Below are 57,306 nucleotides of genomic sequence, written 5' to 3'. Positions count from 1 at the left end.
CATTGCGGGCCGCCCGCGGCAAGGACCAGCCGGCCACCCCCGAGCCCCAGCAACCCGCCGCTGCCCAGGCCGCTCCCCAGGCCGTGGAGCCGACCCCCACCGTCGCCTCCACGCCGGCGGCCACCGAACCGCACGGCGCGGCACCGCGCCCCACCGAACCGGCAGCCACCCCGCCGCCGGCCGAGCCCCAAACCGCTGCCCCGGCACCGGACGCCCCGGCGGCAGCCACCGAATCCACCACCACGCCGCAGGAGTCTGCGGCCGACTGGGGTGCCTGGGGTCCCGTCGACGAGCAACCATCACCGCCTGCCGAGGCGCCACCCGCCGGGCCCACAACTGCTGCCCCGCCCTCCGCGGCCCCGGAACAGCACGTACCCGCCTCCTCCGGGGCTCCGGAAGAACCCCCGGCGCCGGTCAACGAACCGGCAGCCGCGCAGGAACCTGCCACTGAAGAACCAGCCGCCGAGGAACCCGCCGCCGGAGGCGCGGCCGGCACGGTGGAGATGTTCCGCCGGGCCTGGCCGGAAATCATGGACGCCTTGCGCCAGGAGAAGAAGTTCGTGTGGATGACGATCCAACCGCACGCCTCGCTGGCCGGATTCGACGGACGGACCTTGACGGTCGCCTTCGCCAACCCGGGACCGATGAAGGCCTTTGCCGCCAAGCAGGAGAACACCGACCTGCTCCGGGGCGCCATCAATCACATCCTGGGTGTCGCACCCGAGATCGTCATCACCGGCGGGGGTTCCGTTCCGGCGGGTGGTTCGGGCCCAAAAGCTGAGCGCCGGCCCGCGCCGGCGTCCCGCGGCCCGGTAGCGACGAACAGCGCTCCGGCAGCACCCACGCCCGCCCGCTCCACGCCCAGCCGGCCCGCGCCCGCGCAGCAGGCACCCCAGGGCCGGGACACCCCCGGCCCGGCATCCGCGGAGCCGGCCCCCGCGGCCCGACCTCCGGCAGCACCTTCTCCCGGGGACAGCAGTCCCCAGGCCCAGGCCCCGGCCGCCTCGGGCCCGGCCGCGGCCTTGCGCCAGCATCGAGCCGCAGCGCCGAGCCCCCGACCTTCACCCGGCGCCCCCTCGCAGACCCCCGATGAGGGGCCCGCGGACTTCGGCCCGGAGCCCGAGGACGACGGCGGCTACGACTGGGGCAGCGACACCGTACCGGTGGCCCCCTGGGACGAGCCCGCCGGACCCGCCGCGCCACCGGCCGACCCCCCGACTCCTCGGGCCACCGCCCCGGAGGGCGAGACCTGGCAGCGTCCGGAGCCGGCCGCACCTGCACCTGCGCCCGTCGACGCCGCCCCCTCGGCGACGGCACCGGCACCCCGGGAAGCCGGCGCTCCGGCCGCCCCCGCACCGGCAGCCCCGACACCGGCAGAGTCCCCTGCTCCGGCGGCCCCGGCACCTGCAGGTGCTGCCACGCCCGCGGCCCCCGCCCCCACCGATCCGGTGACACCAGCAGCCCCGGCACCGGCTGGCTTCGGGGCACCAGTGGCCCCGGCTCCCGGGGCCGTCCCCCCGCCTTCGGCCCCTGCCGTGCCCGAACGGGAGGCTCCGCAGCCCGTTTCCGATAAGCCGATGAGCCGGTACCAGCAGCTGTTGAACCAGGCCCGGATGAAGGACCAGTCCGCCCCGTCCGCCCCAGGAATGGCCTCCGGCGGCGGGGCAACACCCCCGGAGCCCCGGACGGACGTAGAATCGACGTACGTTGAGGACATTCCCAGCGACGATGACATCTCCATCGAGGAATCCGGGATGGTCGGCCGTCCGGCGATCGAACGCCTGCTCAACGGCCGCCTGATCGAGGAGCGCAACCACGACGGCACCCCGATCATCTAGGTTCCCCCGGAGCCGTCATCCGACTTTGCAGTGTGAGGTTTCGTGTACGAAGGTGCAGTCCAAGAGCTGATCGACGAGTTCGGTCGGCTGCCCGGCATCGGGCCCAAATCCGCCCAACGCATCGCCTTCCACGTCCTGGAAGCCGATCGGGAGGACATGAACCGGCTCGCTGATGCCATCCGTGCGGTCAAGGACAAGGTGAAGTTCTGCACGGTCTGCTTCAACGTCACCGAATCCGAGACCTGCAGCATCTGTCGTGATCCGCGCCGTGAGGACACCGTGTTGTGCGTGGTCGAGGAGTCCAAGGACGTCATGGCGGTCGAACGCACGCGCTCCTTCCGCGGTCGCTACCACGTGCTCGGCGGCTCCATCAACCCGATCGCGGGGATCGGGCCGGACCAGCTGCACATCCGCGAACTGCTCGGACGGTTGCACGACGACAAGATCACCGAGGTCATCATCGCCACCGACCCGAACCTCGAAGGCGAAGCAACGGCCACCTACCTGGCCCGCATGCTCTCCACCATCGGCATCAAGATTTCCCGTCTGGCCTCCGGGCTTCCCGTGGGCGGGGATCTGGAATACGCCGACGAGGTCACCCTGGGTCGGGCCTTCGAAGGCCGCCGCGTCATGTCCTGACCTGCCCGGTCCCGGCTACCCCCTGGACCGATTGGTCGGTTCCTGCCACGGGGGCCGGATCCCCGGCAGCGGTTCCGGCGCGGCTCGGCATGGGTTTCCTGCATAGGTGCCCGGTGGTACCGGCTCCACCCGTGGAAGCGCTCAGGTCGCGATGGGTCCCAACTGCTGGCCCTTTCCGGGCTGTTCGACGGCGGCCGTGGCCACCGTCGCAGCTGCCCGCCCGGTCAGCCGGTCCAGGGTGTCCCGGAAGTGTTCGCTGAGCTGCTCCACCGCGGCGTCCCCCCGCCCCGAAAGCACCAGCTCCAGACGCTGTCGATGCACCTCCCCCACGTCGGTGCGCACGATATAGCCCCTCGGGTGTCCCAGGCTGGCGATCCGGGTCTCCATGACCAATGACGTCATGTAGTGGGCCATCCGTAGATTCCCGGCGGCCCGTACTGTTTCAAAATGCAAATCCAGGTCCGTGTCCCCGATGGCGCGCGGGGACCCGGGAACCTCCTTCCCGGCTTCCCAATGTTCCAGCCGTTCCAGCAGCGCCATGACGGTAGCCAGGCGCCCCCTTCTGGCATCGCGGCCCGCAAGCCCGGCCAGGGTGCGTAGAGCGGCCCCTTCGATGACCAGACGGGCCGCGTAGAGGGACTCCAGATCGTCGACGCCGACCGTGGCCACCTTCAGCCCCTGTCCCGGGCGGGCGATCAGCAGCCCGTCCTGGACCAGTCGTTGGGCGGATTCACGCAGGGATCCCCTGCTCACGCCCAGTTGTTGGGCAACGATCGACTCATGGAGTTGGCTTCCCGGCAGAAGTAGTCCTTCATAGATCGCATTGCGCAGCTCGGTGGTGATCAGGTCGACCGTGGAAGACCGTTGCACCCGTGCCATGTTCGGTGCCGTTGAGTGGTGCCCCATGGGCATTGGAAGTTCCCTCTCTGCCGCCCTCGGAGTGCGACGACTGGTCCCTGTGAGGGGCATGCCACCGCATTCGCGGGTGTTCGATCGTAACTTAATCGTGATTGTGGAGTACTTCACGGACTTTTTCTTGAGCTGAAGGACCCAAATTCCGCGGGATTCCGCGGTTTAGGCATCATCGAACCTTGATTGTTGACAATCCAACGTCTGGAAAATCGGATTGTCAATTGACTATTTCATGACTAGCGTGATTCACACCACTCAGTACCAACCGGTCGGGTCCGCCCGACGTCGGTCCGTTCTCCTAGGGGGAGGCTGGACCGTCGCCTTCCGGTCAATGCATCCCTGAAAGAGGTACACCATGATCCGCAGTATCCGTCGCAGGTCCCTGCTGGCCACCGGCGCCGTCCTTGCTTCCGCTTCCCTCGCCCTGAGCGGTTGTGGCGGTTCCACGACCACCGACAGCGAAGCAGGCGGCGAAAGCGGCGCCGTGGAGGCCGGGTCCGGCCACCTGCAGGAGCTGAAGGACCAGGGCTCCATCACCGTTGCCATCGCCGGCGAGGTCCCCTATTCCTATGAAGAGAACGGCAAGCCCACCGGCGCAACCATCGCGCTGGCCGAGAAGATCTTCGGCGACATGGGCATCGACAAGGTCGATTCCAAGCTCGTGGACTGGAATTCACTGATTCCCGGTCTGAAGGCCGGACGCTTCGACGCCGTCAGTGCCGGCATGTCGATCCTGCCCGAGCGTTGCGCCGAGGCCGACTTCGCCGATCCGGAAATCATGTACACCACGGCCGTGATGACCCAGAAGGACAACCCGAAGGGTCTCGACGACCTCGACACGATCAAGTCCAAGATGGACAACGGTGAGAAGGTCAAGCTCGCCGTGCTCGCTGGCGGCATCGAAGCCGGCTACGCGAAGTCGCTGGGTCTGAAGGTCCAGTCCGTTCCCGACGCACAGACGGGCATGGACACCGTGGACAACGGTCGCGCCGATGCCTTCGCCATGACCGCGATCTCGCTGACCACCATGGCCAAGGACAACCCGGATGCCAACATCTCCGTCGGCGACCCGTTCGTCCAGGAGATCGACGGCGTCAAGCAGCTCGGTGCCGGCTCGACCGTCTTCGCCAAGGGCGACGACGAACTGCGCGAGGCCTACAACGAGGGCCTGGCCAAGGTCACCGAATCCGAGGACTCCTACCTGGATGTCGTCGGTGAATTCGGCTTCACGGCAGAGAACCTGCCGCCGAAGGACATGACCACCGAACAGCTCTGTGAGGGTGCTCCCGACGACGAGTAATAGCAACATCTCGCTGCGGCCGGCCTTTCGGTCGGCCGCAGCGCTGCTAGCCCGTCCCCCGCACCAGAAGGAGCCCATCCCTCGTGGACGAGAAATTTGCCGCGATCGGCGAGGCCATGCCCCGCCTGCTCGACGGTCTCGTAGTCACCATTGAGCTGACGATCTTCGGCGCCATCGCCGCCTTCATCCTCGCCGTGATCCTGGGTCTGGCAGCAGCCAGCCCCGCCAAGGGATTCCGCATCCCCGCCCGCGTCGTCATCGAGTTCTTCCGCGGGACCTCCCTCGTGGTCCAGGTCTTCTGGCTCTTCTTCGTCCTGCCTCTGCTGGGCATTGACCTCCACCCGATGCTGGTCGGGGTGATGGCCCTAGGCCTGAACTACGGCGCGTACTCCGCCGAAGTCGTCCGCGGCTCGATCCAGGCAGTACCCACGGGGCAGTGGGAGGCCACCACCGCGCTGAGCCTCGGTCCCATCCAACGCATGCGCCGGATCATCTTCCCCCAGGCCTGGGCCCTGATGATCCCCTCGTTATCCAGCCTGCTGGTCCACCTGATGAAAGGCACCGCCATCGTGGGATTCATCACGTTGGCCGATCTGACCTACCAGCTCGAACAGGTCAAACGCACGGCAGGAACCCTCTTCACCTACGGAGTGGTCGGCATCCTGAGTTACTTCGTCTTCGCCCTGGTCCTCATGTACTTCATGAACGCGCTGGAGCATCAGGCCAAGCACAAGCTCGGCCAGGGCAAGTCGCTCTGGCGGATACTCTCCCCGGCGCCCCCGGCAAGCACCCCGGCAGGAGGTGCCTCATGATTGGCATTTCCGCCGCCTTCGAATGGCACTGGAGCGCTGCCGCGGAAGTCCTGCCCACGCTGCTGACGCAGTTCGTGAAGGTGACCCTGTTGGTCACCGTCCTGGGCACCGTGATCGCCTCGATCCTGGGGCTGGTGATCGCCATGGCGATCCGGGTTCTGCCCCGTCCGCTGTCCGAGGCGGTGAAGTGGATCGCGAACGTCATCCGGATGACCCCGATCATCATCCAGTTGCTCTTCGCCTCCTACGCCTTCCTGTCCTTGGATCTGATCACGATCGGTGTGATCGTCTACGGGATCCACTACGCGACCTACATGTCCGAGGTCTACCGGGCCGGCATTGATTCGGTACCCAAGGGGCAGTGGGAAGCCACCACCGCCCTGTCGATGTCGACGCTACGGACCTGGACCGCGATCATCATCCCGCAGGCCCTGCGCGCGACCATCCCCGCCTTGGGCAACTACGCGATCTCGATGTTCAAGGACACCCCGTATCTGCTGGTCATCGGCGTCGTCGACATGGTCAACGCCGCCAGGATCTACGGTGGTGACACCTACCGGTACACCGAAGCGTTCACCCTGGTGGGCATCATCTTCCTGCTGGCCAGCTACCCGACCTCACTTCTCATTGGCCGATTGGAAAAGCGCCTTGCCTACAAAACCTGAGTCAACAGCCACCCAGACGGCAGGTGCCGGCGGCGCTGGCTCCCCCGTGATCGACTTCCGCGATGTCGAGAAGGCCTTCGGCGACAACGTGGTGCTGCACGACCTGAACTTCAGTGTCCAGAAAGGCGACAGGGTCACCCTCATCGGTCCCTCGGGTTCCGGCAAGACCACGATCCTGCGTCTGGTCATGACGTTGGAGGAGCTCACCGGCGGATACATCTTCGTCGGTGGTGAGCCGCTGACGCACGAGGAACGCGGTGGCAAGCGGGTCCCCGTCAGCAAGAGGAACCAGAAGCGCATCCGCCAACGGATCGGCATGGTCTTCCAGCAGTTCAACCTCTTCCCCAACATGACCGTGGTGGAGAACATCATCGAAGCCCCGGTGCATGTGCTCGGACAGTCCAAGCGCGAGGCCACGCTGAAGGCCAAGGAGTTGTTGGAACGGGTCGGTCTCTCCGATAAGGCCGGCGCCCACCCGACGTCGCTCTCCGGTGGACAGCAGCAGCGCGTGGCCATTGCCCGGGCCCTGGCCATGGACCCGGAGATCCTGCTGTTGGACGAAGTCACCAGTGCCCTGGACCCGGAGATCGTCGGCGATGTGCTGGGCATCCTGCGCAATATCGCCGAAACCACCGATATCACCATGCTCATCGTCACCCACGAGATGCAGTTCGCCCGTGATGTCTCCAACCGGGTGCTGATGTTCGATGGTGGAAAGATCGTTGAAGAGGCCTCGCCTTCGGTCATGTTCAGCGATCCGAAGCACCAGCGCACGAAGGACTTCCTGCACGCCGTGCTCGGCGACGGCGAAGACACCATCGGCACCCGCTAGTCGCGCGGGTGTTCCCGGGGGGATGGGAACACCCGCGTCCATACCACCGCCCACGCGGCAGCATTGCGGCCGGGCCCCTCACGGGGCCCGGCCGTTCTCATGCCAGCCGGCTCCCCCGCGCGAGCTTCTTCACCGGAGTACGCAGCCGGCGACGGCCCGACTCCAGCAACCCCGCGGCCAGCACGACCTGGACTCCCAGACCCAGCGGCCAAAGCGGGGCGGTACCGGCCAGGTCGGTCTCATCAACCACCGGCTGTTTCACCCCGTCGAGGCAAGGGTCCATCGCCGCGGCGCCGCGCTGTGATTGACGGACGATGGAACTGACGGCCTCCATCGGCCCTTCCCCGTAATAATCGTCGGCTGCTGCCCGGGGCTTCACCGGGGCCGCGTCGGCGACCACCACGAAGGGGTTGGCCGCCAGCAGCCACGTGTTCCGTTCGGTGTGGTAGACGGTGATCCGGGACAGTGACTTGCCACAGGTGAAGTCCTGTCCGTCGTAGTTCATCACCGCCTTCTCCTCGATCTCGGCGAAGTAGGCTTCCTGGTCCTCGATGACCTCCCCGTGGGCGTCCACCGCTTCGCCTTGGTCGTTGTACTGGACGTCATCCCAGGGGTCGTCGGGCCAGATCTGTTCGGAGGCCATGGCCGTTCCCTTGACCAGTTGGAAGCTCAACCCGTAGATGATCACCGTTCCCAGCCCCAGCAGGGCCACCACCAGATAGCTGGCGACGATCGCGAACAGCGGCCGTGCCGAGCGGGCGGAAATACCCACCCCGATCGCGCAGGCGATGCCCAGTTCCACCGCGGTCAGCAGCACCAGCACCGGAACGGCGGGAAGGTAGACGTCCCCATAGGTCATCGCCCAGATGATCATCGGGACCGAGACCAGCAGGAAGGCCAGCGAGGAAACCCAGGCCGCCAGCCATTTTCCACAGAGGATCTGCCCCGGGGTGAGCAGGGTGTTCTGCAGGATGGCCAGGGTCCCGCCGGCGCGGTCGCCGGTGATCGTATTGGCCGACAGTGCCGGGGCCACCAGCAGACCGAAGAACAGCACGAACCCGATGACCAGCTCGAACATGACCTGCCCGAAACCCTCTTCGGATCCGGCGGTCCACGCGGCCAGCCCGGCGACCAGTGCCGTGACGACGAACCAGACGGCCAGCATCACGTACCAGCCGCGTGAGCGCATCCGCTGCCGGCTTTCCAGTTGGAAGACGGTGCCGGCTCCCGCCCAGAAGCCCAGTGCGGATCCACTGCGCCGTTCTCCGCCCCGGCCCTCGTCGTCGGGGCGGCGCGTGGTCGTCGAGGTACTCATGGCCGGGGCTCCTCTGCTGGTGTTGGACGGGTGGAAGGATCCGAGGAGGTGGTCACGGCGCGCAGATAGGACTCCTCCAGGATCCCCGCGGCGGGCGCGAAGGCCACTACGGCCACCCCGGCGGCGACGAGTTGGCGCAACAGGGCCGCGGCTTCCGCCTCCGACCCGAGGAGGACCACGGCCGCTGCCCGCCGGGTTCCTGCCGGAAGGGTGAATTCGATCCCGGCGTGCTCCAGGGCGTCGGTCAGCGCTTCGCGGTCCAGGGCTTCGATGGCATAGCGGCGCCCTCTGGTCCCCGCATCGTCGACGCGTTGTTCGCTGACGGTCCGGCCGGCCGCAACGAAGACCGCCCGGTCGGCCATCTCGTCGAGTTCGGCCAGCACATGGGAGCTCACCACCACGGTGCGTCCCCGCCCGGCCAGCTCACGCAGCAGGGTGCGCAGTTCGATCCTGGCTCCCGGGTCCAGCCCGGAGGCGGGTTCGTCCAGCAGCAGGACCTGTGGATCATTGACCAACGCCCTGGCCAGGGAAAGTTTCTGCTGTTGTCCCCGGGAGAGGACGCGGGCCGGTCGGGAGGCGAATTCGTCAAGCTTCACCAGCTTCAACAACTCATGGGCCCGGGCGGCGGCATCGGCCTTGGACGCTCCGTAGAGCCGGCCCATCATCGCCAGGATCTCGTGGACGGTCAGCTCCTCCCAGACACCCAGGGTGTCCGGCATCCAGCCGAGCCGGGCCCTGGCCGCCCGCGGATCATCGACCGGATTGATGCCGCAGATGCTGATGCTCCCGGAATCGGGGGCCAGCAGCGAGGAAAGCATGAGCAGCAAAGTGGTCTTGCCCGAACCGTTGGGGCCGATCAATGCGGTGACTTCCCCGGGCCGCGCCGTGAAATCCATGGCCTCGACCGCGCGGATGGTTCCGAAGGAGCGGGCCAAGCCGATGGCAACCACCCCCGTTCCGGCCTCCGGTGTCCGTGCCGGAGCACCGCCGTCGTACTGGGTTTCCTGGATGCCCATCACCCCTCCTGACAGACTGCGCCACGGTGGCTTCTGCCCCGTGATCGTGCCGATCATCCTACGTTGGTTCGTGGCAGGGGCAGTCACCCCACGGGATGATCCCGGGGCGAATCATGACGGTTCACAGTCACTCGAACACGGCACCACGCCGCAGCCTCGTTACACTGGTTAAGAATGTGCCCGGCCGGCTCGGCGGCCGGCCGTCTTGTCCCCAACACCGTGGAGTGTGCAAACGCATGAGCCTGATTGTCCAAAAGTTCGGCGGTTCGTCGGTCGCTGATGCCGAAGGCATCAAACGCGTCGCGGCCCGGATCCTCGCCACCAAGGAGGCCGGGAACGACGTCGTCGCCGTGGTTTCGGCCATGGGTGACACCACCGATGAGCTGCTTGATCTGTCCAATCAGCTCACCGATTCACCCCCCGCCCGCGAAATGGACATGCTCTTGTCCGCCGGTGAGCGCATCTCCATGGCCCTGCTGGCCATGGCGATCAACTCCTCCGGCAGCCAGGCGGTGTCCTTCACCGGCAGCCAGGCCGGCATGATCACCGATGCGGTGCACGGCAAGGCCCGCATCATCGATGTCTCCCCGCATCGCGTGCGCCAGGCCATCGACCGCGGCTACATCTCCATCGTGGCCGGGTTCCAGGGCATGAGCCGCGAATCCAACAACATCACCACGATGGGCCGCGGCGGCTCCGACACCACCGCGGTGGCCCTGGCCGCCGCCCTCGGTGCCGATTCCTGTGAGATCTACACGGATGTCGACGGGATCTACACCTCGGATCCGCGGATCGTGCATGCCGCCCAGAAGATCGATGTGATCTCCAGCGAGGAGATGTTGGAGATGGCGGCCAACGGAGCCAAGATCCTGCATCTGCGCTGCGTCGAGTACGCCCGCCGTTTCGGGGTGCCACTGCACGTGCGCTCATCCTTCAATGACCATGAGGGAACCTGGGTGCTGCCCAGCCCCGAAGACAACATCAAGCTCCAAGAGGGAGACACCATGGAACAGCCCATCATCTCCGGCGTGGCCCACGACCGTTCAGAAGCCAAGATCACTGTGGTCGGCGTCCCCGACGTCCCCGGCTCCGCTGCTGAGATCTTCGGCGTGATCGCCGGCGCCAACGTCAACATCGACATGATCGTGCAGAACATCTCCAAGGCCGAAACCGGCAAGACGGATATCTCCTTCACCCTGCCCAGCGCCGAGGGCGCCGAAGCCATGGCCGCTCTGGAAGCGGCCCGAGCCGATATCGGCTTCGAGGAGATCTCCTATAACGACCAGGTCGGCAAGCTCTCGCTGATCGGTGCCGGCATGCGGTCGAACCCCGGCGTCTCCTACCGCTTCTTCGAGGCCCTGCACCAGGCCGGAGTGAACGTGGACATGATCTCCACCTCGGAGATCCGTATTTCCGTGGTCACCGACGCCGAGCTGCTCGATACCGCGGTGCGCGCCGTCCACGGAGCCTTCGAACTCGATGGTGAGACCGAGGCAACGGTCCACGGCGGTTCCGGCCGCTAAAGCCTCCCGCAGGTCACGGGCCCGGCCTCCCCCCCCCTCACGAGGGAGGCCGGGCCTTTCCTGTTAGGTTGGCGGCATGGACGCGAATACTTCTGCTGGCAACCACCGCGGCACCGGAACCAATGACCCCGGGCTGGATGAGACCGCCCGTGGCCATCTGCGCCGCTGCGTGGAGCTGGCCCGTGAGGCGCTGGACGACGGCGACCACCCCTTCGGCTCGGTCCTGGTCGACGCGGCAGGCACCGTCCGTTTCGAGGACCGCAACCGGGTGAAGGACGGCGACGACACCCGCCACCCCGAGATCGCCATCGCCCGGTGGGCAGCAAATCACCTCAGCCCGGCCGAACGCCGTGAGGCGGTGGTCTACACCTCGGGCGAACACTGCGCGATGTGCAGCGCAGCCCACGCCTGGGTGGGGTTGGGGACCATCGTGATGGCCTCCAGCTCCGAACAACTCACCGCCTGGCACCGCGAATGGGGCATTCCCGCCGGCCCGGTGGCACCGTTGCCGATCAACACCGTCGCCCCGGGCGTTGAAGTGATCGGCCCGGTCCCTGAATTCACCGCGGAGATCCGCTCCCTGCAGGCGCGGCTGGTTGGTATCGCCGAGTAACGATTCCCCCGGTCCTCCGCTACGGCCGCCCACACACCAAGAGATCGGCACCATCACCGGAAGACTCGAGTTCGAGCCAGGAACATCGCCCTGGGAACCGCACTGGCCCTGACCATGACCGGGTGCGTCGGCGGCTCGGCGAAACAGGATTTGGCATCCACTGAGGTCGACAACCTCGGGTAATCCACGTTCGTGGTCTCTCTCAGCCGATAGAGCACGGATCTTGGAGGAACCCACGGCGTGGACCTGGGGCACCTCTTCTGGAACGGCCCAGTGCGACGAAATCGTCTATGGGGCCAGCCGCGCCACCGCCCCCTGTTCACCCACCGGGGACCCTGAAACCGAGCCCATGATCCTCGCGCAGTTACCGGGAACGAAGGACCACACCGAGCACGGAGCAGGTACCAGCAACATCGCCAACGAGAACGCAGTGGCCGCTGATGCACCCTGCGTGGACGGCGACGTCTACTTCATCTCCAACGTCGGTTCAGCTGCCCTGGGGGGAACCGAAACCGGTGCTATCCAGTGGGGATGCGAAGACCGGAGAGTATCAGCAGACACTCCTGGAGAACGCCCTACTCTCCACCGACCTGGAAACCGGAGAAACGACGCGCCGTTTCGACGTAGAGGGGAAAAGCACTGACTCGGCCTCGTCCACGGTGGTGTTCACCCCCACGGAAGTCGTCCAACTGGTGGATAACAACGATGGCTCCGAATTCCGCATCATCGGCTACGACCGGGACACTGGACAAGAGAAGTCCAGGACCGTCCTGACAGGCCTGGCCGACGAGCTGCCCCGCGACCTCATCCCCCACGGCTTCGCAGTGCGCCGCGAGCCGAGCTCCTTCCCCGGCCCCGCTCGCGGACTAGCCGGAACTCTTCTTGGCCCAGTGGGCGCTGCTATGGGTCACAGGATCGCTCCTGGCTGCCGTTAGGACGACGCCGGCGCGGTGGATACGTAGCCCCGGTCCTTATCTACCACGTTCGCCAAGTCCCTGCCGGCGATAAAGGCATCGAGGTTGGCCAGGAACTGGTCCGCCAGTTCATCGCGCCATCCGTGCACGTCCCCACTCATATGAGCCGAGATGTGCACGTGGTCCATGTCCCAGAACGGGTGGTCCACCGGCATCGGCTCCACGGCGACGACGTCCAGGGACGCGGCGGCGATTTCCCCGGCCCGGAGTGCCTCGATCAGTGCCGGTTCGTCCACCAAAGCCCCGCGTCCGATGTTCACCAGATGGGCGCCGGGTTTCATCGCGGCCAACACCTCGGCGTTGACGATACCCCGGGTGGCCTCGGTCAGCGGTGCGGCCATGACCAGATGATCGGCCTCCCCCACCCGGTCCGCCAGCTGGTCGCTGGTGTACACGGTGCCGAAGTCGGGGTCGTTGTCCCGTGGTCTGCGTCCGGCCCCTTCGACCTGTAGTCCCACGGCCCGCAGCAACCGCGCGGTGGCCCGCCCGATGCCCCCGGTGCCCACCACAATGGCCCGGGACCCTGCGGTGCGGGTGAGTTCACGGTGTTTCCAGGTCCGTTCGCGCTGCAGGGCCTTGCTGCGGTGCAACTGCTTATCGTGGGCGAGCACTGACGCCAGCACGAACTCGGCGATTGGCTGGGAGAACGTCCCGTGGGCGTTGGTCAGCGTCACCGGGGCCTTCCGCAGCCCGTCGAAGAGCATGGCGTCCACGCCCGCTGCGGCGACATGCACCCAGTCCACCGTGCCGGCGGCATGCCAGGCGTCGCTGAGGGCGGAGGAGAAGAAGTCCCAGAGCAGGACGGCATCGGCGCCTTCGAGCGCCGCTGCCAGGCCATCGGCGTCGGTGACGACGACGTCGGCGCGCTCCCGGATCTCTGCCAGATTATGGGGTTCGGGAACGCCGGCGGCAGTGAGCAGTGCCAGGCGGGGACGGGGGGAATCATCGTGTTTCACGTCACCTACGCTACCGGCCCGAAAGATTGTTGACAATCTACCGAGGGGGCCTCCACGATGAGCATATGACCTCACTGAGCCCCCTGTTGAAGCAAGCGACCCCCGTAGTGGTCGACCACGCCCTCGGTTCCTGGATCTACGGCACGGACGGGAACGAGTACCTGGATTTCACCACCGGCATCGGGGTGGCCAGCACCGGCCACTGCCACCCGCGCGTGGTGGCCGCCGCCCAGGAACAGTGCGGCAAGATCATCCACGCCCAGAACACCACGGTCATGCATCAGCCATTATTGGAACTGACCGAAAAACTCGGCGAAAAGCTGCCGACCGGACTGGACTCGGTGTTCTACGCGAACTCCGGCGCCGAAGCGGTCGAGGCCTCGCTCCGCCTGGCCCGCATGGCCACCGCTCGGCCGAACATCGTCTCCTTCCAGGGCGGCTTCCACGGACGCACCGTGGCCGCGGCCTCGCTGACGAGCGCCGGCACCCGGTTCTCCGCGGGCTTCGCCCCGCTGATGGCGGGGGTCCACATGGCCCCCTTCCCGTATGCCTACCGCTACGGTTGGGATGTGGACACCGCCGTCGACTTCGCCCTGCAGGAACTGGATTACCTGCTGGCCACCCGTACCGCGCCCAACGACACCGCGGCCTTCATCATCGAACCGGCGCTGGGCGACGGCGGCTATCTGCCCACCCCGCCGCGCTTCCTTGAGGGTCTGCGCGCCCGGGCCGACCAGCACGGCATCCTGCTGATCATCGACGAGGTGCAGGCCGGCGTCGGACGCACCGGAAAGTTCTGGGGCCACCAGCACTCCACCGCGACCCCTGACATCCTGATCACCGCCAAGGGCATCGCCTCGGGCTTCCCGATCTCCGCCATCGCCGCCTCCACCGAGCTGATGTCCAAGGGCTGGCCCGGTTCCCAGGGCGGAACCTACGGCGGCAACGCGGTCTCCGCCGCTGCCGGGGTCGCGACCCTGGCCGTGGTCGAGGACGAGTCGCTCGTGGAGAACTCCCGGATCCGCGGGGACCAGCTGCAGGCCGGATTGAAGGATCTGCAGGCCCGGTTCCCGGCGATCGGCGACGTGCGCGGACTGGGTCTGATGCAGGGCATCGAATTCAGCACCGCCGACCGTGCCCCCGACGCGGCGACGGCGGCGGCCCTGCAGCAGGAGACCACCGCACACGGTCTGCTCACGCTGACTTGTGGCCCGCACGGAAACGTCGTGCGGCTGATCCCGGCCCTCGTCGCCACCGCCGAGGAGATCACCCTCGGACTGGAACGCTTCGAGGCAGCACTTTCCGCCGTAACCGAACGCTCCCTAAGCCGGACGTAGACAGGAATCCACCCCCCGTGACCCAGATCGCACCACCGAGCCCCCCGGCCGTGACGGCCATCCTGCACGAGGCGGGAATCGAGGTCGACACCTCGCCGAGGCGTTTGTCCGAATACTCCTATGACGCCTCCAACTACCGGGTGGAGCCGATCGGCGTCGTGTTCCCGCACGACGCCGATCAGGTGGCCGCGATCGTCCAGGCCTGCCACGGGACCGGCACTCCGCTCACAGGGCGGGGCGGCGGCACCTCGATGGCCGGCAACGCGGTGGGCCCGGGTCTGGTGCTGGACACCACGCCCTACTTCAACGACCTACTGGCCATCGACGAGGAGAACCTGTGGGTCGACGTGGAACCGGGGATGGTGCTGGCCACGCTCTCGACCCGCATTGAGGCCCACACCTCCGGCCGGCTGACCTTCGCCCCCGACCCGTCCTCGAAGAATCGGGCCACCGTCGGCGGTGCCATCGGCAACGACGCCTGCGGGAACCACTCGGTGCGTTACGGGCGCACCAGCGACCACGTCGTGGAGATCGATCTGGTCACCGTCGAGGGAATCCGGCTCACGGCCACCGCCACCGGGATCCGCGCCACGAACGCGGACGACGTCGCCGCGGTGCGTCGCGCTGCGGGGATGACCGAAGCACTGGAGGGTCTGGCGCAGGAGAACCTTGCCGGGTTCCGCACCGATCTGGGACGGATCCAGCGCCAGGTCTCCGGCTACCACCTGGAGCACCTGTTGCCGGAGAAGGGCTTCAACATCGCCCGGGCCTTCGTCGGGTCGGAAGGCACCTGCGCCCTGGTCGTCCGCGCCCGGATGGCCCTGGTGCCGAAACCGGCGAGCGCGCTGCTGCTCTGTGTCGGCTATCCGGACGTCGTCGAGGCGGCCCGGGACATCGAAACGATCCTGGAGTTCTCCCCGGCGGCCGTCGAGGGCATCGACGACGCCATCGTGGCCACCATGAAGTCACGGCGCGGGGAGGACTCCGTCACGGGGCTGCCCGAGGGCAAAGCCTGGCTCTACATCGATCTGGACGGCACCGACCCCGCCTCGGTCCAGGCCCAGGCCGACGAACTGCTCGAAAGGCTGCGCGGCATCGGGCGGATGGTCGACGGCCGGGTCGTCCCCGACACCACCGAACGCGCCTCGCTCTGGCGGGTCCGTGAGGACGGGGCCGGGCTCTCGGCCCGGCTGTCCACCGGCGGGGAATCCTGGCCCGGCTGGGAGGACTCCGCCGTCGCCCCCGAACGCCTGGCAGACTACCTCTCCGACTTCCGTGATCTGTTGGCCGAGCACGGGCTCCAGGGGGTCATGTATGGGCACTTCGGCGCCGGATGCATGCACGTGCGCATCACCTACGATCTGCGCAGCGACGCCGGCCGGAAGGTCTTCCGCGAATTCACCGCGGCCGCCGCGGCGCTGGTGGTCTCCCATGGTGGTTCGCTCTCCGGCGAGCACGGTGACGGGCGGGCCCGCTCGGAGTTCCTGCCGTTGATGTACTCCCCGGCAATGCTCACCGCCTTCGAGGACTTCCGGGCCATCTGGGATCCGACGGGGCTGCTGAACCCCGGGGTGATGACCAGTCCCGACGCCTTCGACGAGAATCTGCTGCTGGCCGGGGTGCCCGCACGCCAGTGGCGGACCAGCTTCGATCTGACCCCCGCCTCGGGCGCCACCGGGGACGGACTCGATCCGTTCGTCCACGCGGTCCAGGGGTGCATCGGGATCGGGCGCTGCCGTTCGGCCACCGGCGGGGTGATGTGCCCCAGCTACCGGGCCACCGGGGATGAAAAGGACTCCACCCGCGGCCGTTCCCGCGTGCTGCAGGACATGGTCCGCGGCGCGAAGACCGTCGAGGAGGGCTGGAAGTCCAAGGAGGTCCGCGAGGTCCTGGACCTGTGTCTGTCCTGCAAGGCCTGCTCCACCGACTGCCCGACCGGGGTGGACATGGCCACCTATAAATCCGAGTTCTTCTCCCACTACTACGCCGGGCGGATGCGCCCGCTCTCGCACTTCTCGCTGGGCTGGCTGCCGCGGTGGCTCAAGATCACCGGACGGGTCGCCCCGCTGGTCAACGCCGTCATGGGCTCCCCGCTGGGCAAGCTCGTCTCCGCCGCCGGCGGGCTGACGACCAAGCGGGCGCTGCCGCGTTTCGCCTCCGGGGCGGCCTGGCGCCGCGAGGTCGACGCCGCCCTGGCCGCCGGACCGCGCCGGCGCATCGGCCCGCCCCGCACGCTCTCCGGTTCCGGATCCCCGGGATCCCGGGTCGCGGCGGGGAACGACGCCGGGGCCGGGCAGGGCACCGCGGGTGCCGTCTTGTTCGTGGACACCTTCAGCCGTGGCTTCCGCCCCGAGGTCGCCGGGGCCGCGGCCCGCGTGATGGTCGGCACCGGGGAGCCGGTGACCTGCTCGGCGGAGGCCTGCTGTGGGTTGACCTATATCTCCACCGGCCAGCTGGGCACCGCCCGCCGCCTGTTGAGCAAAGCGGCCCGCGTCCTGGATGACGGCACCGAACGCCCGATCGTCGTCATCGAGCCCAGCTGCGCCGCCGCCTTGTCCAAGGACCTGCCCGAACTCGTCCACACCGAGGCGGCCCGCCGGGTCGCGGCCCGGATCCGGAGCTTCGCCGGACATGTCGCCGCCCTGGCCGCCGACGGGTGGACCCCCGAGCCGGCGGCCCCCGTCCCGGCCTCGGTGGTCCTGCAAACCCACTGCCACGAATACTCGGTCTTCGGCGCCGCCGTCCAACGCCGGGCCCTGGCCGCCCTGGGCGTCGCCGAGGTCACCGATGCCACCGGCTGTTGCGGGGTCGCCGGGAACTTCGGCTTCGAGGCCGACCACTACGAGGTCAGCATGAAGGTCGCCGATCTGGCCTTGGCCCCTGCCATGGCCGACAGCACGGCGGAGGTCCCGGTCCTGGCCGACGGCTTCTCCTGCACCATGCAGGTCGCCCAGCTCGACGCCGGCCGCCGCGGCCTGCATCTGGCCGAACTGCTCGACCCCGCCCCACCCACCGACCATGCACGTACCACCACCCACCCGAAGGAGCACCCATGACCACCGAGACCTCCAGCTCATCCGTCGCCGAGTCAGCCCGTCGTGCCGTCTCGGGCATCAGCACCGACCTGTTCATCAACGGTGAATGGGTCGAATCCTCCTCCGGGCGGCGCTTCGACGTGGTGAACCCGGCCACCGAGGAAGTCATCACCACCGTGGCCAACGGCAACGCCGATGACGCCCGGCGGGCCATCGAGGCCGCCGGCGCCGCCCAGAAGGACTGGGCCGCCACACCCCCGCGGGTGCGCAGCGAGATCCTGCGCCGGGCCTACGACCTGATCATGGCCCGGCAGGACGAGCTGGCCCTGGTGATGACCACCGAGATGGGCAAGCCGTTGGCCGAAGCCCGCGGCGAGGTCGCCTACGCCGCCGAGTTCTTCCGCTGGTTCTCCGAGGAGGCCGTGCGCATCGGCGGGGACCAGATGGTCACCGGGGACGGGGCCAACCGGATCATGGTCTCCAAGGAACCGGTCGGGCCCTGCGTGCTGGTCACCCCCTGGAACTTCCCGTTGGCGATGGGCACCCGCAAGATCGGTCCAGCCATCGCCGCCGGCTGCACCATGGTCTTCAAACCAGCCAATCTGACCCCGTTGTCCTCGCTGGCCCTGGTGGACATCCTGATCGAAGCGGGTCTGCCCGCCGGGGTGCTGAACGTGGTGTGCACCAAATCCGCCTCCGAGGTCGTGACCCCGTGGATGGAATCGGGGATCGCCCGCAAGGTCAGTTTCACCGGTTCCACCGGGGTCGGCATCCGGTTGCTGGAACAGGCAGCCCGGAACGTCATGCGCTCGTCGATGGAACTGGGCGGAAACGCACCACTCATCGTCTTCGAGGACGCCGATCTGGACCGTGCGGTGGAAGGGGCGTTCGCCGCGAAGATGCGCAACATGGGCGAAGCCTGCACCGCAGCGAACCGGATCTTCGTGCAGTCCTCCGTCGCCGAGGAATTCGCCGACAAGCTCGCACGGCGTTTGGGGGCCCTCACCGTCGGCAACGGTGCCCTTGACGGCACCGACGTCGGCCCGCTGGTCGAGCCCAAGGCACTGACCAAGGTCCAGGAACTGGTGGACGACGCGGTGGCCAAGGGCGCCCGCGTGGTCTGCGGCGGTTCCCGCCCCGAGGGGGCCGGCTACTTCTACTCCCCCACCGTGCTCACCGGCGTGGACCCCTCGGCCCACCTGATGACCGAGGAGATCTTCGGACCCGTGGCCCCGCTGATCCCCTTCCAGACCGAGGAGGAGGTCGTGGCGATGGCCAACGACACCCCCTGGGGGCTGGCCGGATACCTCTTCACCCAGGACCTGGATCGGGCCTTCCGCGTCGGGGATGCCCTCGAAGTGGGAATGGTCGGACTGAACACGGGCATCGTCTCCAATCCGGCGGCACCCTTCGGCGGCATCAAGGCCTCGGGACTCGGACGCGAGGGCGGCCGGGTCGGGATCGAGGAGTTCCTTGAAACCAAGTACATGGCCATGCCACGCCGCTAGGCGTCATGCTTGCCAGTGACCTGAACCACACCCTAGAATTGTAGACAATCTACGATGGGTTTTTAAGGAGCTTGAATGGTACAGACGGGCTTCGCACCAATGCTCTTCACCACCGAGGAGTATGCCGCACGATTGGCCGCGGCACGGGTGCGCATGCAGGACCAGGGACTCAGTGCGCTGATCGTCACCGACCCGGCGAACATCTACTATCTGACGGGGTACAACGCCTGGTCGTTCTACACCCCGCAGATGGTCTTCGTCCCCATGGAAGGGGACATGATCCTGTTTACCCGTGAGATGGACGCCAACGGCGCGTTCCGCACCACCTGGCTGGATTCGGACAACATCGTCGGATACCCCGAACGCTACGTCCACCGCCCACACCTGCACCCCTTCGACTGGGTCGCCTACGCCCTGCGCGCCAGGTACCTCATCGCCCCGGCCACGAGGGGCTGCGTGGGGTTGGAGATGGACGCCCACTTCTTCTCCCCCAAGGGATACCGGTCGCTGGTCAACGCTCTGCCGGAGTGGACGCTGGTGGACTGCTTCGAACTGGTCAACTGGGTCCGGGCGATCAAATCGCCGGCGGAGATCCAGCTGATGCGCCATGCGGCGGTGGTCACCAACATGGCCATGCACGCGGCCCAGGACGCCATCGAAGTCGGCGCCCGGCAGTGCGATGTCGCCGCGGCCATCACCAACGCCCAGATCCGTGGCACGGAGGAGTTCGGTGGTGACTACACCGCCATCGTGCCCATGCTCCCCACCGGCGAGTCGGCCGATACCCCGCATCTGACCTGGAACAACGAGCCGCTCGAGAAGGACCAGGCGATGATCGTGGAGCTGGCGGGGGCCTACCAGCGCTACCACGTACCCATGGCCAGGACGTTCATGACCGGCACGCCCACCGCCCAGCTGGCGCATCTGGCCCAGGCCACCGACCATGCGTTGGCCGCGGTGTTGGAAACGGTACATCCCGGGGCTCCGGTGCAGGAGCTTTCGCAGGTCTTCAACCGCACGCTCTTCGAATACGGCTACGAGAAGGCCTCGCGCATCGGTTACTCCATCGGGGTCGGCTACCCCCCGGACTGGGGCGAGCGGACGATCTCGTTGCGCAGCGAGGACCAGACCCTGCTGGCCGAGAACATGACGTTCCACCTGATGTGTGGCATGTGGATGGACGGCTACGGCTACGAGGTCTCCGAGGCCATCCGGGTCACCGATACCGGGGTCGAGACTTTCACGTCCTTCCCCCGCGGGCTCGTTCCCGCCGGCAAGGCCGGCCACGAGGCGGCGGAGTCGATCAACGTGCTCGGCAACCCCGGCGAGCGCGCGATCTCCAATGCCCCCGGCCTGCCCGGGATGACCCCTCCGACGAACGAACCACGCCGTCCGGCCACCCCCCGCTTCGGGTTCACCACTCCCGACGAATCGACCCTGACCGGTTCGATGAACATCGTGGCACGAAACGCCGAGGCCGCCGATAGCGACCCGGCCCGTCCCACCAGCCCTCCGCTGGACGCCCTCGAAGACGACAGCGACACCGAAAACCCCCCGAAGGAGACACCATGACCACCGTGAACCTGCCACTCGCCGGCCGCGCCGAGAACCTCGTGGGCTCCGTCATCGACTCAAGCACCTCGCTGCTCGCCGCCCAGAAGCACGACATCATCCGTTTCGCCATGGGCGCCCCGGCGGACGAGTTCGTTCCGGTGGACACGTTCACCGAGATCGCCGCCAGCGTCCACGACGCCTCCTCCTTCACCTACGGCGCCTCCGAGGGGGAACCCCGCCTGGTCAAGGCACTGGTCGACTACCTGGGCACCACGGCGGAGCCCACCAGCCCCGAACGGATCAGCATCACTTCCGGCGGCATGCAGGGCCTGGACATCGCCTGCAAGCTCTTCGTCGATCCGGGCGATCTGGTCATCGTCGAATCCCCGACCTACACCAACGGGTCGGCCACCGCACTGAGCTACGGGGCCGAACTGCTCGAGGTGCCGATGGATGCGGACGGGATGGACATCGACGAGCTCGAACGCCTCGTCGACGCCGCCGGCCGCACCCCCAAGGCGATCTACACGATCCCGAACTTCCAGAACCCCTCGGGCACCACGCTCTCGGTGGAACGGCGGGAACGCCTCATCGGGCTGGCCCGCCGCTGGGCGGCGGTCATCATCGACGACGACCCCTACGGACTGCTGCGCTTCGCCGGCGAGGACCTGCCCGGGTTCCGCCAACTCAGCGACAACGACCCGCTGGTGTTCTCGGTCAGGACGTTCTCCAAGATCTTGGCTCCGGGGCTGCGGGTGGGCTGGATCGACGCCGATCCTTCGCTGCAGCAGCTCATCATCAACGCCAAGCAGGCGATGGACACCTGTACCAACGTCCCGGCCCAGCATGTGGTGGCCGAATACCTGCGCCGCGGGATCCTCGACGAGCACCTGGCCTTCCTGCGCGGGGAGTACCACGCCCGGCGCGACGCGATGCAGGCGAGCCTGGAAAAGAACCTGGGCGGACGGATCCGCACGACGCATCCGGACGGGGGCTTCTTCCTCTGGGTCACCCTCACCGGGGAGGACGCGGCAGTGGACACCCGCCGGCTGTTCGAGATCGCCCTGGCCGAAGGCGTGGCCTTCATCCCGGGCCCGGCCCTGTCGGCAGGGGGCCGCTTCGCCTCGGCCTTCCGGGTGTGCTTCGCCTCCACCGGGCCCGAGCGCACCGACGTCGGCGTCCAACGCCTGGCCGCCGCACTGGATCTCGCCCTGGAGGAAACCCGGCAGCCCGATGCCGCCGCCACCGGCTCCGCGCCGGCGTCGGGGCGTGGCTGAATGACGGACACGGCCACCGGGAGCACTGCGTGGCAGGTCGATGCCCCGGCCCTGACTGCCCTGACGATCGAGCTGATCAACGCCGGCGGGGTGAACCCCGGAGGCACCGAACAGGCCACCGTGGAGGCCCTGGTCGCCGAAGCGAAGCGGCGGGGCCTGCAGGTCAGGACCCGGGAGGTCGAGCCGGGCCGGCCGAATGTGTTCATCACCCTGCCCGGCGGGGACGGGGACGGACTGCTCTTCCTGGGCCACTCCGACGTCGTCCCCGTCGGGGACGGCTGGGACCGCGAGCCCTTCGACGCCTATGAGGCCGACGGCCGGCTCTTCGGCCGCGGCGCCACCGACATGAAGGGCGGCCTGGCGGCCGTGCTGACCTCCATGACCATGCTGCACGAGGCCGGAACCCGGCTCGCCGGTCCGGTGACTCTGGCCTGCCTGGTCGACGAGGAGGAGACCGGGGCCGGGATCCGGGCCTTGGTCGCCGACGGACTGGAACACCGTTACCTCGGCTGCATCGTCGCCGAACCGACCGATCTGGAAACGGTCATCGCCTGCCGGGGGGATTCCTATCTGGAGGTCGAGGTGACCGGACAGGCCGCCCACTCCGGACGGCCCAGCGATGGGCGCAATGCGATCGACGCGGCCGTGCGGATCTGCAACCTCGTCACCGCCGACCAGGAGCGCCTGCGGGCCGAAAACGACCCGCTGCTGGGGTACGCCACCTGGAACACCGGCATGATCTCCGGGGGGCGGGGCACCTCGATGGTCGCCCCCGAAGCCCATCTATGGTTCGACCGCCGGCTCATGCCCGGTGAAGACACCACGGCCATCCGTGAGGAGCTGGTCGCGGGCATCGAGGCGGCGGGCATCACCGGGGACGGGATTTCCGTCCAGGTCAACACCACCATGGAGATGCCGGGATTCCGCACCGATCCGGACCATCCGCTGGTCACCGCGGCCGTCGGCGCTTTGGCCGACGCCGGGGTGGAGACCAGCATCTCGGGATGGAGCGCCTCCTGTGATGGCGGGTTCATTTCCCGCGATTTCGGGATTCCGAGCATCGTGCTGGGTCCGGGCGAGCTCAACGACGAGGCACACCAACCGAACGAATCAGTTCGTGTCTCCGAAGTTGTGGCGGCAACGCGCGCATATGGCATGCTGATATCCACCTTGCTGAACCCCGATAACGGCGCATCAGGCGCCTAGCCCACCGACGGCCGAAAGGCAAACGATCATGAGCGAACAACCCCAGGGATCATCCGGCGCAATGACGATGGAGGACCCCAATGCCCCGGGCGCCGAGCCCCAGACGCAGGAAGCCAAGGATAGCCTGCACCGCTCCATCCTGGGTTCGGCACTGGGCAACGCGGTCGAGTGGTTCGACTACGGCGTCTACGGCTACCTGACCATCTACATGGCAGTGAACTTCTTCGGCTCCGAAGAGGGTGACGGCGGGCTGGGAGTCACCCTCGCCCTGGCCACCTTGGCGATGTCCTTCCTCGTCCGCCCCTTGGGCGGTCTGATCTTGGGCCCGCTGGGCGATAAATTCGGCCGGCAGAAGGTCATGGTCCTGACCGTGTTGATGATGACCACCGCCACCGGCGTCATCGGCCTGCTGCCCACCATCCAGACGATCGGTTTGGCGGCTCCGCTGCTGCTGTTGCTCTGCCGCATGGTCCAGGGCTTCTCGGCTGGCGGCGAATATGGTGGCGCTGCGGTCTACATGGCCGAATGCGCCCCCGATCAGCGTCGCGGTTTCCTGGGCTCGTTCCTGGAATTCGGCACGATGGTGGGCTTCATCCTCTCGGCCACGGTCTGCACCGCACTGATCACGATCGTCGGTGACGACGGAATGCTCGCCGGCTGGTGGCGTCTGCCCTTCCTGATGACCATCCCCCTGGGGCTGACCGCCCTGTACATCCGGACGAAGCTGGGCGAAGCAGCAGTCTTCTCCGAAGCCTCCGATAGCCAGGAAACCTCCAAAACCCCAATCCGCCACACCCTGCGCACCCAGTGGCGCGAAGTGCTCATCCTGGGCGGGTTCGTCGTCCTGCTCAACGTCGCCTTCTACCTGATCCTCGGCTACATGCCCACCTACATGTCCGAACAGTTAGGTCACAGTACCGCCCAGGGCAACTGGATGCTGGTGGCGATCATGGTCGTCATGCTGGTGGTGATCCCGTTCATGGGCGCCCTCTCGGACCGGATCGGACGCAAACCCCTGCTCCTGACCGCTGCTGGCGGGTATATTCTCTTGGCCGTTCCGGCGATGGTGTTGCTGGGGATCGACAACCTGTTCCTGCAGTTCATCGGTCTGGCCGTGCTGGGCGCCCTGCTGGTCATCCTGGTCGCCTCGGTGTCCTCCACCTTGCCGGCACTATTCCCCACGAATGTGCGCTATACGGGCTTCGCGATCGGCTACAACTTCTCCGTGGCGTTCATTGCGGGCCCCTCGCAGACACTGACCAACGAGTTGATCGATATCACCGGAAACGTGTTGGTGCCGGGGATCTACATGTCGCTGGCCGGCATAGTCGGCTTCATCGCTATCCTGTGCATGCGGGAGACGTCCCAGGCGTCACTGCGTGGCGAGGATCTGCCCGGCGATCCCGGATCGGTCGGCTGGCCGTCCAGGAAGTGGGTCCAGGTCAACCGGACCAAGGCCGACGCGGGCAAGGCCATGGCGCAGTAGGAAGACAGCTCGGAAATGGAGGGTGTGCGCCGCGGCGCACACCCTCCCTTTTTTCGGTTCGTGGTGTCTTCGGGGCAGGGGGCTCAGTCGGTGCCGGCCCCATCGGCCAGGGGCTCGAGCAGCTGGGCGATGGCGCTGTCCATGTGTTCGGCCAGCGCCCGGTGCAACGCCGGGACATCCCCGGCGAGGATGGCCTCGGCGATATGCCGGTGTTCATCCACCCGGTGCTGGAGTGAGTATTCGGCCTGTTCGAGCGCGACCAGGCACATCCGGGTTTCGGTGACCAGGGTCCGGTGGATCCGCGTCAGCCGTTTGCTGGACGCCCAGCGGACCATCGCCTCGTGGAAGGAGAGGTCGATCAGGCTCAGTTCGGCAGGATCGCTTCCCGGCCCCAGGGCCGCCATCTTCTCCACGATGGCCAACAGCTCCGCCCCCGCCTCGCTTCCGGTCCGGTCCAGTTCGATGATCTTCAGCGCGGCCCCGCGTTCGACGGCGGTACGGGTGAGATAGATATCGGAGATATCCGCCGGGGTCGGTTCCACGACGAAGAGCCCCCGGTTGCGGATGCTGATCAGCAGGCCCTCCTGGGTCAACCGTTGCATCGCCTCGCGGAGCGGGCCCCGGCTGACCCCCAGCCGCCCGGCCAGGTCGGCTTCCCCCAGTTGTGTTCCGGGCTCGAACTCCCCGTTGCCGATGGCGGTGCGGATCTTGCGCGCGATGATCGAGGGAGTGGACTCCTGGTGCAACGGCTCGAGGCTCGAGGCGGGCATGGGGGTTCCTCACTGGGGTCGGTTTTGTCGGATGCAAACAATCCTACAACCTTGCCCGGCGGTCCTTTCCAGCCCTCCGCCTCCTCGATGGTTCAGTCGGAGCCGGCGACCAGCAGTACCTCATCCGGAGCGTCGGTCCCGCGCTTGCGGTGGGCCCGCAGGACCCGCCGTGCCCTTTCACGCTTCAGGCGTTCGCGTGGATCGAGGTGGGGCAGCTGATCCGCGGGCCCGAAGAAGAAATACCCCATGAACTGCAACCACCACCCGATCTTGTATCCGATCCCCAAACCGGTGGTGTCCTTCACTATGGGCAACCGCTTATGGTCCATGTGTCCCTTTCAGGCTCGGGATTCCGGCCTCGAGCCGGGTACGGAAGCACCCGGGGCACGGGAACCCCCCGACCCACCATCCTACTCCACGGTTGTTTTTCCCCTCTCCCGCCGCCGATGCGGTCCCGGGGGCGGGAGAACGCGATAATGGGACCATGCCAGCCGATCTGCCCCATCTGACCGAGGACCTCTGGCTCCCCCGCGCCCGGGCCCACCGTGACCGGGTCCAACACTTCGCCGCACCATTCCTCCAGCGTCGCTCCACCCAGCGCAAACATCCGGTGGAGGACTTCCTGTTCACCTACTACACCGAGAAGCCCGGCCGGCTGCAGCGCTGGAACCCGGGCACCGGCGTCGTCCTGCTGGGCGACCAGGCCGCCGAGCGGCTGACGTGGAGGCACCACCGGCCCCACGGCGAGGGGGTCACCTTCGACGCGGCGGCCTTCATGGCCGAACGGCACCGCACCGTCACCCACGCCCGGTCGATCCTGGCCGGGGCGGCTTCGAACCCCGCCCGCTTCTCCTGCTTCGGTCTGCATGAATGGGCGATGGCGTATAAATCGGAGGAGAACGGGGTACGCCATGACTACCTACCGCTGCGGCTGGGCGCCGCCGGCACCGACGAGGTCGTCGAAGGCCACCGGATCCGCTGCACCCATATTGACGCCTTCCGCTTCTACACCCCGCAGGCCGTGGGCCTGAACGAGGAACGGCCCACCCGGGAGAACCAGGCGTCGCTGGACCAGCCCGGTTGTCTGCACGCGAACATGGACCTCTATAAATGGGCCTATAAGCTCTCGGCCGCGGTTCCGGGGGAACTGCTGCTGGCGACCTTCGAACTGGCCTGGGACATCAGGACCATGGACATGCGGGCCTCCCCCTACGAACTGGGCGACTGGGGCTATACGCCGATCCGTATCGAAACCGCCGCCGGGAAGGCCGAATACGTGAGGCTGCAACAGGGTTTTGCCGAGCAGGCCACCGGGCTGCGCCTTCGCCTGCTGGCCGTCGCCGACGACCTGATCGCGGCCGCGGAAACGGAGCCGGTCCCGACCCCCGGCCGATGAATCCCCGACGCCGAACAGTGGACACCGGACGCCGGGAGTGGCAGATTCACCCCTAAGGGTCTTTGTCCGACCAACCGCTACCGGGGGTGCACGATGGAAACGAACCAAGCCAACCGCTGGACCGCACGAACCTTATCGACGATGGCCGCCGCCGCACTGGGATTGCTGCTGCTCAGCGGCTGCGCAGGCGAAAGTCCCGACTCCGAACCAACGCAGACCACTGCCGCCACGGAGTCCTCGGCCCCGGAGCCCACCGAACAACCGGCGGGCCCGGAGGAGGGGACGGACGCCGATCTGTCCATCACCATCACCTCCAATGGCGAGGATGTAGTCCACCGGTACCGGCTCGTCTGTTCCGGAGGGGTCCCCGGTAAGGGGACCGACCATCCTCAGGCCGAGGAGGCCTGCACCTTCCTCGACGGCCCCGGCAAGACCGTGCTGACCGGGAAGGCGAAGAAGGATGCCGACTGCACCCAGGAGTCGGCCGGTCCACAGACGGCCATCGTGGAGGGCACCTTGAACGAGACGACGGTCCAACGTGCCTTCGCCCTGGGCAACGGGTGCAAGATCTCGGCCTGGAAGTCCGCCGAGGCATTGCTGGGACGCGGAACGGCCAGCGGCGACCAGTAGGCACTGCCCCCTCCCCCGGGTAGTCACCGATTCATTACCGCCCAGGTCGATTTCAGGGCCCGGGCGGGCCCGCGGCGTGAAAGACTGGCGCCCGGAGGAACACACCCATGGAATTCTTGATCCTGCTCGTTGGCCTGCTGTTCGGAACGGTGCTCGTCGCCGGGCTCGGGGAGCGGATCAGATTGCCCTATCCGGTGCTGATGCTCGTCTTCTCGGCGCTGGTGGCCTATCTGCCGTTCATCCCCGAGATCCACATCGACGCGGAAATGATCCTTCCGTTGTTCCTGCCTCCGCTGTTGTATGCGGTGGCCCAGCGTAGTTCCTGGGCGGTCTTCCGGCTGCGTTGGCGTTCCTTGGTGCTGCTGGCGGTCCTGCTCATCGCCGTGACCGTGGCCATCGTCGCCGGGGCCACCTGGTTGCTGATCCCCTCCATGGGACTGCCGGCGGCCATCGCGCTCGGCGCCATCGTCGCCCCGCCGGACCCCGTGGCCGTCGAGGCGGTCGCCGCCAAGGTCAGCATGCCCCGCAGGCTGACCACCGTGCTACAAACCGAGGGGCTGTTCAACGACGCCACCGCCATCGTCATCTTCCAGACCGCCGTGGCCGCGGCCGCCAGCGGCCGGGACGTCGGCTGGGATGTGATCCCGCGTTTCCTCCTCGGCGCCGCCGGAGCCGTCGTCCTGGGCCTGGCCATGGCCTGGCTCGTGGGAACACTGAACCGCTTCGTCCCCGATCTGGTGGCCCGCTCCGCCGCGACCCTGGTGGCCCCCTTCGCCGTCTACATCCTGGCCGAGGAGATCCATTGCTCGGGCGTCGTCGCCGTCGTGGTCACCGCCCTGGAACTGGGCCGGCGGGCCCGCCCCCAGGATTCCGCCGAACGCCTGACCCGCAACTCCTTCTGGGACGTGGTGGAGATGCTGACCACCGGGGTCGCCTTCGGCCTGCTGGGCATCGAGATGCGCTACGTCTTCGAGGACGAAGGAGCGGGCATCATGGCCTTCATCCCCGGGATCCTGGTCGTCTGCGCCGCGGTGCTGCTGGTGCGTTTCGGCTGGATGATGTTGATGTACAAGGTCGGGGGCACCGAAAAGCGCAACAGCGTGCCGGGCTCGCTCAAGGAAGTGCTCGTGGTCAGCTGGTGCGGCATGCGGGGTCTGGCCACCCTGGCGCTGGCCTTGGCGCTCCCGTTGGAGATGGACAACGGGGACCCGTTCCCGGGGCGCAACTTCATCATCACCTGCGCCTGCGCCGTCCTGCTGGTCACCCTGGTGGGCCCGGGGCTGACCCTGCCGACCCTGATGCGGCATCTGAAGCTGCCCGACGACCGGGCCAAGGCCGAACGGGCCGAACGGGCCATCGCCGTCCGCGCCGAGGAGGTGGCCATGGACACCGTCAGGCAATCCGAGGCGGCGCAGAAGCTCTCCCCCGAACGGCGCGAGAAGCTCGCCCGTCGCATGTCCTCGCTGCACCGGATCCTCGAACACGATTTCGGCGACGACCCGGAGAAGGCGCGCATCGTCAAAAAGACCCTCGCGGCCATGGACCAGGTCCAACGCGAGGCCCTCGACGCAGCCCGGCGCGAGGTGCTGTCGATGCGCCGGGAACCCGAGGCGGATCCCGAGGCGGTGGATCGGGTGCTACGCCGGTTGGACCTGCGTACGGTCACCCTGGACCGCTAACCCGACGGCAAAACATCCTATGTAACTCCGGTGATTTGTGCATGAATTCGTAAATCCGTGCTGAATTGCCAGTTTTGACGATCCAGACATAGGACCTCTAGTGTTGTGTCGTTCGTTACTTTCGGGCCGAGCCTTCCGGCCGATGTGGAGGCAGTCTCCCCCCGGCCAACGAATCCGCCGACACGTAGCCCGCAAAGGAGCACCTCCATGGCTGAGAACAAGGCGCCATCGTCCAGAGATCATTCCACCGAGGCGATCCCCAAGGTGGTCATCCTCATTGCCATCCTGGCCGGGTTCTCCGGCCTGCTCTACGGCTACGACTCGGGCGCGATCTCCGGGGCCCTGCCCCTGCTGACCCAGGACTTCGGCATCGACGCCCAAACCCAGGGGCTGGTCACCTCCCTGCTCCTCTGGGGCGCCTTGCCGGCCATCGTGGTCAGCACCATCGCCTCACGGCGCTTCGACCGCCGGCACATCCTGCTGGTGGGGGCGGGGATCTTCATCGTCGGGTCCATCGCCTGCGGGCTGGCCCCGAACATCGGGTTTTTGATGTTCGCCCGTTTCTTCCTCGGCCTGGCCGTGGGCATCGCCAACATGTTCGGCCTGATCTACCTTTCCGAGCTGGCCCCCACACGGATTCGCGGTCTGCTGACCGGCCTGTACCAGCTGGCGGTCAACGTCGGCATCCTCGGCGCCTACATCGTCGGGGACCTGCTCCACGATTCGGGGTCCTGGCAGTGGATCCTCGCGGCAGGGGTCTTCCCCGCCATCATCTTCTTCTTCGGCATGCTGCTCAGCCCGGCCAGCCCGCGCTGGCTGCTCACCCGGGGCCGGGGCCAGGAAGCGCTGAAGGTCCTGAAGAAGCTGCGCGGTACCGACGAGATCGCCCAGGCCGAAGTGGACGACATCCAAGCCAGCCTCCAACAGCAGGACGCGGGGATCGGGACGCTGTTCCGTTCCGCCCGCCCGGCCATGGTGGTCCTGTTCGTCCTGACGTTCTTCCAGGTCTTCACCGGGATCAACGCCGTCGTCTACTAGGGGTGGCTTGTGAAAAAGTGAAATATCCGACGCTAAGCTTTAGATGCGCGTCGCTGCCGCCTGTATTTGCCGGGCTTGATCCTGTTGGTGCGTGGCCTGGTGTAATCGCCGGTGAGGTTGATATGTTCCTATCCCAGAGGCGAGAGGGACCGAAAACAGATCAGGGCCATGGGGTTGCGATCCAAATTCGTGAGGGGTATGGCATTTCTCGAGCGCGACCATTTGCGTGGGCCAGAACGGCGGTCAAGATGCGCATCACCTCCAAACTTTCGACGGCGGCGTGGAGATAGGCGTGTCGCCGGGATTGCCTGCTAGGTTTCGTTGACTAACCCCGAATCGGCCAGTGCCGATGGTCAGCCGCGAACGAGAGTACGGTGGCAGAGAAATCCAGCAGGCTGCCAGAGGCCCGTTGTGCATGACCGCCGCCATGCTCCCTGTGCAGCCAGGCACCGCCGCCGCGGCACCGGATCCCGGCGACGAATTCCTCCGCTGCAGTGTTGTCGACCCGTTCGTCATTGCCGAGCACGCAGCACAGTATCGGTGGAAGCCCGTCGGCCGAATCCAGTGCGGCCAGGAGATGGAGCGGGGAATAGGTGGCGCGTTGCTGCCCGGTGGTTCCCCCATCGGCCCCGAATTCGTGGAGCCATTGGGATCCCAACCCGTGCCGCTGCAGATTGACGGTATCCAGCAAAGGTGCCACCACAATCACCCGGCCGAAGGCGCCGGGCTCCATCAACGCGGCGGCACTGACCACCAAGCCGCCATGGGAGGCACCCACGGCGGCGAGGCCCTCTACCGTCGTCCAGCCCTGAACCACCAGGTGGCGGGCCACATCGATCAGGTCGTGGATGGCACGCAACTTGTTGGCCCCTCGTCCGGCCTCGTGCCATTGCGGGCCCAGTTCCCCGCCCCCGCGTACCTGAGCTGCCACATGGATGCCGCCGGCGGCAATCCACGCGGCCACGCTGGGTTCTGGCTCGGTGCGGTGCACAACCCCGAAGCCCCCGTAGCAAGAAAGCAGCAGCGGCCGCGGAGATGCGGGGCGCTCCTTGGAAATGTCGCAGGTCCGTGCCGAGACGATCACGGGGATCTCCACTCCGTCGCGGGCGGGGACCAGCAGCCGAAGGTGCGTGAAAGCGGCGGAGTCCCTGCCCGGCGGTTGCTGAGTGGCGGCATCGGCCACCGCCTGGAGCTCCAGGCAAACGACGCCCGAGGGACGTTCCGGGGAAGCGCTCTGGACCCACAGCGCGCCGCCGTCCGGATGCGTGCTGAGAGACAGTGCGGTGAGTTGCTCGGCTGCCTCCAGCTTCCACAGCGTTGTCCCGTCCCGTGTCACCTCGGTGCCGGCGGGCCCCTCGGTGGCCAACACGATTCCGTGCGGGCCACTTAATCTGGCCAAAACCTTGTGCCCCGGGACGTCCACCGGAAGCGGGTCTGGGCCCGTAATTCCGATCCAGCCACCGTCCCGGTGGATCCAGCGCCGCGATCCGTGACCGGGGATGCGCACCGTGAGCTGCAACGATCCGTCTGTGATTCGCAGGCTCATCCTTTCCCCGGCGCCCGGGGTTCCGAGTTCCTCGGGGAACGGAAACGGCTCCGGTGGCCCGGTGGGACCGTTTGCGCCAATTGCGCAGCGCCAGATGGCTTGTTCCGGGGGTTTCCCGGAAAGCACCCAGAGCGACGTTCCATCCGGTGCCCACACCGGGGCGGCATGCCAGGATTGGGGGCCGGGCAGAGGCACGGGCGCCGTGCCCGCCGCGAGCAACCAAATCTCGGCCAGTTCGCCGTCCGCCGGACCGAGAAGGGCGGCGACCCGCATGCCCGAGGGATCGAGGGCGAATCCGCGCACCACCCGGTTCGCGGGCACCGGCAGCGCGGAGCCGGCTGGTGGGGGTTCGGGCGGGTTGCCCGGGGCCAGACTCCGGCGTAGCCAGTCATCGGATACGCGGTACAGCGCGGGGAATTCCTCCTCGGGGCTGCGCCAGGTGTAGACGGCGTTGCCGCCGGCGACCTGTGGCATGCCTTGGCGTGGTGTGGAATCCCAATGCAGCAATTGGGTCCGGAAGTACTCGTGGAGCGGGGGCTTTTCCTTCAGGTCCAACGAGGCCGGAGCCACGCCGTTTCCCTTCTTCGCGGCCATGGTCCGGATCATCGTCCCACCGTGTCGCCGGGACCGGCGGTTGCGCGTTTGAGCCAAGCCAGGTGGCCGCCGTCGTTCAGCGGCGTCGGAACCTCCATGGTGACCAACGCAGATCCGGGAACCCCGGTGTCCACCAGATGCACCTCGCCGTGCCCGCCCCGGGTCACCGCGACCCATTCGTCGCTGCCCGAAGCCGCGATTGCCCGGCGATCGGCGTTGTCCCATGGTTCGGCACCGCGACGCGGCGCCTGGTCCATCGGCGGCAGGCTCCATCGGCCGCGCTCCTGCAGGGTTTCGGCGTCATAGACGCGCAGGTCGTCCCCATCCGGGTGGATCCGGGCCACGGCAATGGCGGTGCCGGTCAGGGCAAAGCGGAAGATCATCCCGTCGCCCAGTGGTGCGCTGCGCGAGGTATTGGCGTCGATGTTATGGACCCACAGCGTATTGCCCCAGGTATCCCACCGGCGCGGTTGCTCCCCGCCTTCGCGCAGCACGGCAACCAGTAGGCGCCGCCGGGGGCAATGGCGCAGGAAGTAGGCGCGGCCCGCCGCTTCCCAGGGACGCATCGGCAGTGGAACGGGGACCCGCCCACGCACGTCGAAGCACTCAAGGCCGCGCTCGGTGGCCACGAACAGGGTGCCCGTTGCCGGATCATAGGCGTCTCCGTGGCCTTCGGTGCCGACCGCTTCGTGGATCCCGCCGCGCAGCTGCGGGCAATGTACGCCGTCGGTGAGGATGGCATCGATGGAGATGGATTCGATGGCTCCGGGTTCGCGGTGCCGCAGGACCGCGCGCGGTCCGTCAGGGGTTGCTGCCACCACAACGCCGGGCTCGCCGGAGCGGGTGCGGATCCGGCGGGAGTATGGGCCCGCTGCTGCCCGCAGGTCCACGACGCTGAGCAGGTCGCTCCACGGCTCCCAGGATTGCCCAAGGCCAGTGCTGACGGCAATGAACCGGCCCGCGGGGTCGCAGGCCATGTGCTCTCCCGGGATGGCTACGGAAATTCGGTGTTCAATCGCCGCCGCGGGATCCGTGTCCGTGGCGGCGAAGGGATCCATGACGATGAGCGATCCGCCCGCATTGTCAATCCAGGCGCACCGTCCGTTGCCCAGTGGCAGGATCCCGGCGTGTTCGGCCAGGACCACGCCGGGGATCCAGCCGGTGATCTCTTGGGTCGCGGGATCGATGAAGCCAATCGTTCGGGCCCGCTGGTCCGCCACGACAAGCATTTCGTGTTTCATGGAACCTCCATGACGCATTAGTTGAGAATGATTCTCATTAAGTATACAGTCTTCTTGTTGCCAGAACGGCAATGACAACACCTACGAAAGGAAACCCCCATGGAAAACACCGTGGTACTTGCAGAAGTAGAAGAGACCGATCAGTTGGCCCACCTGTCGGCCACCCACTCGAACGCGCTCGTCGAGAACCCGTTCGACTAGTCGACCATTCTCGACTGCGGGGTGGATGTCTGGCATCCACCCCGCAGTGCCGCGCCCGCGAGCCAACATTTTGAAAGGACCCATGAGTAGCCCGGCCATAGATGATTTCGAACTCCGTGGACACACCACGGTGCGTTCCTCCGACGGCACATTCCTACGCGTGCAGACGCCCACCGGGGCACCGGCGCGCATGCTGGATCCCATTCGCGGCCAAATAGGCCAACAGCTGGAAGCCCGCGCAGTCCAGAGAATGCGTCCGCACCCCGGGAGAGAACGCCTCGCCGTGCTGTGCCCTACGATCGGGTGGGAGTCTGTCCACACTGCTCTGACTGGGCTCGACATTCAGGACATCGACGACGGTGGAACACCGGTGGCGGCGCATGGCCTGGTTGTCCAAGTGGCAACCACCCCGGCGGAGCGTAGCCTCCTGGACGCGCTGCCGGACAGCGGCACCGCCGTGCTGCGGTGCTACCGCGAGGGAGAGATCCTCTTTGTGGATCCACTCGCACTAGCCCCGGGTGACCCAAGTGGTTCACAGGTGCTGCGCCGCCGGCTGGCCGCCTCGGTTGCCGCTGACGAACTGGACGTTTGGCTTGGGACCGCACGGCCCGCTGATGGAACCCTCGAAGGCCTACCCGCACTTGCCACCCAATTCCTTGGCGCACGGATCCGGTCCATGGTCGCCGCATGGCAATACGACACGGACGAGCTTGCCGCACTGCGGCGCAACCTCTGGCGGCTCGACACCCGGACGCTGTGCAGCAGCCAACATCCGGTCCTCGGATTTGCCGAACCGGCAGAAAATCCCGGTCGACGGCGATGAATCCCAGATCCCGCACCTCACCCCAGAGACTGAACATCGCACTGGGTGACGGCACCGTGCTGGCTGGCGACCACCATCGCTCCGTCCACGACACGGACCGGGGAACGGTGTTGATCCGCACGCCGTATGATCGGCGGCAATATCGGGCCCAGGCAGGCGCCTGGCAGGCCCAAGGCCATGACGTGCTCGTCCAGGATGTACGCGGCCGTTACGGTTCCACCGGAACGTGGCTGCCCTACGCGACCGAGGGCCAGGACGGTGCGGAAACCGCGCGATTCCTGGAGCGCGAGGGATTGCTGAACGGGCCGTTGTTCTTGGCCGGTGCCTCCTATGATGCCCATTGCGCATTGGAGACTGCCCGCCGCCTCGAAATCGACGGGAACCAGTTGCGCGCCGCGGCCGTGGTCGCCATGGTCCCCGCCCTTGGACTCTTTGAGACCGCCAGGAACCCGGACGGGTCTCCGCGCCTGCGCGACCGGATCGGCTGGTGGCACATGCACGGTTTCGCTGCCGAATCGCGGGCGCCGCTGGCCAGTCCCGACCTTGAACGCCGGTGCCACGAGGCCCGGGAACGCGGGTTGGCCCACGCGATGCCCGAGAACATCTACGGGGCGGACGCCCCCGGCCAATGGGACAGGCTGTGGAAGGCGCCAAAACTGGATCTTGGCACCCGCTATGGAAATTGCCAAACGGCTCTGTTGGTGGTTTCCGGGCACCGGGATTTCTTTGCCCACGAGGCCCTCGAGCTGGCCGAGGCCTGGGCAACGGGAAACAGCGGCTTTCTCACCGGCCCGTGGGGACACCGGCTCACCGCCGATCTGGAGCCAGGGTCCGCATCCTCGCTGCGCCGCCACGGAGGACTCATGGCACGGATCCAGGAATTCCTTGACCGTTCCGAGGTTCTCCCGTTCACCCGTGAATTCAACCCGTTCCGCGACGACACCGATCCCTGGGATCCGACCGACCGAACGCGGCTGCGTGCCACGACCAATTCACCCGTCCCAGCAGAATGCGAATTATCCCCATGACCACAGCCGAACACCTTGGCCTATTACCGCTGCATACTCTGGTGGATGAACACACCGGGATCATCCGCCGGGTCCGCTCTGTGCTCACCCCCGAGCACGCACCGCCCGCCTACACCTCCATGACCGCCGAGGTCTCCGACGCCCGCTGGCTGGGCGACTGGCCCGCCGACCGCGTGTCTCTGGGCACCACCTTCGGCGATGAACGCCAGGCCTGGATTGCGGCGGTGGCCGAGGGCATGGAACGCTACTGCGGAAACTTCATCCCGGCGGACGTCCCCGATACCGAGCACTTCATCGGCAACGCCCGGCAGGCAAGGGCCGCCGGGCACCGTATCGTCCCGCTGCACGAGCTGCCCCGATTTGCCCCCTGGCAGCTGGGACGCCCCGACTTTCCGTACCGGAACCTGGACGAGGACACCGAAACGCTCTGGACCTCCTGCCGCCGACACGTCGACGGGCAAGAGGTCTGGCTGCCCGCCAGCCTGGTCTACCTGAACTGGCGGCAACGGCGCTTCGCCGCGCTGCCAAGGATCCACCACCTGAATTACGCCGGAATCGCCACCGGGCAGGGCTTCGCCGACGCGCGGGACCGAGCCCTGCTGGAAACCGTGGAACGCGACGCCCTGGAATTGTGGTGGCATCTCGATGGCCCCACCCGGGGTATCCGCACCGACTCGATCCCCGGGCTGGCCCAGGACATGGAAGGCTGCCGACTTCAATACTGGGTAGTGGAAATGCCCAGCGAATTCGCCCCGGCCATGGCCGCACTGGTCTACGACCCGGACACCGGGCTCTATGCCGCAGGATTCTCCTGCAAAAACGACCCGGCCGACGCCGCCCGCAAGGCGGTGTTGGAGGCGGTCCACACGTGGATCTACACCCAGGGCACCACCGACGCGGACGGCTGGGTCTTCCAGGCGGTCGAGGCCGGGCTCATGGCCCGCGGCCTCTACCTGGAACACCGGGCGGACCGTCGCTACCTGCAAGACGCCGGCGAGCAGTTCGAAGCCGTCCGGGACCTCGGGGCCCACGTGCAGGTGTGGCTGGACCCGCAGATGCATGCCCTGGCCGAGCGCTTCAGGGAACCGGCCGGCGGGCTGGTGGACATCGAGACAGTGGCTGGCGTGCCCATGGAGGAAGTCCACCGGAGCCTGGCCCGTGCCGGGCACCAGGTCTACACCCGAGAACTGACCACCGAGGACGTTGCCCTGACCGGCTTGAGCGTGGTGCGGGTCGTGGTCGGCGGTCTGGTGCCCAACGCCCCTGCGGCCTTCGCCTACCTGGGGTGTCCGCGCGTCGCCGGAGCCGCCGTGTCCCGCGGCTGGCGGGACGTGCCGCCGGTAGCCCCGGGGGATTTCACCCTCGCCCCGCCACCACACATGTAGGAACCATGACACCCGATAGCAATCCGCACCACGGCCGGGAATTCACCGCCGCCTGGTCCGAGCACATGCCTGGATCCATGACGCGCCCAGGACCCCGCCAGAACACCTGGGGTACCCCCGCTGGCGCAAACCACGCGGTTGCCGACGCCTCGGTGCCGATCGCCGAGGTTCTCGACACGCTCTGGAGAGCCCGCGGTGTGCACACGAATCCCGCCACCGGGGCCCAGGGGACCATCCCGCAACGAGCGATCCCTTCGGCCGGGGCGTGTTATCCGGTACAGGTGCATCTGCTCTGCGGCACCTGCTGCGACGTGCCGCCGGGAATCCACGCCTACAACGCGGAGGATTCCACCACGCACCGCCGCACCGCTACCGCGCCCGCCATGGCCGGCGCCATCCTCGTTTTCAGCGTGCTGCCGCAGCGCACCGCGGCCAGATACCACCACCGTGCCTTACCGCTGCTGCTGGCTGACACCGCCTATGCGCTTCTGGGCGTGTCCCGCCATGCGGCCTCCCGCGGGCTGAAGAGCCGGTGGCTCACTGCCGACCCAGCAACCCTGGCTGCCGTCGCCAGGCTGCCGGACTACGCCGCGTGGCAAGGGCGCTGGCCGGACACCGCACCGGAGCTGGCCTTGGCTGCCCTGGCTGTTGGCGCCGGGGATGAACTGCCGAGCCTGGCCCAGTGGGGCATGGCTGCCGCGGGGCCTGCCGGTCGGCCGCAGCCATGCCCGCAGCGGCAACCACGCACCGTTGCTTCGGTGGAGCACTGGGCAGCCGGACCGGGGCTCCGCCACCCCGAGCACGCATACGACCTGACGCCAGGGGCGGTGCTCGGGACGGTTGAGCTGTTGCGTCGGCGTAGCTTGCCGATTCACTCGCCGATTCCCAATCTCGCGCACCCGGTGCGCCGGGTACCTTGGGGCGTGTGGCGACGGCTGTTGGGGGCCTTCCCGCTGCCGGCACCTGCCGGGTGCGACGTCGTGGTCCTTGGCCAGGAAGACATTGCCAAAAGGGGGTTACACCTTGAATGCGCGGGACAGGAATGGGTCCACTCGTTGGACGGGATACTGCTCCTTCGCACCCGCGCGGCACCCGACGAAGCGGCCATGTGGTGGGCCGCCGGTGCCGCCGCGCACCTGCTCTATTCTTCCCTGGCTACCGGCCGGGAACACACTTTCCGGCCAGTAGCCGGCTGGACTGGGACCCGGGACGGGTTCACCACGCTGCACGCGCTCGGTTTCCGGGCACAGAGATCGGAAGGAAACACCCATGTTGGTCAATAAGCGCCTGAAGGCCCTGACCCGCGGCCACAACCGGAGACTGAACGCGCTCACCGCCATCGTGTGCCTGGGCTCCGCCAGCTATTGGGTGCAGGCATGGTTCCTGGCCGGCGCGCTGGCCGGGCTGCTGCCCGGCCAGGGGCACTCAGCGGCGCAGGTGGTTCGGGACCTGCTGGCCGTGTTCGGCTGCGGGCTGCTGCGGGCTGCACTGCAGCAAGTCCAGACCCGGCTGGCTAGCGGACTGGGCACCGCGGTGCGCCTGGAATTGCGCGCCACCCTGGCCGCGGCGCTACTGCGTCCGGAGCGCTTGCGTGACAACACCGAGCGCAGCGGGGCGCGCCGCCTGGCCCTGAGCGAGGGGGCCGACGGCGTGGAACCATACGTCACCGCCTACATCCCGCATGCACTGCAGCTGCAGATCCTGTGCCCGATCCTGCTGGCCGCAGTGGCAATACTTAACCCGATGCTCGCTGCGGCGCTGCTGGCCGCCGTCGTGGTTGCAGTGGGTGCCCCGCGGCTGTGGGGCCGGCTCCTGGCCCGGCGCGGCGCCACGCACTGGGATTCCTACGAGGCGTTGAGTGCCGACTTCCTTGAGGCGCTGCAGGGCATGCGCACGCTGAAGATCCTCGATGCACTCCCGCGCTTCCGGGCCCGGCTGGACGAACGTTCCGAGGCGCTGCACCGCGCCACCGTAGCCACCATGCGGGTGTCGCTGGCCGACACCGCACTGGCCGACCTCGGGATCCAGGCCGGCTTGCTGGCCGCCGCGGCACTGACCGCCCTGGATGTCCTCGGGGTGCTGCCCGCGGGGCTCGGCACCTCCCCGGCCCTCACCTTTTTCACGCTCATGCTCGCCTCGGAGGTCTTTAGGCCCGTCCGCGACCTGGCCCGCCAATGGCACTCCGGATACCTGGGCATCTCCGCCCTGGGTAGCATCGATGCGGCGATCGGCGCCGAGGGTGCAACACCCTCCGAGCCCCGGGCCGATGCCGCAGCGGCGAACGGCGCCGCGGCCGGTGATCGGCGGCGCCACGGCCACACCCTGACGCTAGAGAACGTGTCCTTCCGCTACGGACCCGAATCTCCCTGGGTGATGCACGGGGCCACCGCCAGCATTCGCCGCGGCTGGATCACTGCCCTGGCCGGTCCCTCGGGTGCAGGGAAATCCACGCTCTTCGACATCATGCTCGGGTTTCTCCCCGCCGAGGGCCAATGCCTGCTGGACGGTCGGCCACTGCAACCGGATGACGTGAGCGTGGTTTCCCAGCACAGCTACCTGTTCCCCGGCACCATCCGGGCAAACCTCGCTGCAGTGCGGCCCGGGGCGCACGACGAGACGATGCGCAGCGCACTGGTCTCGGCCGGGCTGGGCATCGAGCTCGAGTCCTGGCCCCTTGGGTTGGACACCGTCTTGGCCGAGGCAGGGCATTCGCTCTCCGGCGGCCAGCTCCAGCGCCTTGCCGTCGCCCGCGCCATTCTGGCCGACCGCCCGGTGCTGCTGCTCGATGAACCCACCTCGGCGCTGAACTCGGGGCTGGCCGTCAAGCTCATGGATTCACTGCGCGCCGAGGCTCGGCACCGCATCGTGGTGATGATCGCCCACCGCACCGAGGCCCTGGACGCCGCCGATACCGTGCTGTATCTGCGCGAGGGCACCCTGAGCGAAACCGTCACGACCATATCCCCGGAGGCACCATGAACCCGCATAAAACCGACACGACGTTACGCCGGGCCGATCCCCTGTGGGGTCTCCTTCCGCATCTGTCCGCCCACCGTCTGGCGTTGGCCTGGACTGGGGTGGTGGGCCTGGCGAACAACTTGGCCCTGGTTTTCCTGGCGGTGGCCGGTTCTTATGCGGTGACGCTGGCCCTGGTCGAGGGGCAGCTGGCGTCCACACGATGGTGGATCTCCGCCGCAGTGGCGGTGCTGCTGCGTGCGGTGCTCACCTGGCATGAGATGGATTTGTCGCACTCGATTGCCTACCGGGTGCTCGCGGCGTTGCGCATGGCACTCTTTGACGGGTTTTCCCGCGGGGTTCCTTCGCGCAAAGCTGGACAGCACACCGGGCGGCTCGCAGCCACCGCGATGGGGGATACGGAAAAGCTCGAGTTCTTCTACGCACACACACTGACCCAGTTGGCCTCGGCCGTGGTGCTGTTGCTGGGTGGAACCGCGGTGCTGCTGCGGATCGACGTGGCGCTGGCCGCCGGGCTGGTGGTGGGACTTGCAGCCTTGGTGCTGCTCACCCTTCCCTGGCAGCGCGCCAACGCCCGGCTGGGCGAGGAAGTGCAGCGGGCCAAATCCGATCAGTCTGCCTTGGCAGTTGACCTGCTCGCCGGTTCCCGGGAAATCCTCGGGTTCGGGCTACAGGCACAGGTCCAGTGGCAGCTCGCGGCGGCAACGCGGACCGTGGCCCGGGCCGAACGGCGGCTCAAGTCACGTGAAGCCGCCGCCGCCAGCGTGCGCGAACTGTGCTCGCTGGGCATCTTGGTCGCCGTCTTCCTCGCGGCCTGGAACCAGCCCGGACTGGATAGGTTGTGGATCCCGGCCCTGGTCGCTGGAACGCTCACGCTGCTCTCCCCGCTGATGGAGGCCGTTGCGGTGCTCACCCAATTACAGCCCCACCGTGCCAGCGCGGCGCGGGTGCTGGAGGGAATCGCCATGCCTGCCGAGGGCCCGAACGCAGCCCCGACGCTTTCCTTCGCCCCGTCGGGACCGCTGGGCATCGAGGTGCGCGGCGCGTGTTTCTCCTACGGCGACGGCACCCCGGTGCTGGAACCCACCTGGCTTTCGGTGGCCCCCGGGGAGCACTTGGGCATCTCGGGCCGCTCGGGATCCGGAAAGACCACCCTGGCGCGTCTTCTGGTGCGCTTGTGGTCCCCGGATGCCGGCAGCATCGGGCTGGTTCCGCGCATCGGCGCGGCCGTGGACGTGGCTTCCATTGACCTCCACGACTTCCGCTCGCTGGTAACCCTGGTGGAGCAGGACGCCACGATCTTCCACGGGACCTTGTTGGAAAACATGCAGCTGGCAGTCCCCGGGGCCACCGAGGGATTGGCCCTGGATGCCCTGGGACGTGCCGGGCTCCGGCTGGAGGCCGGGCGCTGGCCAGAGGGCGTCCACACGGTCATCGGCGAGGCCGGGGCCGGTGTTTCGGGAGGAGAGCGTGCCCGCATGGCGCTGGCCAGGGCGTTGCTATTGGACCCCAGCGTGCTGGTGTTGGATGAGACCACCGCATCCCTGGACGCCGCCACCGAAGCACTTTTGCTTGATGCTGTGGAGCAGCTGGCCGGGGACATGACCGTCGTGACGATTTCGCACCGGGAATCGACGCTGGCCCGTTGCGACCGCCGGGTCGAGCTGGCGGACCTGCACCGCGCGCCCCAGGCCCAGCCCACATAGCACCGGCATCGGGAGCATCGCCGCATCGGGAGCATCGGAGCATTGGGAGACGCAAATGCCTTCGGGGCCAGCCACTTGGTTGGCCCCGAAGGCATTTTGGGTGGTGCTGCGGAATCTAGAACGCCTCGGGGTGCAGTCCCTGGGCGATCTGCTGCACCGCATGGATGTTGCCCCAGGAGCCCGGCATGACGTCGCTGGAGTCGATGGCCACCAGGCGGTCGTTCTTTACGGCGTCCAGCTGCGGGAACCTAGTGTGCAGGAAATCGCGGGTTGCCTTCTCGTGGGCCTGATCAAGAGTGGTGAACACGATGACCTCCGGATTCTTGGCCACCAGTGTCTCGGGGGAAATGACCGAGGAGAAGAACTGGGCGAATGCCTTGTCATCGGGGCTGAATACGTTCTCGCCCCCGGCGATCTCAATCATGTTGTACTCGATGCCCGCACCGATGGCCGAAACGGTGTTGCCCTCAACGAAGAGCTCGGCCACGGACGGCTTCTCGGCTGTGGCGACCCGCTGCGCGACGTCATCCAGCACGTCCCTTGCCTCGGCAGCCAGGGCCGCTGCCTGATCCGGTGCTTCGAAGACCTTGCCCAGGTTTTCGATGTCGGTGAGCAGGTCTGCCACCTCGGCGGTGCCGCGGCGCTCCGCGCAGCCGGCCGTGGCAATGTAGGACTGCGCGCCTGCCGCCTCGAGCTGGTCGATGCTTGCGAAACCCTGCTCGGCGGTGAACTCGTAGCTGGTGGGCGCATAGACCAGGTCCGGGGCAACGCCCAGCAGCACCTCCCTCGAGGGCGGCCCCTGTTCGGTCAGCTGCGTGGCGATGCCGAGGTTCGCGAGTTCCGGCATCAGTGCCCCGCCCTTGGTCTGGGCCTCGGCCACGACCTTCTCCGCCTGCCCCAGGCGCACCAGCATCTCGGACTGGCCAGGGGTCATCGCCACCGCGCGCTGCGGCACTCCGGCAAAGTCCAGCGTGCGGCCGCAGTTTTCAATGGTCTTCGCGGAGTCCGCGGCTGGTGCCGGAGCGGAGGCGGAGACGGACTGGCCGCAGCCGGCCAGCAGCGTGCCGCCCAGTATCAGGCCGGAAATGAGAAGCAGGGGTTTGTTGTTCATGCGTGTTCCTTGAGTGGTTCGGTGTGGTGGATGGCTTGTTCTAGTGCCCCCGGGGTGAGTCGGGCGACGGCGATCAGCGGCCTGCCGGTGAGCGGGTGCTCGATCCGGGCCGAGTCCACGCCGAATCCGGTGCGGATGGCGTTTTCATCCAGCACCTCGTCCGGGCGGCCAATGGCCTGCAATTCCCCTCCCCGCAGCAGGGCCACGTGGTCGCAGAATTCGGTAACCAGGTTCATGTCATGCAGGGCGGTGAGCACCGTGAGTCCGCGGGAAGTGGCCAGGGACATGAGTTCGAGCTGGAAGGCGATGTCTAGGTGGTTGGTGGGTTCGTCAAGCACCAGCAGCGGGGTCTGCTGCACCAGGGTCCGGGCCAGCAGCACACGCTGCTTTTCTCCTCCCGAGAGCCCGGTGAAGTAGCGGGTGGCCAGGTGTGCGGCACCTACCTCGCGCAGGGCTGTCTCGACGAGCTCGACGTCCGCGGTCGAGTCGGCGCCGAAGCCGCGCTGGTGCGGCACCCGGCCCAGCATCGCCATCTCCCGGACCGTGATCGGGAATTCCTGGGTGGACTCCTGAGCCATGACGGCGATCCGCCGAGCCACCTCGCGTCCGTCCAGGTTCCTGACATCGTCCCCGCCCACTCGTACGACACCCGAGGAGGGCTTTTGGGCGCGGTACAGGGTGCGCAGCAGCGTCGACTTGCCGCAGCCGTTGGGGCCAAGGATGCCCAGCACCGTGCCTGAGGGCACTGCCAGGGACACGTTGTCCACGATCCTCCGGCCGCGGATCTCGACGCTGACGTTTTCAAAGGAGACGTTCACTGGTTCACCCCCGCCGCGCCGGCGCCGGAGGTGCGCATGAGCCAGAGGAAGAAGGGGGCTCCGACCGCGGCGGTGAGGATGCCCAGCGGGATTTCGGCAGGTTGGGCCACAGTGCGGGCCAGCAGGTCGGTGAGCATCAGGAAGAATGCGCCGCCGAGGATCACCAGCGGCAGCATCCGGCGGTGGTCCGAGCCCACGATCATGCGCACCGCATGCGGGACCACCAGTCCCACGAAGCCGATCCCGCCGCACACCGCCACGGTGGTGGCGGTCAGCAGGGCTGTGGCCAGCAGCAGCGTCCGGCGCATGGCGGTAATGTTCACGCCCAGCGCGATCGCCGTCTCGTCCCCGGCCAGCATGGCGTTCAGTGCCCGGGAGCGGGTCATCGCGTAGGTCGCGACCACTGCCAGTGCCATTCCGGGCAGCACCAGCTGGGCGTAGCTGGCGGCGGAAACGCTGCCGAGCAGGAAGAACAGCACGCTGTAGACGTTCTGCGCCTCGGTGGTGATGGTCAGGAAGTTGGTGATTGCAGCCAGCAGTGAGCCGAGAGCCACGCCGGCCAGGATCAACCGGGAGGGTGCGATCACCCCGCCCTGCTTCGCCAGGAGGTACACCAGCACCGTGGCGCCGGCGGCACCCAGGAAGGCCGCGGCGTTCAGGCTGAGCCCGGCCACGGCGGTGGATCCCGCCACGATGGCCAGCACCGCGCCGACCCCGGCGCCTGCCGAGACGCCCAGGATGTAGGGCTCGGCCAGCGGGTTGCGGACGTTGGTCTGTAACAACGCACCTGCCAGGGCCAGGGAGGCCCCGGCAATGCCCGCCAGCAGCGTGCGCGGCAGGCGGAAGTTCCAGACGGCTTGGTCCTGAGAGACGGTGATGGAGCCGTCTCTCATCCATGCCATGCCCGGAACCAGGTGCCCGGCAATGATCTTCGCCGATTCCAGCAGGCTAGTGGACAGCGGCCCGGTGCTCGCGGAGAACAGGATAACCAGCACGATGCCGGCTGACAGCATTGCCGTGGTGCCGTGCCGCCGCCAGACGGCGGGCCGGTGCGACGGGAGTTGCGGGGAAGGAGCTGCGGGGCGCGGCGAGTCCAGCGCAGTTCGAGGAGAAGTGTTCACGCTTCACAGACTACCTTAATGATACTCATTATCATTAGTGGCAGTGGGTTGCCACCTCCGAACCCAAGGGGAGTGCGACTGCCACTTTCAATCTCTGGGGATGGCTCAAGAATTGGCAGACGATCCAGCACTAATTTTCCACGCGCCCGGAAACGATCGTTCGCGAGACACTCTGCTTCCGGTTTCTTGGCCCGCGGATTCCCGCGGCTGATTTTGTAACGCTTGCCGTGTACTCGGCAATGTAACGCTCAACCGGGTTGGTGATACATTCTGGTTATGCGAATCGGATACGGGCGTGTCTCAACACGCGATCAACACCCCGAAGCCCAACACGATGCCCTGAGCGCGGCCGGCTGCGACCAGGTGTACCTCGACACCGCCTCGGGGAAACTCGCCCGCAGGCCCGAACTCGACAAGGCGCTGCTCTCGGCCAACCGGTCCGGTGATCAGCTCGTTGTCACCAAGCTGGACCGGCTGGGACGGTCCTTGGAAAACCTCATCGACCTGTCCAAAACGCTGCAGGAGCACGGCGTGGACCTGGTGGTCCTGGACCAGGGCGTCGATACTTCCACACCCGCCGGGCGGATGTTTTTTCAGATCATCGGTTCGATCGCCGAGTTCGAACACGCGTTGATGTCCGAACGGACCCGTGACGGGCTGGCCGCCGCGCGGGCACGTGGGCGGACTGGTGGGCAGAAACCAAAGCTCGGTCCCCGTCAGGTGAAGCTGGCAAGGGAAATGTATGAGGAAAAGGATGCCGATGGGAAACGTGCCCATACCGTCGAGCAGATCGCCCAGGAATTCGGCGTCAGCCGTCCCACCATCTACCGGCATCTAGCTAAACCATGACTCGCGGGCGTGGCGCTCCGCAGCAGCACGAGGACAAGTCAGTAGATCGCCGCCTTCCAACCAACAAGGATTTCTGACATGGCCCTTCGTTCCTTGCTCACGACTGCCGAACGCGGCCAAGTCCTTGAAATTCCCACCGGCTCCGAGGACCTGGCTGCCCACTACACACTGAGTGAAGCGGACATGTCGTTGATTCGCCAACGCCGTGCAGATGCCAACCGGCTGGGCTTCGCCATCCAGCTGTGCCTGCTGCGACACCCGGGTATCGCGCTGGCCGAAGACACTGATGTTCCCCTTGAATTGGTTTCCTGGATCGCCTCCCGGCTAGGCATTCAGACCGACACCTGGGACGAGTATGGGACACGTGGCGAAACACGGCAGGAACACGGACGGGAGATCCGCGCGTATCTGGGCATGTCCACGTTCGGAATCGCGGATTTTCGCCAGCTCGTGGAACACGTGGGCGAGGTTGCCACACAAACAGACAAAGGCCTTGTGTTGGTCGAAGGCGCGCGGGACTTCCTGCGCTCAAGGAAGATTGCCTCGCCCGGAATCGGGATCATCGAAAGGGCCTGTGCGCAGGCCCTGACCCGGGCGAATCGGCGAATCCACACCACGTTGTGCGACCATCTCTCCTTGGAGCACCGACGTCGTCTGGATGGTTTGTTGCTTCGCCGCACCGATAGTTCATTGACCGAAATCGGCTGGCTGAGGCAAGCACCACTGCGACCCAACGCACGGGCGATGAACGAGCATATCGACCGGCTCACGGCCTGGCATGCTCTTGGTCTGCCCTGGGACGCCGGCAAACTGGTGCATCGCAACAGGTTGCTGAAGTTGGCCCGCGAGGGCGCATCGATGACCGCGGCAGACCTGGCCAAGTTCGAGCCCGGACGCCGGCACGCGACCCTGTTCGCCATGTCCGTGGAAAGCATGGCTACGGTCACCGACGAAATCATCAATCTACATGACCGAATTATTGGCCGGATCATTCGCACCGCCCGGAACAAACAAAACCAGAACACCCTGGCTTCCCGTGCCACCGTCGCAGCCATGATGCGCCTGCATTCCAAGCTCGGCGATACCCTGATCGCAGCCAAGGAGAACGGTGAGGATCCCTTCGCTGCTATTGACGAAGCTATCGGGTGGGAATCCTTGGCTGAAAGCATCGCCCAAGCCAAGGACCTGACCCGGCCAGCCCTCGAGGACCACCTCGCACTCGTCAGTGCCCACTTCACCACGATCCGCCGCTACACGCCGGCATTTCTGGCCGTCCTTGACCTCCAAGCAGCCCCCGCGACGCAAGACCTACTGGCCGCGATCAAGGTCATCCGCACCATGAACACCACCAATGCCCGAAAGGTCCCCGAAGATGCACCCACGTCATTCATCCGGGCCAGGTGGAAGCCTCTGGTTTTCACCGAGAACGGCATAGACCGCGGATTCTACGAGTTTTGCGCCCTGGCGGAGCTCAAGAATGCGCTGCGGTCCGGAGACATGTGGGTCACCGGCTCCCGGCAATTTCGAGACTTCAATGACTACCTGTTGGCAGGCTCCGGCTACACGCTGATGAAGAGTGCCGGGGAACTGCCCCTGGTCACCACCACCGGCGGCGAAGAATATCTCAAGGACCGTCTTGCCCTACTCAGCGAAAGGCTGCACCAAGTCAACGCTCTGGCCTCCCGTGATGAACTGCCCGGGGTGCTGATCACCGCCAACGGCGTGAAGATCACCCCGCTCGAGACGATCGTGCCACAACAAGCGCAACCCTTGATCGACCGGGCCAGCGCCATGTTCCCGCGAATCAGGATCACCGACCTGTTGATGGAAGTCGATGGCTGGACGGGCTTCACCCGCCACTTCACCAACCTCAAGTCCGGCCAACCCTCCAAGGACAAGCAGCTCCTGCTCACCGCTATCCTGGCCGATGGAATCAACCTGGGATTGACCAAGATGTCCGAGTCATGCACCGGCGTCACTTACGCCCAGCTGGACCGCCAGCAGGCTTCCCATATCCGGGATGAAACCTACAGTGCCGCCCTGGCCGAGCTGGTCAATACCCAGCACGCACACTCCTTCGCGGCGCACTGGGGCGATGGCACCACCTCGTCCTCGGACGGGCAGCGCTTCCGCGCCGGCAGCCATGCCGAATCCACCGGGCATGTGAACCCGAAATACGGGGCCGAGCCCGGACGGATGATCTACACGCATGTCTCAGACAAATACTCGCCCTTCCACAGCAAACTCATCAATGTCGGTGACCGCGACGCGACCTACGTCTTGGATGGGCTGCTGTATCACGAGGCCGACCTAGCGATCCAGGAGCACTACACCGACACTGCAGGGTTCACCGACCACCTCTTTGCCCTCATGCACCTACTCGGATACCGGTTCGCGCCCCGGATCCGCAACATCGGCGACACCCGCCTCTACACACCCACCAACGATCTAGAGCTTGCCACCTTGGCGCCGCTGATCGGCGGCACCATCAACACACAGACCATCACCACGCACTGGGATGAAATCCTCCGCCTGGCCACATCCATCAAGACCGGCACCGTGACCGCCTCCTTGATGATGCGCAAACTCGGCGCCTACCCACGCCAAAACGGACTCGCCACCGCACTAAGGGAACTGGGCAAACTGGAACGAACTCTCTTCCTGCTCGACTGGCTCCAAGATCCCGACCTGCGCCGCAAGGTCACAGCCGGGCTGAACAAGGGAGAAGCCCGAAACACCCTGGCCCGCGCGGTGTTCTTCAACCGTCTTGGAGAGATCCGCGACCGATCCTTCGAGCAGCAGCGCTACCGGGCGTCAGGGCTGAATCTTCTCACCGCGGCCATCGTTCTCTGGAACACGGTTTACCTCGACCGCACCATCACCACCTTGAATCAGGAGGGCAAGGCCACGGATCCTGACCTGCTGCGGTTCCTCTCACCTCTGGGCTGGGAACACATCAACCTCACCGGCGATTACACCTGGCCACGCACCAACAAGATCAAACCCGGCAAATACAGGCCACTACGGCGCCCGGCAAAACCTTAGCGTCGGATATTTCACTTTTTCACAAGCCACCCCTACTACGCGCCGATCATCTTCGCCGACATCACCTCAATGGGTTCCAATGCCGGGGCCGTCGCCAACTACGGTGTCGGCATCGCCCTGGTCATCTCCACCGGGGTGTCCCTGCCGCTGATCGACAAGCTGGGCCGGATCAAGATGCTGGCCCTGAGCATGGCCGGACAGGCCGTGGCCATGGTCGGGCTGTGGCTGCTCCCCGACGCCGGATACCTCTCCATCGCCGCGGTCTTCGTCTACACCTTCTCCTTCGGGTTCGGCCTGGGCCCGGTGTTCTGGCTCTATGTGCCGGAGATCCTGCCACTGCGCATGCGCGCCATCGGCGTCGGGGTCATCACGTTCACCCAATACCTGTTCAACGCGATCTTCGCTGCCGCCTTCCCCGTCGCCCTGGAGAAGTTCGGCGGGGTGGTCTTCCTGCTCTTCGCCCTGCTCTCGGCGCTCGGGCTCTGGTATGTGCTCACCCGCATCCCCGAAACCGCGGGACGCTCCCTGGAGGAGATCGAAGACGATTGGCGCGCGAAGGCCACGGCCAAGGCGGCCGGGAAGACCGGACAGGACTCCTAGCCGGCCACTGCCTCGAGGTAGAACCAGCGTCCGTCCTCGCGCAGGAAGGTACTGCGTTCGCGTTGGACGCCGCGCCGGCCGTCCTGGCGGTAATGCGCGGCGAACTCGACGATCCCGGTGCCCTCGAAGGGGCCTCCGGCGACCGTGTCCACGATGTCCAGCCGCCGCCAGCTCATCGACGGGTCCAAGTCCAGCTCCGCCGGCCGGGTCGAGGGATGCCAACTGGCCAGCAGGTAGGCGGCGTCCCCGGTGACGAAGGCGCTATAACGCGAACGCATCAGGGCCTCGGCCGTCGCCGCCCCCGGACCTCCTGCCGCACGGTCGGCGTGCACCGGCCCACAGCAGGCGCCGAAGACCTCGCCCGACAGGCAGGGGCAGCGCGCATCGGCGTCCAGCACGGGGAAATCGGCACCGGCATCCTGCTGCTCATCCATGGCCCCAGCCTAGGGGCAAACCGTGGACCCTCACGCGGATACGTGGGGTGGGTCACCCCGGGCCGCGGGCCCCGCCGAACCCGGTAGACTGATCGGGCAAGCTCGCGGAGCGCCTCCAGCCCGGCGTGAGACGGCACCTCCGCAGGCGTACTCAAACCACCTCGCGCACAGGAGACCCCGGATGCCCCGCATCGTTGTTGACGTCATGCCCAAACCAGAGATCCTCGACCCCCAGGGCAAGGCCATCGTGGGCGCACTGCCCCGTTTGGGCTTCGACGCCTTTTCGTCAGTCCGTCAGGGCAAACGCTTCGAACTGACCGTCGACGGCGAGGTGACCGATCAGATCCTGGCCCAGGCCCGCACCGCGGCCGAGACCCTGCTCTCCAACCCGGTGATTGAAGACGTGGTCAACGTCGAGGTCGTCACCGAAGCATGAGCAACGATTCACTGCCCCTGATCGGCGACTACAGCGCGCCGGACACGACCCTGAACGGCGCCCGCATCGGCGTCGTCTCCTTCCCCGGCACCCTCGATGACCGCGACGCCGCCCGTGCCGTGCGGCTGGCCGGCGCCGAAGCCGTGGCCCTCTGGCACGGAGACGACTCCCTCGCGGACGTCGACGCCGTCATCATCCCCGGTGGCTTCTCCTATGGCGACTACCTGCGCGCCGGGGCCATCGCCCGATTCGCCCCGATGATGTCCCGCATCATCGACGCCGCGAATTCGGAGGCCAAGCTCCCCGTGCTGGGCATCTGCAACGGATTCCAGATCCTCACCGAATCGCATCTGCTGCCCGGATCGATGATCAAGAACGACCACCTGAAGTTCCTCTGCCGGGACCAGGTCCTGCGGGTGGAGAACAACACCACGGCGTGGACCAACCAGTACGACGCCGGTGAGGAGATCACCGTGGTGCTGAAGAACCAGGACGGGCAGTACGTCGCCGACGAGAAGACCCTGGACGCCCTGGAGGCCGAAGGCCGCGTCGCCCTGCGCTACGTGGGCTGGAACCCCAACGGCTCGCGCCGCGACATCGCCGGCATCACCAATGCCGCCGGCAACGTCGTCGGACTCATGCCGCACCCCGAACACGCGGTCGAGGCAGGATTCGGCCCCACGACGGCCGCCGGCGCACACACCGGAACCGACGGCCTGGGCTTCTTCTCCTCCGTCCTGAGCACCCTGGTGGGAGGCACCAAATGAGCCAGCAATTCAACATCGACACCGTGGAGAACGCCGCGGCAACCCCCGACACCGAGCTGCCGTGGGCCGAATTGGGGCTGAAGCAGAACGAGTACGACGACGTCGTGAATGTTTTGGGCCGCCGCCCCACCGGCGCGGAACTGGCCATGTACTCGGTCATGTGGTCCGAGCATTGCTCGTATAAGTCCTCCAAGAACCACCTGCGCCAATTCGGCGACAAGGTGACCGATGAGATGAAGAAGGACCTGCTCGTGGGCATCGGCGAGAACGCCGGGGTCACGAACCTGGGCGATGGCTGGGCCGTCACCTTCAAGATCGAATCGCATAACTCCCCCTCCTTCGTGGAGCCCTACCAGGGCGCGGCCACGGGCATCGGCGGGATCGTGCGCGACATCATCTCCATGGGCGCCCGCCCGGTGGCCGTGATGGATCCGCTGCGTTTCGGGGCCATCGACCACCCCGACACCGCCCGGGTCATGCACGGGGCCGTCGCCGGGATCGGCGGCTACGGCAACTCGCTGGGCCTGCCGAACATCGGCGGGGAAATGGTCTTCGACCCGGTATACCAGGGCAACCCGCTGGTGAACGCGCTGGCCGTGGGCGTCATGCGCCATGAGGACATCCGCCTGGCCAACGCCTCCGGGAAGGGCAATAAGGTCGTCCTGTTCGGTGCCCGTACCGGCGGCGATGGGATCGGTGGCGCCTCGGTGCTGGCCTCCGAGTCCTTCGATGCGACCAAACCCTCCAAGCGCCCCGCGGTCCAGGTCGGTGACCCCTTCGCCGAGAAGGTGCTCATCGAGTGCTGCCTGGAACTGTTCAAGGCCTCCCTCGTCGAGGGCATCCAGGACCTGGGCGCCGCGGGCATCTCCTGCGCCACCAGTGAACTGGCCTCCAACGGCGACGGCGGCATGCGGGTCGAACTGACCAACGTGCTGCTGCGCGATCCGACGCTGACCCCGGGCGAGATCCTGATGTCCGAGTCGCAGGAACGCATGATGGCCGTGGTCTCCCCGGAAAACCTCGAGGCCTTCGAAGCGGTCATGGACAAATGGGCCGTGGAGTACTCCTGGCTCGGCGAGGTCACCGACACCGAACGGCTGGTCATCACCTGGGACGACGAGGTCATCGTCGACGTGGATCCGCGCACCGTCGCCCACGACGGACCGGTCTACGACCGCCCCTATGCCCGCCCCGACTGGCAGGACGCCCTGCAGGCCGATACGTTCAGGGCCTCCCCGGCGGGGCTCACCCTGCCGAGCCTGGGCGAGGAGCTCAAGGATGCCGTCCTGGAGCTGGTCGCCTCACCGAACATGTGCGACAAGTCCTGGATCACCAACCAGTTCGACCGCTACGTCGGCGGCAACACGGCCCTGGCGTCCCCCGATGACGCCGGCGTGGTCCGCGTGGATGAGGAAACCGGGATGGGCGTTGCCCTGGCCACCGATGCCAACGGCCGGTACGCCTACCTGGACCCGTACCACGGCTCCCAGCTGGCCCTGGCCGAGGCGTTCCGCAACGTGGCCACCACCGGGGCCGTCCCGCTGGCCGTCTCCGACTGCCTGAACTTCGGCTCCCCCGAGGACCCTGACGTGATGTGGCAATTGGCCGAGGCCATCCGCGGGCTCTCCGATGCCTGCATGGAACTGGGCATCCCGGTCACCGGCGGCAACGTCTCGCTCTACAACCAGACCGGCACCACCCCGATCCATCCCTCCCCGGTGGTCGCGGTGCTGGGCAGGTTCGACGACGTCGCCCGCCGCACCCCCTCGGGATGGCACTCCAGCGCCGACGGGCAGGCCATCTACCTGATGGGGACGACGGCGGATGAGCTGGATGGTTCGGAGTTCGCGAACCTGCGCGGACACCTGGGCGGTCTGCCGCCGACGGTGGACCTGGCTGCTGAGAAGCTGCTCGGCGACCTGCTGGTCAACGCCTCACGCGACGGCATGATCGACGCGGCCCACGACCTCTCCGAGGGTGGCCTCGCGGCAGCCCTGGTGGAGATGTCGCTGCGCTACGGCGTCGGCGCCCGGGTGGCCCTGCAGGATCTCTGCGACCGGGACGGCGTCGATGTGTTCACCGCCCTGTTCTCCGAGTCCCAGGCCCGCGCCGTCGTGGCCGTGCCTCGCTCCGAGGAGGTCCGTTTCAAGGACATGACCACCGCCCGGGATTTCCCGGTGGTCCGGCTGGGCATCGTCGATGCTGCCTCGGATTCCCTGGACATCCAGGGCCAGTTCAGCGCCACCCTGGAGGAACTGCGCACCGCCCACGAGGGCACGCTGCCGAAGTACTTCTGATCGGTTAGCTCATTGACACCCGTGGCCCGGCGGTCTTCCGCCGGGCCACGGGTGTTTTCGCGCGACGGCTTGACCCTCACGTAGCGTGAGGCCGGAGGCTGGGGTACATGAGCGACTACTACAACGCATTCGACATCAGCCCCGTACCCGTACCCACACCGGAAGCGGTGCCGCCGGAACCCTTCCGCGGCATCTATGGGATGCCCGCATTCGTCACGATTCCGTCGTGCGATTTGGAGGAATCCGTGGACTTCTGGATTCGTGGACTCGGGTTCTTCGAACTCTTCAGCATCCCCGGCACGCTGGTACATCTGCGCCGGTGGGCCTTCCAGGACGTGCTTCTCGTCCAGGCGCGGAGCATTCCAGACCAGCCCCCGGCCATCGGCTTCAGTTTCGCGGGCGTCCTGGGCCAGATCAATGCCTTGGTTGAAGCCTGCCGCGCCTTGCGCCCTGGCTCGGTCGCGGGACCCCGAGATACCCCGTGGAACACTCGTGATGTCGAGGTGATCACCCCAGAGAACGCCCGGGTCGTCTTCACCGCGGCCAAGCCCTTTGACCCGGCCAGCCAGGAGGCGCGGAATCTTGAAGATATCGGGATCACCCCTTCGGAGGGCCGTCCAGGGGAGAATCAGGAGCATGCCTGAGGCAACTTCTGCCGATGGCCTGACCGTCGGTCAGGCCGCGACGCGACTGGGCGTAACCATCCGCGCGCTACACCACTGGGATGAGATTGGCCTGGCGCGCTCCTCGCTGAGCACGCCTACCGGATACCGGCTCTACACCGCCGCTGATTTGGAACGCCTCCACAGAATCGTCGTCTACCGCGAGCTCGGCCTCGGATTGGAAAGAATCCGTGCCATCCTCGACGACTCAGCGACGGACGTACCGGCCGCCCTGCGCACCCAACGCCAGCACGTCGCCGACAGGATCGAGCATCTCCAGCAGCTCGGTGCCGGACTGGATCGAATGATCGACGCCCATGAGCACGGCCTGCTGCTGACCGTCCAGGAACAGACGGCCATCTTCGGCCCGCGGTGGAACCCTGACTGGTCGGCCCAAGCCCGCCAACGCTACGAAGGCACGCCCCAATGGCAGCAGTATGCCGAGCAATCAGCCACCCGTAGTCCGGCGGAATGGCAATCCATCGCCGATACCATGGCCGACCTCGACCGTTCCCTCGGGGAGTCCATGCAGGCCGGTTTCACACCTGGCAGCCCGGAAGCGCAGCTACTCGTGGAACGTCACCGCGCAGTGTTCTCGGCCTCATACTTTTCCCTCACCCGACAGATGCAGGTCTGTCTCGGTCGTATGTATGAGTCTGATCCGGCGTTCGCTGCTCACTACGACGGCGTCCGTACCGGCCTTGCGGCATGGTTCCGTCAAAGCATCGATGCCAACGCCCGCAACCACGGCATCGACCCCGACACCGCAAGCTGGCACTAGGCCCCGTTATGGAAAGTGATGATCTTAGACGAGTGAGATCGTCACTTTCCTCATTCCCGTGGAGACGGGAGATCATCCAGGCTCGCCAGGGCGGTCAGACTCCCGGCTATCAAACCGATGGCCGTATGGGGGCGGCTGGATCCGTTGGCCTTGAGGCGTTCGCCGAACCGATGGATCCAGCGTTCGGTGGCGATGTTCGCACCGATGCCCACTATCAGGATCGTGGCACCCAGTCCGATCACTAGCCCGGGGTTCAGGTTCTTGAGGCGGGCCCTGGTTCCCGCCGTTTCGTCTGCGAGCTGCCCCTGGCCGGCGGTATCCAGAGGCCCGGGGCCGCGCCCCGGCGTCGTTCCCACTGCCGACGGCGCAGTCGGCGATGAATCCGGATCCTGTCGACGGGCGAACACGACGCCCGCCCCTGCAAGGATCGCCAGCTTGGCCAGGACCCGCGACCGGCGCCGATCCACATAATCGGGCAGTGCGTACCAGAGCCCGACGGCAGCCCCGCTGGCCCCGGCACGACCGAGCACTGTGGCCGGAGTCCGTCCGGCCGAAGCTGGTGTGGTGCTTCCTGTCATCAGTTGGTCTCCTTCGGAGTTTCGGCTAGCTGGTTCAGTGCGTCGATATGGAGTCGGAAGGACACCCTGCCGGCACGGGTCATGGCCAGGGTGACGGGACGGCGTCCCGCGCGTACCGCGTTCGTCGGCTCGAGATAGCCGGCATCGATCAGCACCCGGACGTGCTTGCTCAACGTCGCGTCGGTGAACCCCAGCAGGTCACGGACCCTCCCGAAGGTTTCGCCGCGGACCGGCTCCAGCAGGGCACAGATCCGCAGCCGTGGAAGGGGGTGGATCACCGGGTCGAACCCGTCCTGGCTCATGACGGCTCAGTCCCGCGGGTTCCGGACGCGACGGGCCCAATACCGGTCCAGCGCCGGTCCGCCGATCGTGCCCAGGCAGAACAACACCACGGCGGCAATGACCGGAATCCACCACCAACCATGGGTGTCGTAGAGGGCGGAGTTGATTCCTCCGATGAACCCCACCACCAGCACGCCGCCCAGAAAGGGCAACCACATGGAACCGTGCAGGCGGATATGGCGCACCGCGCTGGGCTGCTTCCACGAGGCGAAGAGGAAGACCACCAGGATCGCTCCCGGCAGCACCAGCAGGGCCGCCGGCATCGACAGCAGATCGGTGACCAGTGGCACCAGGGCCAGGACGGCAAGGATGAAGCCCACCAGGAACCAATAGCGTGGTGGGCATTGCAGGCGTTCGGCATTCAGTTCACCGACGGCGCCGAGTGCTACAAGCGACTCCCCGGCCTGGGCCGCATTGGGGGTGTCATCGGAATCCATGCGGCCAGACTACATTTGTCTTGCCATACAGGAAAGACATTTTCATCCTTCAGCGACACCGGCTTCGCGTTGGTCGGGCCCTGTTTCACGACTATGATGGGCCTCATCGACCACCCTCGCGTGCGCCGCCAAATGCTGGCCCACCTTTCGGGGACCTCCACCGGTCAACACGACTTCACAAGGAGTTCCCCATGGGAAACGTCGGACTGCTGTATGTCGGCGCCGTGCTCTTCATCAACGGCCTGATGCTGCTGGGTTTCGTCCCCGGACGCGCTGCCGCCCCGATGAACTACTTCGTCGGGGCCATGCAGGTCATCTTCCCCACCATCATCATCGCCCAGTCCGGCGGCGACCCGGCCATGACGCTTTCCGCCTCGGGCCTGTACCTGTTCGGGTTCACCTACCTCTACATCGCCTTCAACATCACCTTCGGGCTCGATGGCGAAGGGGTCGGCTGGTTTTCGCTGTTCGTCTCCGGCGTCGCGGTCGTGATGTCCTATCTGCAGTTCACCCTCGTCGGGGATCCGGTCTTCGGGGTGATCTGGCTTTTATGGACCATCCTGTGGCTGATGTTCTACCTCGTCCTTGCCCTGGGCATGGAGTCGCTGACCGCCGCCACCGGCTGGTTCACCGTGCTCATCGCCCATCTCTCGGCCACGATCCCCGCCCTGCTGCTGCTCTCCGGCGCCTTCCAGAGCACCTGGCTCTGGGCGGGCATCCTCGCGGTGGCGGGAGCACTCGCCCTGCTTGTCTCGCTGATGTTGGGACGCCAAGGTGTGGGTCGGCCGCAATCTCCACCGTTGCCGCAGCTCCGCGACGAAATCGACGGCGGTGACGTCCCGACTCTCCCGGATCTGATCGCCCGCACCGAGCGCAGCGAACAGGGATCCCAGATCGTCATCTCGAACCCCCCGGTGTCCAGATCCTCCCGCCGCGTGGTCAACAGTCCTCTGCGCCGCCGGGCGCCCCGCCCCTGATTCCTCGGGATTCTTCCGCGGTCCATCCTCAGGACAGGCGGCCGTCGGCCAACCGTTCGGCGGATTCGAAGTAGGCCCGAGTCACCCACTCCTGGGTTCGGTGGGTCACCGGTGCCGCAGCCCGCATCAACCAGTTGGCCGGCTTCGAGTAGGCCAGGACCTCGAACCAGACGGTGCCCTCGTCATCTAGCTGTACTGCCCAGCAACGTTGGTTGAACTCGTGCGACGACACGGTCTGAA

Annotated in this window: 52 protein-coding genes (1 of these 52 only partly in view); 36 read left to right on the top strand and 16 right to left on the bottom strand. The window is 66.9% G+C overall.

Annotated features, from left to right (window positions below; genetic code table 11):
* Positions 1-1,838: the 3' portion of a DNA polymerase III subunit gamma and tau gene (locus tag ACT3S6_RS08295; protein ID WP_444554536.1), read on the top strand. 1,294 nt of this gene lie to the left of the window's left edge; only the last 1,838 of its 3,132 coding nucleotides appear in the window; the start codon falls outside the window, past its left edge; its stop codon occupies positions 1,836-1,838.
* A gap of 42 nt (positions 1,839-1,880) precedes the next feature.
* Entirely contained in the window at positions 1,881-2,477 is a 597-nt protein-coding gene (gene recR, locus ACT3S6_RS08290) for a recombination mediator RecR (RefSeq protein WP_444554535.1), read from the top strand.
* A gap of 141 nt (positions 2,478-2,618) precedes the next feature.
* On the opposite strand, the gene ACT3S6_RS08285 is transcribed toward recR, so the two are convergent.
* Positions 2,619-3,389: a GntR family transcriptional regulator gene (locus ACT3S6_RS08285; RefSeq protein WP_444554534.1), complete on the bottom strand. Its 771-nt coding sequence runs from the start codon at positions 3,387-3,389 to the stop codon at positions 2,619-2,621.
* A 355-nt stretch (positions 3,390-3,744) separates the two neighbouring features.
* On the opposite strand from ACT3S6_RS08285, the gene ehuB reads away from it, so the two are divergent.
* From ehuB to ACT3S6_RS08265, 4 genes are all read left to right on the top strand, one after another.
* Positions 3,745-4,689 (top strand): ectoine/hydroxyectoine ABC transporter substrate-binding protein EhuB, encoded by a 945-nt coding sequence (gene ehuB / locus ACT3S6_RS08280; RefSeq protein WP_444554533.1) that lies wholly within the window; start codon positions 3,745-3,747, stop codon positions 4,687-4,689.
* Between the two features lie 83 nt (positions 4,690-4,772).
* The gene (gene ehuC / locus ACT3S6_RS08275) at positions 4,773-5,501 is read left to right on the top strand and encodes an ectoine/hydroxyectoine ABC transporter permease subunit EhuC (protein WP_444554532.1); all 729 of its coding nucleotides are present in this window, start codon (positions 4,773-4,775) and stop codon (positions 5,499-5,501) included.
* Positions 5,498-6,166, top strand: coding sequence for an amino acid ABC transporter permease (locus ACT3S6_RS08270; protein ID WP_444554531.1), 669 nt, complete (start codon positions 5,498-5,500; stop codon positions 6,164-6,166). The genes ehuC and ACT3S6_RS08270 overlap by 4 nt, the downstream gene beginning before the upstream one ends.
* Before the next feature lie 46 nt (positions 6,167-6,212).
* Positions 6,213-6,998 carry an amino acid ABC transporter ATP-binding protein gene (locus tag ACT3S6_RS08265; protein ID WP_444554562.1) on the top strand — a complete coding sequence of 262 codons (786 nt, stop codon included), beginning with the start codon at positions 6,213-6,215 and terminating at the stop codon, positions 6,996-6,998.
* Between the two features lie 97 nt (positions 6,999-7,095).
* On the opposite strand, the gene ACT3S6_RS08260 is transcribed toward ACT3S6_RS08265, so the two are convergent.
* Positions 7,096-8,313: an ABC transporter permease gene (locus tag ACT3S6_RS08260; RefSeq protein ID WP_444554530.1), complete on the bottom strand. Its 1,218-nt coding sequence runs from the start codon at positions 8,311-8,313 to the stop codon at positions 7,096-7,098.
* A complete protein-coding gene (locus ACT3S6_RS08255; RefSeq protein ID WP_444554529.1) occupies positions 8,310-9,329 on the bottom strand; it encodes an ABC transporter ATP-binding protein in 1,020 nt (339 codons plus the stop codon). The genes ACT3S6_RS08260 and ACT3S6_RS08255 overlap by 4 nt, the downstream gene beginning before the upstream one ends.
* A 236-nt stretch (positions 9,330-9,565) precedes the next feature.
* On the opposite strand from ACT3S6_RS08255, the gene ACT3S6_RS08250 reads away from it, so the two are divergent.
* The 3 genes from ACT3S6_RS08250 to ACT3S6_RS08240 all read left to right on the top strand — a co-directional run bounded on the left by ACT3S6_RS08250 (position 9,566) and on the right by ACT3S6_RS08240 (position 12,400).
* A complete protein-coding gene (locus ACT3S6_RS08250; RefSeq protein WP_444554528.1) occupies positions 9,566-10,852 on the top strand; it encodes an aspartate kinase in 1,287 nt (428 codons plus the stop codon).
* A 76-nt stretch (positions 10,853-10,928) separates the two neighbouring features.
* Positions 10,929-11,465 carry a nucleoside deaminase gene (locus tag ACT3S6_RS08245; RefSeq protein WP_444554527.1) on the top strand — a complete coding sequence of 179 codons (537 nt, stop codon included), beginning with the start codon at positions 10,929-10,931 and terminating at the stop codon, positions 11,463-11,465.
* A gap of 515 nt (positions 11,466-11,980) precedes the next feature.
* A complete protein-coding gene (locus ACT3S6_RS08240; RefSeq protein ID WP_444554526.1) occupies positions 11,981-12,400 on the top strand; it encodes a hypothetical protein in 420 nt (139 codons plus the stop codon).
* On the opposite strand, the gene ACT3S6_RS08235 is transcribed toward ACT3S6_RS08240, so the two are convergent.
* Entirely contained in the window at positions 12,397-13,395 is a 999-nt protein-coding gene (locus ACT3S6_RS08235; RefSeq protein WP_444554525.1) for a D-2-hydroxyacid dehydrogenase, read from the bottom strand. The two genes, ACT3S6_RS08240 and ACT3S6_RS08235, sit on opposite strands and share 4 nt — an antisense overlap.
* A 65-nt stretch (positions 13,396-13,460) precedes the next feature.
* Here ACT3S6_RS08235 and ACT3S6_RS08230 point away from each other — a divergent pair, with 65 nt between their 5' ends.
* From ACT3S6_RS08230 to ACT3S6_RS08200, 7 genes are all read left to right on the top strand, one after another.
* Complete coding sequence (locus ACT3S6_RS08230; protein WP_444554524.1) at positions 13,461-14,732, top strand: aspartate aminotransferase family protein; 1,272 nt, start codon at positions 13,461-13,463, stop codon at positions 14,730-14,732.
* A gap of 17 nt (positions 14,733-14,749) precedes the next feature.
* The gene (locus ACT3S6_RS08225) at positions 14,750-17,788 is read left to right on the top strand and encodes an FAD-binding and (Fe-S)-binding domain-containing protein (RefSeq protein ID WP_444554523.1); all 3,039 of its coding nucleotides are present in this window, start codon (positions 14,750-14,752) and stop codon (positions 17,786-17,788) included.
* Positions 17,785-19,275: an NAD-dependent succinate-semialdehyde dehydrogenase gene (locus tag ACT3S6_RS08220; RefSeq protein ID WP_444554522.1), complete on the top strand. Its 1,491-nt coding sequence runs from the start codon at positions 17,785-17,787 to the stop codon at positions 19,273-19,275. Before ACT3S6_RS08225 ends, ACT3S6_RS08220 begins: the two co-directional genes overlap by 4 nt.
* A 75-nt stretch (positions 19,276-19,350) precedes the next feature.
* A complete protein-coding gene (locus ACT3S6_RS08215) occupies positions 19,351-20,847 on the top strand; it encodes a M24 family metallopeptidase (protein ID WP_444554521.1) in 1,497 nt (498 codons plus the stop codon).
* Complete coding sequence (locus ACT3S6_RS08210; protein WP_444554520.1) at positions 20,844-22,106, top strand: aminotransferase-like domain-containing protein; 1,263 nt, start codon at positions 20,844-20,846, stop codon at positions 22,104-22,106. The genes ACT3S6_RS08215 and ACT3S6_RS08210 overlap by 4 nt, the downstream gene beginning before the upstream one ends.
* On the top strand, positions 22,107-23,312 hold the full coding sequence (locus ACT3S6_RS08205; RefSeq protein ID WP_444554519.1) for a M20 family metallopeptidase: 1,206 nt from the start codon (positions 22,107-22,109) through the stop codon (positions 23,310-23,312). It begins immediately after the preceding gene.
* 28 nt (positions 23,313-23,340) lie between these two features.
* On the top strand, positions 23,341-24,798 hold the full coding sequence (locus ACT3S6_RS08200) for an MFS transporter (protein WP_444554518.1): 1,458 nt from the start codon (positions 23,341-23,343) through the stop codon (positions 24,796-24,798).
* Between the two features lie 83 nt (positions 24,799-24,881).
* Here the strand turns inward: ACT3S6_RS08200 and ACT3S6_RS08195 are convergent, their stop codons facing one another.
* Positions 24,882-25,568: a GntR family transcriptional regulator gene (locus ACT3S6_RS08195; RefSeq protein ID WP_444554517.1), complete on the bottom strand. Its 687-nt coding sequence runs from the start codon at positions 25,566-25,568 to the stop codon at positions 24,882-24,884.
* A gap of 92 nt (positions 25,569-25,660) precedes the next feature.
* On the bottom strand, positions 25,661-25,897 hold the full coding sequence (locus ACT3S6_RS08190) for a hypothetical protein (protein ID WP_444554516.1): 237 nt from the start codon (positions 25,895-25,897) through the stop codon (positions 25,661-25,663).
* Positions 25,898-26,052: 155 nt separating this feature from the next.
* On the opposite strand from ACT3S6_RS08190, the gene ACT3S6_RS08185 reads away from it, so the two are divergent.
* The 4 genes from ACT3S6_RS08185 (at position 26,053) to ACT3S6_RS08170 (ending at position 30,311) form a co-directional block, all read left to right on the top strand.
* Positions 26,053-26,964 carry a 3-methyladenine DNA glycosylase gene (locus tag ACT3S6_RS08185; protein ID WP_444554515.1) on the top strand — a complete coding sequence of 304 codons (912 nt, stop codon included), beginning with the start codon at positions 26,053-26,055 and terminating at the stop codon, positions 26,962-26,964.
* Positions 26,965-27,057: 93 nt separating this feature from the next.
* Positions 27,058-27,594: a serine protease inhibitor gene (locus ACT3S6_RS08180; protein WP_444554514.1), complete on the top strand. Its 537-nt coding sequence runs from the start codon at positions 27,058-27,060 to the stop codon at positions 27,592-27,594.
* 107 nt (positions 27,595-27,701) lie between these two features.
* Complete coding sequence (locus ACT3S6_RS08175; RefSeq protein WP_444554513.1) at positions 27,702-29,273, top strand: Na+/H+ antiporter; 1,572 nt, start codon at positions 27,702-27,704, stop codon at positions 29,271-29,273.
* Positions 29,274-29,480: 207 nt separating this feature from the next.
* Entirely contained in the window at positions 29,481-30,311 is an 831-nt protein-coding gene (locus ACT3S6_RS08170) for an MFS transporter (RefSeq protein ID WP_444554512.1), read from the top strand.
* Positions 30,312-30,636: 325 nt separating this feature from the next.
* On the opposite strand, the gene ACT3S6_RS08165 is transcribed toward ACT3S6_RS08170, so the two are convergent.
* Positions 30,637-32,451 (bottom strand): prolyl oligopeptidase family serine peptidase, encoded by a 1,815-nt coding sequence (locus tag ACT3S6_RS08165; RefSeq protein WP_444554511.1) that lies wholly within the window; start codon positions 32,449-32,451, stop codon positions 30,637-30,639.
* 8 nt (positions 32,452-32,459) lie between these two features.
* Positions 32,460-33,692 carry a hypothetical protein gene (locus ACT3S6_RS08160; protein WP_443409129.1) on the bottom strand — a complete coding sequence of 411 codons (1,233 nt, stop codon included), beginning with the start codon at positions 33,690-33,692 and terminating at the stop codon, positions 32,460-32,462.
* 99 nt (positions 33,693-33,791) lie between these two features.
* Between ACT3S6_RS08160 and amiA the strand changes: the two genes are divergently transcribed.
* From amiA to ACT3S6_RS08125, 7 genes are all read left to right on the top strand, one after another.
* Complete coding sequence (amiA, locus tag ACT3S6_RS08155) at positions 33,792-33,893, top strand: streptamidine family RiPP (protein ID WP_443409128.1); 102 nt, start codon at positions 33,792-33,794, stop codon at positions 33,891-33,893.
* Positions 33,894-34,290: 397 nt separating this feature from the next.
* Positions 34,291-34,716, top strand: coding sequence for a hypothetical protein (locus tag ACT3S6_RS08150; protein WP_444554510.1), 426 nt, complete (start codon positions 34,291-34,293; stop codon positions 34,714-34,716).
* A complete protein-coding gene (locus ACT3S6_RS08145) occupies positions 34,713-35,744 on the top strand; it encodes a CocE/NonD family hydrolase (protein ID WP_443409126.1) in 1,032 nt (343 codons plus the stop codon). The genes ACT3S6_RS08150 and ACT3S6_RS08145 overlap by 4 nt, the downstream gene beginning before the upstream one ends.
* Entirely contained in the window at positions 35,741-37,129 is a 1,389-nt protein-coding gene (locus ACT3S6_RS08140) for a YcaO-like family protein (RefSeq protein WP_443409125.1), read from the top strand. Before ACT3S6_RS08145 ends, ACT3S6_RS08140 begins: the two co-directional genes overlap by 4 nt.
* Before the next feature lie 5 nt (positions 37,130-37,134).
* Entirely contained in the window at positions 37,135-38,412 is a 1,278-nt protein-coding gene (locus ACT3S6_RS08135) for a hypothetical protein (protein ID WP_444554509.1), read from the top strand.
* A complete protein-coding gene (locus ACT3S6_RS08130; protein ID WP_443409123.1) occupies positions 38,399-40,108 on the top strand; it encodes an ABC transporter ATP-binding protein/permease in 1,710 nt (569 codons plus the stop codon). The genes ACT3S6_RS08135 and ACT3S6_RS08130 overlap by 14 nt, the downstream gene beginning before the upstream one ends.
* Positions 40,105-41,811, top strand: a complete 1,707-nt coding sequence (locus tag ACT3S6_RS08125) for an ABC transporter ATP-binding protein (protein WP_443409122.1) — start codon at positions 40,105-40,107, stop codon at positions 41,809-41,811. Before ACT3S6_RS08130 ends, ACT3S6_RS08125 begins: the two co-directional genes overlap by 4 nt.
* A 115-nt stretch (positions 41,812-41,926) precedes the next feature.
* Here the strand turns inward: ACT3S6_RS08125 and ACT3S6_RS08120 are convergent, their stop codons facing one another.
* Genes ACT3S6_RS08120 through ACT3S6_RS08110 form a run of 3 tightly spaced genes read right to left on the bottom strand, consistent with a single transcriptional unit; the run spans position 41,927 to position 44,861 of the window.
* Positions 41,927-42,922, bottom strand: a complete 996-nt coding sequence (locus ACT3S6_RS08120; RefSeq protein WP_443409121.1) for an ABC transporter substrate-binding protein — start codon at positions 42,920-42,922, stop codon at positions 41,927-41,929.
* Positions 42,919-43,740 carry an ABC transporter ATP-binding protein gene (locus tag ACT3S6_RS08115; protein ID WP_444554508.1) on the bottom strand — a complete coding sequence of 274 codons (822 nt, stop codon included), beginning with the start codon at positions 43,738-43,740 and terminating at the stop codon, positions 42,919-42,921. The genes ACT3S6_RS08120 and ACT3S6_RS08115 overlap by 4 nt, the downstream gene beginning before the upstream one ends.
* The gene (locus ACT3S6_RS08110; protein WP_443409119.1) at positions 43,737-44,861 is read right to left on the bottom strand and encodes a FecCD family ABC transporter permease; all 1,125 of its coding nucleotides are present in this window, start codon (positions 44,859-44,861) and stop codon (positions 43,737-43,739) included. Before ACT3S6_RS08110 ends, ACT3S6_RS08115 begins: the two co-directional genes overlap by 4 nt.
* Before the next feature lie 276 nt (positions 44,862-45,137).
* On the opposite strand from ACT3S6_RS08110, the gene ACT3S6_RS08105 reads away from it, so the two are divergent.
* From ACT3S6_RS08105 to ACT3S6_RS08095, 3 genes are all read left to right on the top strand, one after another.
* On the top strand, positions 45,138-45,710 hold the full coding sequence (locus ACT3S6_RS08105; protein WP_444554507.1) for a recombinase family protein: 573 nt from the start codon (positions 45,138-45,140) through the stop codon (positions 45,708-45,710).
* Between the two features lie 78 nt (positions 45,711-45,788).
* Entirely contained in the window at positions 45,789-48,755 is a 2,967-nt protein-coding gene (locus ACT3S6_RS08100; RefSeq protein WP_444554506.1) for a Tn3 family transposase, read from the top strand.
* Positions 48,756-48,761: 6 nt separating this feature from the next.
* Positions 48,762-49,355, top strand: a complete 594-nt coding sequence (locus ACT3S6_RS08095) for an MFS transporter (protein WP_444554561.1) — start codon at positions 48,762-48,764, stop codon at positions 49,353-49,355.
* Here ACT3S6_RS08095 and ACT3S6_RS08090 read toward each other — a convergent pair.
* A complete protein-coding gene (locus ACT3S6_RS08090) occupies positions 49,352-49,789 on the bottom strand; it encodes a YchJ family protein (protein ID WP_444554505.1) in 438 nt (145 codons plus the stop codon). The two genes, ACT3S6_RS08095 and ACT3S6_RS08090, sit on opposite strands and share 4 nt — an antisense overlap.
* A gap of 181 nt (positions 49,790-49,970) precedes the next feature.
* On the opposite strand from ACT3S6_RS08090, the gene purS reads away from it, so the two are divergent.
* The 5 genes from purS to ACT3S6_RS08065 all read left to right on the top strand — a co-directional run bounded on the left by purS (position 49,971) and on the right by ACT3S6_RS08065 (position 54,732).
* Complete coding sequence (gene purS / locus ACT3S6_RS08085; protein WP_444554504.1) at positions 49,971-50,225, top strand: phosphoribosylformylglycinamidine synthase subunit PurS; 255 nt, start codon at positions 49,971-49,973, stop codon at positions 50,223-50,225.
* The gene (purQ, locus tag ACT3S6_RS08080) at positions 50,222-50,992 is read left to right on the top strand and encodes a phosphoribosylformylglycinamidine synthase subunit PurQ (protein WP_444554503.1); all 771 of its coding nucleotides are present in this window, start codon (positions 50,222-50,224) and stop codon (positions 50,990-50,992) included. Before purS ends, purQ begins: the two co-directional genes overlap by 4 nt.
* Entirely contained in the window at positions 50,989-53,289 is a 2,301-nt protein-coding gene (purL, locus tag ACT3S6_RS08075) for a phosphoribosylformylglycinamidine synthase subunit PurL (protein WP_444554502.1), read from the top strand. The genes purQ and purL overlap by 4 nt, the downstream gene beginning before the upstream one ends.
* 107 nt (positions 53,290-53,396) lie before the next feature.
* Entirely contained in the window at positions 53,397-53,933 is a 537-nt protein-coding gene (locus ACT3S6_RS08070) for a VOC family protein (protein ID WP_444554501.1), read from the top strand.
* Positions 53,926-54,732: a MerR family transcriptional regulator gene (locus tag ACT3S6_RS08065; protein WP_444554500.1), complete on the top strand. Its 807-nt coding sequence runs from the start codon at positions 53,926-53,928 to the stop codon at positions 54,730-54,732. The genes ACT3S6_RS08070 and ACT3S6_RS08065 overlap by 8 nt, the downstream gene beginning before the upstream one ends.
* Positions 54,733-54,782: 50 nt before the next feature.
* On the opposite strand, the gene ACT3S6_RS08060 is transcribed toward ACT3S6_RS08065, so the two are convergent.
* From ACT3S6_RS08060 to ACT3S6_RS08050, 3 genes are read right to left on the bottom strand one after another with little or no spacing between them, the layout of a single operon-like run.
* Positions 54,783-55,310, bottom strand: coding sequence for a hypothetical protein (locus tag ACT3S6_RS08060; protein WP_444554499.1), 528 nt, complete (start codon positions 55,308-55,310; stop codon positions 54,783-54,785).
* On the bottom strand, positions 55,310-55,612 hold the full coding sequence (locus ACT3S6_RS08055) for a transcriptional regulator (RefSeq protein ID WP_444554498.1): 303 nt from the start codon (positions 55,610-55,612) through the stop codon (positions 55,310-55,312). Before ACT3S6_RS08055 ends, ACT3S6_RS08060 begins: the two co-directional genes overlap by 1 nt.
* Positions 55,613-55,618: 6 nt before the next feature.
* Positions 55,619-56,089, bottom strand: coding sequence for a hypothetical protein (locus ACT3S6_RS08050; RefSeq protein ID WP_444554497.1), 471 nt, complete (start codon positions 56,087-56,089; stop codon positions 55,619-55,621).
* A gap of 191 nt (positions 56,090-56,280) precedes the next feature.
* Here ACT3S6_RS08050 and ACT3S6_RS08045 point away from each other — a divergent pair, with 191 nt between their 5' ends.
* The gene (locus ACT3S6_RS08045) at positions 56,281-57,066 is read left to right on the top strand and encodes an AmiS/UreI family transporter (protein WP_444554496.1); all 786 of its coding nucleotides are present in this window, start codon (positions 56,281-56,283) and stop codon (positions 57,064-57,066) included.
* 28 nt (positions 57,067-57,094) lie between these two features.
* On the opposite strand, the gene ACT3S6_RS08040 is transcribed toward ACT3S6_RS08045, so the two are convergent.
* Positions 57,095-57,306, bottom strand: a 212-nt coding sequence (locus ACT3S6_RS08040) for a DUF1990 family protein (RefSeq protein ID WP_444554495.1), incomplete at its 5' end; no start/stop codon positions are given.

Source organism: Arthrobacter sp. AOP36-C1-22, assembly GCF_052377515.1.
Lineage (GTDB): Bacteria > Actinomycetota > Actinomycetes > Actinomycetales > Micrococcaceae > Arthrobacter_H.
The sequence above is the reverse complement of the archived record's forward strand: the minus strand, read 5'-3'. Positions and strand labels throughout refer to the sequence as shown.

Excerpts from the sequence above, each read along its gene's own strand:
- ACT3S6_RS08285 (WP_444554534.1), bottom strand. The coding sequence starts at position 3,389 with ATGCCCATGGGGCACCACTCAACGGCACCGAACATGGCACGGGTGCAA.
- ehuB (WP_444554533.1), top strand. The coding sequence starts at position 3,745 with ATGATCCGCAGTATCCGTCGCAGGTCCCTGCTGGCCACCGGCGCCGTC.
- ACT3S6_RS08270 (WP_444554531.1), top strand. The coding sequence starts at position 5,498 with ATGATTGGCATTTCCGCCGCCTTCGAATGGCACTGGAGCGCTGCCGCG.
- ACT3S6_RS08260 (WP_444554530.1), bottom strand. The coding sequence starts at position 8,313 with ATGAGTACCTCGACGACCACGCGCCGCCCCGACGACGAGGGCCGGGGC.
- ACT3S6_RS08255 (WP_444554529.1), bottom strand. The coding sequence starts at position 9,329 with ATGGGCATCCAGGAAACCCAGTACGACGGCGGTGCTCCGGCACGGACA.
- ACT3S6_RS08250 (WP_444554528.1), top strand. The coding sequence starts at position 9,566 with ATGAGCCTGATTGTCCAAAAGTTCGGCGGTTCGTCGGTCGCTGATGCC.
- ACT3S6_RS08245 (WP_444554527.1), top strand. The coding sequence starts at position 10,929 with ATGGACGCGAATACTTCTGCTGGCAACCACCGCGGCACCGGAACCAAT.
- ACT3S6_RS08230 (WP_444554524.1), top strand. The coding sequence starts at position 13,461 with ATGACCTCACTGAGCCCCCTGTTGAAGCAAGCGACCCCCGTAGTGGTC.
- ACT3S6_RS08220 (WP_444554522.1), top strand. The coding sequence starts at position 17,785 with ATGACCACCGAGACCTCCAGCTCATCCGTCGCCGAGTCAGCCCGTCGT.
- ACT3S6_RS08215 (WP_444554521.1), top strand. The coding sequence starts at position 19,351 with ATGGTACAGACGGGCTTCGCACCAATGCTCTTCACCACCGAGGAGTAT.
- ACT3S6_RS08210 (WP_444554520.1), top strand. The coding sequence starts at position 20,844 with ATGACCACCGTGAACCTGCCACTCGCCGGCCGCGCCGAGAACCTCGTG.
- ACT3S6_RS08205 (WP_444554519.1), top strand. The coding sequence starts at position 22,107 with ATGACGGACACGGCCACCGGGAGCACTGCGTGGCAGGTCGATGCCCCG.
- ACT3S6_RS08200 (WP_444554518.1), top strand. The coding sequence starts at position 23,341 with ATGAGCGAACAACCCCAGGGATCATCCGGCGCAATGACGATGGAGGAC.
- ACT3S6_RS08195 (WP_444554517.1), bottom strand. The coding sequence starts at position 25,568 with ATGCCCGCCTCGAGCCTCGAGCCGTTGCACCAGGAGTCCACTCCCTCG.
- ACT3S6_RS08190 (WP_444554516.1), bottom strand. The coding sequence starts at position 25,897 with ATGGACCATAAGCGGTTGCCCATAGTGAAGGACACCACCGGTTTGGGG.
- ACT3S6_RS08185 (WP_444554515.1), top strand. The coding sequence starts at position 26,053 with ATGCCAGCCGATCTGCCCCATCTGACCGAGGACCTCTGGCTCCCCCGC.
- ACT3S6_RS08180 (WP_444554514.1), top strand. The coding sequence starts at position 27,058 with ATGGAAACGAACCAAGCCAACCGCTGGACCGCACGAACCTTATCGACG.
- ACT3S6_RS08175 (WP_444554513.1), top strand. The coding sequence starts at position 27,702 with ATGGAATTCTTGATCCTGCTCGTTGGCCTGCTGTTCGGAACGGTGCTC.
- ACT3S6_RS08170 (WP_444554512.1), top strand. The coding sequence starts at position 29,481 with ATGGCTGAGAACAAGGCGCCATCGTCCAGAGATCATTCCACCGAGGCG.
- ACT3S6_RS08165 (WP_444554511.1), bottom strand. The coding sequence starts at position 32,451 with ATGGCCGCGAAGAAGGGAAACGGCGTGGCTCCGGCCTCGTTGGACCTG.
- ACT3S6_RS08160 (WP_443409129.1), bottom strand. The coding sequence starts at position 33,692 with ATGAAACACGAAATGCTTGTCGTGGCGGACCAGCGGGCCCGAACGATT.
- amiA (WP_443409128.1), top strand. The coding sequence starts at position 33,792 with ATGGAAAACACCGTGGTACTTGCAGAAGTAGAAGAGACCGATCAGTTG.
- ACT3S6_RS08145 (WP_443409126.1), top strand. The coding sequence starts at position 34,713 with ATGAATCCCAGATCCCGCACCTCACCCCAGAGACTGAACATCGCACTG.
- ACT3S6_RS08140 (WP_443409125.1), top strand. The coding sequence starts at position 35,741 with ATGACCACAGCCGAACACCTTGGCCTATTACCGCTGCATACTCTGGTG.
- ACT3S6_RS08135 (WP_444554509.1), top strand. The coding sequence starts at position 37,135 with ATGACACCCGATAGCAATCCGCACCACGGCCGGGAATTCACCGCCGCC.
- ACT3S6_RS08130 (WP_443409123.1), top strand. The coding sequence starts at position 38,399 with ATGTTGGTCAATAAGCGCCTGAAGGCCCTGACCCGCGGCCACAACCGG.
- ACT3S6_RS08125 (WP_443409122.1), top strand. The coding sequence starts at position 40,105 with ATGAACCCGCATAAAACCGACACGACGTTACGCCGGGCCGATCCCCTG.
- ACT3S6_RS08120 (WP_443409121.1), bottom strand. The coding sequence starts at position 42,922 with ATGAACAACAAACCCCTGCTTCTCATTTCCGGCCTGATACTGGGCGGC.
- ACT3S6_RS08105 (WP_444554507.1), top strand. The coding sequence starts at position 45,138 with ATGCGAATCGGATACGGGCGTGTCTCAACACGCGATCAACACCCCGAA.
- ACT3S6_RS08100 (WP_444554506.1), top strand. The coding sequence starts at position 45,789 with ATGGCCCTTCGTTCCTTGCTCACGACTGCCGAACGCGGCCAAGTCCTT.
- ACT3S6_RS08090 (WP_444554505.1), bottom strand. The coding sequence starts at position 49,789 with ATGGATGAGCAGCAGGATGCCGGTGCCGATTTCCCCGTGCTGGACGCC.
- purS (WP_444554504.1), top strand. The coding sequence starts at position 49,971 with ATGCCCCGCATCGTTGTTGACGTCATGCCCAAACCAGAGATCCTCGAC.
- purQ (WP_444554503.1), top strand. The coding sequence starts at position 50,222 with ATGAGCAACGATTCACTGCCCCTGATCGGCGACTACAGCGCGCCGGAC.
- purL (WP_444554502.1), top strand. The coding sequence starts at position 50,989 with ATGAGCCAGCAATTCAACATCGACACCGTGGAGAACGCCGCGGCAACC.
- ACT3S6_RS08070 (WP_444554501.1), top strand. The coding sequence starts at position 53,397 with ATGAGCGACTACTACAACGCATTCGACATCAGCCCCGTACCCGTACCC.
- ACT3S6_RS08065 (WP_444554500.1), top strand. The coding sequence starts at position 53,926 with ATGCCTGAGGCAACTTCTGCCGATGGCCTGACCGTCGGTCAGGCCGCG.
- ACT3S6_RS08060 (WP_444554499.1), bottom strand. The coding sequence starts at position 55,310 with ATGACAGGAAGCACCACACCAGCTTCGGCCGGACGGACTCCGGCCACA.
- ACT3S6_RS08055 (WP_444554498.1), bottom strand. The coding sequence starts at position 55,612 with ATGAGCCAGGACGGGTTCGACCCGGTGATCCACCCCCTTCCACGGCTG.
- ACT3S6_RS08050 (WP_444554497.1), bottom strand. The coding sequence starts at position 56,089 with ATGGATTCCGATGACACCCCCAATGCGGCCCAGGCCGGGGAGTCGCTT.
- ACT3S6_RS08045 (WP_444554496.1), top strand. The coding sequence starts at position 56,281 with ATGGGAAACGTCGGACTGCTGTATGTCGGCGCCGTGCTCTTCATCAAC.